Annotated in this window: 50 protein-coding genes and 1 pseudogene (1 of these 51 only partly in view); 17 read left to right on the top strand and 34 right to left on the bottom strand. The window is 68.1% G+C overall.

All coding sequences use genetic code 11. The features are described from left to right. Positions 1-319: 319 nt before the first annotated feature. Positions 320-1,264, bottom strand: coding sequence for a chemotaxis protein (locus ABB22_RS01890; RefSeq protein ID WP_055769082.1), 945 nt, complete (start codon positions 1,262-1,264; stop codon positions 320-322). Positions 1,265-1,565: 301 nt separating this feature from the next. On the opposite strand from ABB22_RS01890, the gene flgA reads away from it, so the two are divergent. From flgA to ABB22_RS01910, 4 genes are all read left to right on the top strand, one after another. Then, a complete protein-coding gene (gene flgA / locus ABB22_RS01895; RefSeq protein ID WP_055769085.1) occupies positions 1,566-2,210 on the top strand; it encodes a flagellar basal body P-ring formation chaperone FlgA in 645 nt (214 codons plus the stop codon). A gap of 65 nt (positions 2,211-2,275) precedes the next feature. Further along, positions 2,276-2,578, top strand: coding sequence for a flagellar biosynthesis anti-sigma factor FlgM (gene flgM / locus ABB22_RS01900; protein WP_055769088.1), 303 nt, complete (start codon positions 2,276-2,278; stop codon positions 2,576-2,578). Then, positions 2,575-2,913 (top strand): hypothetical protein, encoded by a 339-nt coding sequence (locus ABB22_RS01905; protein WP_055769092.1) that lies wholly within the window; start codon positions 2,575-2,577, stop codon positions 2,911-2,913. The genes flgM and ABB22_RS01905 overlap by 4 nt, the downstream gene beginning before the upstream one ends. A 132-nt stretch (positions 2,914-3,045) precedes the next feature. After that, entirely contained in the window at positions 3,046-4,218 is a 1,173-nt protein-coding gene (locus ABB22_RS01910; protein WP_055769094.1) for an ATP-binding protein, read from the top strand. Here the strand turns inward: ABB22_RS01910 and ABB22_RS01915 are convergent. From ABB22_RS01915 to ABB22_RS01925, 4 genes and pseudogenes are all read right to left on the bottom strand, one after another. After that, positions 4,190-4,468, bottom strand: a complete 279-nt coding sequence (locus ABB22_RS01915; protein ID WP_055769098.1) for a hypothetical protein — start codon at positions 4,466-4,468, stop codon at positions 4,190-4,192. The genes ABB22_RS01910 and ABB22_RS01915 overlap by 29 nt on opposite strands. Positions 4,469-4,490: 22 nt before the next feature. Beyond that, positions 4,491-4,682 carry a hypothetical protein gene (locus ABB22_RS18025; RefSeq protein ID WP_152983995.1) on the bottom strand — a complete coding sequence of 64 codons (192 nt, stop codon included), beginning with the start codon at positions 4,680-4,682 and terminating at the stop codon, positions 4,491-4,493. 305 nt (positions 4,683-4,987) lie between these two features. Further along, entirely contained in the window at positions 4,988-6,754 is a 1,767-nt protein-coding gene (locus ABB22_RS01920; RefSeq protein ID WP_055769101.1) for an EAL domain-containing protein, read from the bottom strand. Between the two features lie 2 nt (positions 6,755-6,756). After that, positions 6,757-7,488 (bottom strand): annotated as a pseudogene (locus ABB22_RS01925) (sensor histidine kinase); the annotation flags it as partial. 390 nt (positions 7,489-7,878) lie between these two features. Between ABB22_RS01925 and ABB22_RS01930 the strand changes: the two are divergent. Further along, positions 7,879-10,671: a bifunctional diguanylate cyclase/phosphodiesterase gene (locus ABB22_RS01930; RefSeq protein ID WP_055769104.1), complete on the top strand. Its 2,793-nt coding sequence runs from the start codon at positions 7,879-7,881 to the stop codon at positions 10,669-10,671. Between the two features lie 847 nt (positions 10,672-11,518). Here the strand turns inward: ABB22_RS01930 and ABB22_RS01940 are convergent. From ABB22_RS01940 to ABB22_RS01960, 5 genes are read right to left on the bottom strand one after another with little or no spacing between them, the layout of a single operon-like run. Then, positions 11,519-12,709, bottom strand: a complete 1,191-nt coding sequence (locus tag ABB22_RS01940) for a methyl-accepting chemotaxis protein (protein WP_055769109.1) — start codon at positions 12,707-12,709, stop codon at positions 11,519-11,521. A gap of 52 nt (positions 12,710-12,761) precedes the next feature. After that, positions 12,762-13,382, bottom strand: coding sequence for a high frequency lysogenization protein HflD (hflD, locus tag ABB22_RS01945; protein WP_055769112.1), 621 nt, complete (start codon positions 13,380-13,382; stop codon positions 12,762-12,764). Next, the gene (mnmA, locus tag ABB22_RS01950; protein ID WP_055769116.1) at positions 13,379-14,512 is read right to left on the bottom strand and encodes a tRNA 2-thiouridine(34) synthase MnmA; all 1,134 of its coding nucleotides are present in this window, start codon (positions 14,510-14,512) and stop codon (positions 13,379-13,381) included. The genes hflD and mnmA overlap by 4 nt, the downstream gene beginning before the upstream one ends. Then, complete coding sequence (locus ABB22_RS01955; protein WP_055769119.1) at positions 14,509-14,970, bottom strand: NUDIX hydrolase; 462 nt, start codon at positions 14,968-14,970, stop codon at positions 14,509-14,511. The genes mnmA and ABB22_RS01955 overlap by 4 nt, the downstream gene beginning before the upstream one ends. 2 nt (positions 14,971-14,972) lie before the next feature. Next, entirely contained in the window at positions 14,973-15,449 is a 477-nt protein-coding gene (locus ABB22_RS01960; RefSeq protein WP_055769122.1) for a hypothetical protein, read from the bottom strand. 105 nt (positions 15,450-15,554) lie between these two features. Here ABB22_RS01960 and clpS point away from each other — a divergent pair, with 105 nt between their 5' ends. Beyond that, positions 15,555-15,875, top strand: coding sequence for an ATP-dependent Clp protease adapter ClpS (clpS, locus tag ABB22_RS01965; RefSeq protein ID WP_055769125.1), 321 nt, complete (start codon positions 15,555-15,557; stop codon positions 15,873-15,875). Positions 15,876-15,883: 8 nt separating this feature from the next. Here clpS and ABB22_RS01970 read toward each other — a convergent pair whose 3' ends face one another. After that, complete coding sequence (locus ABB22_RS01970) at positions 15,884-16,693, bottom strand: APH(6)-I family aminoglycoside O-phosphotransferase (RefSeq protein ID WP_055769127.1); 810 nt, start codon at positions 16,691-16,693, stop codon at positions 15,884-15,886. 136 nt (positions 16,694-16,829) lie between these two features. On the opposite strand from ABB22_RS01970, the gene clpA reads away from it, so the two are divergent. Continuing rightward, a complete protein-coding gene (clpA, locus tag ABB22_RS01975; protein WP_055769130.1) occupies positions 16,830-19,109 on the top strand; it encodes an ATP-dependent Clp protease ATP-binding subunit ClpA in 2,280 nt (759 codons plus the stop codon). Positions 19,110-19,242: 133 nt separating this feature from the next. On the opposite strand, the gene infA is transcribed toward clpA, so the two are convergent. The 4 genes from infA to trxB all read right to left on the bottom strand — a co-directional run bounded on the left by infA (position 19,243) and on the right by trxB (position 22,533). Further along, positions 19,243-19,461, bottom strand: a complete 219-nt coding sequence (gene infA, locus ABB22_RS01980; RefSeq protein WP_005409596.1) for a translation initiation factor IF-1 — start codon at positions 19,459-19,461, stop codon at positions 19,243-19,245. 87 nt (positions 19,462-19,548) lie between these two features. Continuing rightward, positions 19,549-20,301 carry a leucyl/phenylalanyl-tRNA--protein transferase gene (gene aat / locus ABB22_RS01985; RefSeq protein ID WP_055770276.1) on the bottom strand — a complete coding sequence of 251 codons (753 nt, stop codon included), beginning with the start codon at positions 20,299-20,301 and terminating at the stop codon, positions 19,549-19,551. A gap of 90 nt (positions 20,302-20,391) precedes the next feature. After that, the gene (locus tag ABB22_RS01990; RefSeq protein WP_055769133.1) at positions 20,392-21,510 is read right to left on the bottom strand and encodes a GNAT family N-acetyltransferase; all 1,119 of its coding nucleotides are present in this window, start codon (positions 21,508-21,510) and stop codon (positions 20,392-20,394) included. Between the two features lie 48 nt (positions 21,511-21,558). Continuing rightward, positions 21,559-22,533 carry a thioredoxin-disulfide reductase gene (trxB, locus tag ABB22_RS01995; protein ID WP_055769137.1) on the bottom strand — a complete coding sequence of 325 codons (975 nt, stop codon included), beginning with the start codon at positions 22,531-22,533 and terminating at the stop codon, positions 21,559-21,561. 288 nt (positions 22,534-22,821) lie between these two features. On the opposite strand from trxB, the gene ABB22_RS02000 reads away from it, so the two are divergent. From ABB22_RS02000 to ABB22_RS02025, 6 genes are all read left to right on the top strand, one after another. Continuing rightward, positions 22,822-25,179, top strand: a complete 2,358-nt coding sequence (locus tag ABB22_RS02000) for a DNA translocase FtsK (RefSeq protein ID WP_055769140.1) — start codon at positions 22,822-22,824, stop codon at positions 25,177-25,179. Between the two features lie 70 nt (positions 25,180-25,249). Further along, complete coding sequence (gene lolA / locus ABB22_RS02005) at positions 25,250-25,900, top strand: outer membrane lipoprotein periplasmic chaperone LolA (protein WP_200911369.1); 651 nt, start codon at positions 25,250-25,252, stop codon at positions 25,898-25,900. A gap of 172 nt (positions 25,901-26,072) precedes the next feature. Further along, the gene (locus ABB22_RS02010; protein WP_425477776.1) at positions 26,073-27,377 is read left to right on the top strand and encodes a replication-associated recombination protein A; all 1,305 of its coding nucleotides are present in this window, start codon (positions 26,073-26,075) and stop codon (positions 27,375-27,377) included. Between the two features lie 69 nt (positions 27,378-27,446). Further along, positions 27,447-27,833: a fluoride efflux transporter CrcB gene (gene crcB / locus ABB22_RS02015; RefSeq protein ID WP_055769149.1), complete on the top strand. Its 387-nt coding sequence runs from the start codon at positions 27,447-27,449 to the stop codon at positions 27,831-27,833. Between the two features lie 54 nt (positions 27,834-27,887). Next, complete coding sequence (locus tag ABB22_RS02020) at positions 27,888-28,928, top strand: glucokinase (RefSeq protein WP_152983996.1); 1,041 nt, start codon at positions 27,888-27,890, stop codon at positions 28,926-28,928. After that, positions 28,925-29,938 (top strand): glycosylasparaginase, encoded by a 1,014-nt coding sequence (locus ABB22_RS02025; protein ID WP_057505023.1) that lies wholly within the window; start codon positions 28,925-28,927, stop codon positions 29,936-29,938. Before ABB22_RS02020 ends, ABB22_RS02025 begins: the two co-directional genes overlap by 4 nt. On the opposite strand, the gene ABB22_RS02030 is transcribed toward ABB22_RS02025, so the two are convergent. After that, positions 29,935-30,360 (bottom strand): MerR family transcriptional regulator, encoded by a 426-nt coding sequence (locus ABB22_RS02030; protein WP_017355167.1) that lies wholly within the window; start codon positions 30,358-30,360, stop codon positions 29,935-29,937. The two genes, ABB22_RS02025 and ABB22_RS02030, sit on opposite strands and share 4 nt — an antisense overlap. 41 nt (positions 30,361-30,401) lie before the next feature. Here ABB22_RS02030 and ABB22_RS02035 point away from each other — a divergent pair, with 41 nt between their 5' ends. The 4 genes from ABB22_RS02035 (at position 30,402) to ABB22_RS02045 (ending at position 32,553) form a co-directional block, all read left to right on the top strand. Next, on the top strand, positions 30,402-30,758 hold the full coding sequence (locus ABB22_RS02035; protein ID WP_017355168.1) for a mercuric transporter MerT family protein: 357 nt from the start codon (positions 30,402-30,404) through the stop codon (positions 30,756-30,758). Positions 30,759-30,766: 8 nt separating this feature from the next. Next, positions 30,767-31,054, top strand: a complete 288-nt coding sequence (locus ABB22_RS02040) for a heavy-metal-associated domain-containing protein (protein WP_017355169.1) — start codon at positions 30,767-30,769, stop codon at positions 31,052-31,054. Next, positions 30,984-31,259 (top strand): GDCCVxC domain-containing (seleno)protein, encoded by a 276-nt coding sequence (locus tag ABB22_RS18685; RefSeq protein WP_425477766.1) that lies wholly within the window; start codon positions 30,984-30,986, stop codon positions 31,257-31,259. The genes ABB22_RS02040 and ABB22_RS18685 overlap by 71 nt, the downstream gene beginning before the upstream one ends. Before the next feature lie 94 nt (positions 31,260-31,353). Continuing rightward, complete coding sequence (locus tag ABB22_RS02045) at positions 31,354-32,553, top strand: hypothetical protein (protein WP_017355170.1); 1,200 nt, start codon at positions 31,354-31,356, stop codon at positions 32,551-32,553. Positions 32,554-32,589: 36 nt separating this feature from the next. Here the strand turns inward: ABB22_RS02045 and ABB22_RS02050 are convergent, their stop codons facing one another. The 18 genes from ABB22_RS02050 to copD form a co-directional block, all read right to left on the bottom strand. Beyond that, on the bottom strand, positions 32,590-33,693 hold the full coding sequence (locus ABB22_RS02050; protein WP_036196077.1) for an acetate/propionate family kinase: 1,104 nt from the start codon (positions 33,691-33,693) through the stop codon (positions 32,590-32,592). Between the two features lie 19 nt (positions 33,694-33,712). Further along, positions 33,713-35,788 carry a heavy metal translocating P-type ATPase gene (locus ABB22_RS02055; RefSeq protein WP_082316348.1) on the bottom strand — a complete coding sequence of 692 codons (2,076 nt, stop codon included), beginning with the start codon at positions 35,786-35,788 and terminating at the stop codon, positions 33,713-33,715. A gap of 63 nt (positions 35,789-35,851) precedes the next feature. Beyond that, positions 35,852-37,444, bottom strand: coding sequence for an ABC1 kinase family protein (locus ABB22_RS02060; RefSeq protein WP_017355174.1), 1,593 nt, complete (start codon positions 37,442-37,444; stop codon positions 35,852-35,854). Positions 37,445-37,469: 25 nt separating this feature from the next. After that, entirely contained in the window at positions 37,470-39,935 is a 2,466-nt protein-coding gene (locus ABB22_RS02065) for a phosphoketolase family protein (protein ID WP_017355175.1), read from the bottom strand. Next, on the bottom strand, positions 39,932-40,846 hold the full coding sequence (locus ABB22_RS02070) for a ribose-phosphate diphosphokinase (protein WP_017355176.1): 915 nt from the start codon (positions 40,844-40,846) through the stop codon (positions 39,932-39,934). The genes ABB22_RS02065 and ABB22_RS02070 overlap by 4 nt, the downstream gene beginning before the upstream one ends. Further along, a complete protein-coding gene (locus ABB22_RS02075; RefSeq protein WP_049404647.1) occupies positions 40,843-42,360 on the bottom strand; it encodes a thymidine phosphorylase family protein in 1,518 nt (505 codons plus the stop codon). Before ABB22_RS02075 ends, ABB22_RS02070 begins: the two co-directional genes overlap by 4 nt. Beyond that, positions 42,357-43,742 (bottom strand): MBL fold metallo-hydrolase RNA specificity domain-containing protein, encoded by a 1,386-nt coding sequence (locus tag ABB22_RS02080; protein ID WP_017357192.1) that lies wholly within the window; start codon positions 43,740-43,742, stop codon positions 42,357-42,359. Before ABB22_RS02080 ends, ABB22_RS02075 begins: the two co-directional genes overlap by 4 nt. 82 nt (positions 43,743-43,824) lie before the next feature. Beyond that, complete coding sequence (locus ABB22_RS18030) at positions 43,825-44,232, bottom strand: hypothetical protein (protein WP_049436410.1); 408 nt, start codon at positions 44,230-44,232, stop codon at positions 43,825-43,827. Further along, positions 44,229-46,616, bottom strand: coding sequence for a heavy metal translocating P-type ATPase (locus ABB22_RS02090; RefSeq protein ID WP_049404642.1), 2,388 nt, complete (start codon positions 46,614-46,616; stop codon positions 44,229-44,231). The genes ABB22_RS18030 and ABB22_RS02090 overlap by 4 nt, the downstream gene beginning before the upstream one ends. Next, positions 46,613-47,278 carry a methyltransferase family protein gene (locus ABB22_RS02095; protein WP_017357195.1) on the bottom strand — a complete coding sequence of 222 codons (666 nt, stop codon included), beginning with the start codon at positions 47,276-47,278 and terminating at the stop codon, positions 46,613-46,615. Before ABB22_RS02095 ends, ABB22_RS02090 begins: the two co-directional genes overlap by 4 nt. A 1-nt stretch (position 47,279) precedes the next feature. Next, positions 47,280-47,594, bottom strand: coding sequence for a DUF2933 domain-containing protein (locus ABB22_RS18880; RefSeq protein ID WP_065427866.1), 315 nt, complete (start codon positions 47,592-47,594; stop codon positions 47,280-47,282). Continuing rightward, entirely contained in the window at positions 47,591-48,103 is a 513-nt protein-coding gene (locus ABB22_RS02100) for a MerR family transcriptional regulator (protein ID WP_017357196.1), read from the bottom strand. Before ABB22_RS02100 ends, ABB22_RS18880 begins: the two co-directional genes overlap by 4 nt. A gap of 172 nt (positions 48,104-48,275) precedes the next feature. Then, positions 48,276-51,425: an efflux RND transporter permease subunit gene (locus ABB22_RS02105; protein WP_049404640.1), complete on the bottom strand. Its 3,150-nt coding sequence runs from the start codon at positions 51,423-51,425 to the stop codon at positions 48,276-48,278. A gap of 1 nt (position 51,426) precedes the next feature. Beyond that, the gene (locus ABB22_RS02110; RefSeq protein ID WP_017357198.1) at positions 51,427-52,839 is read right to left on the bottom strand and encodes an efflux RND transporter periplasmic adaptor subunit; all 1,413 of its coding nucleotides are present in this window, start codon (positions 52,837-52,839) and stop codon (positions 51,427-51,429) included. Next, the gene (locus ABB22_RS02115; RefSeq protein WP_244481324.1) at positions 52,836-54,029 is read right to left on the bottom strand and encodes a TolC family protein; all 1,194 of its coding nucleotides are present in this window, start codon (positions 54,027-54,029) and stop codon (positions 52,836-52,838) included. The genes ABB22_RS02110 and ABB22_RS02115 overlap by 4 nt, the downstream gene beginning before the upstream one ends. A 258-nt stretch (positions 54,030-54,287) precedes the next feature. Then, positions 54,288-54,710: a hypothetical protein gene (locus ABB22_RS02120; RefSeq protein WP_057505025.1), complete on the bottom strand. Its 423-nt coding sequence runs from the start codon at positions 54,708-54,710 to the stop codon at positions 54,288-54,290. Positions 54,711-54,754: 44 nt separating this feature from the next. Further along, positions 54,755-57,181, bottom strand: coding sequence for a heavy metal translocating P-type ATPase (locus ABB22_RS02125; protein WP_082592136.1), 2,427 nt, complete (start codon positions 57,179-57,181; stop codon positions 54,755-54,757). A gap of 61 nt (positions 57,182-57,242) precedes the next feature. Next, positions 57,243-57,339, bottom strand: partial view of a copper homeostasis membrane protein CopD gene (gene copD / locus ABB22_RS02130; protein ID WP_017354978.1) — the 3' end only. Its footprint extends 833 nt past the window's final position; the window shows 97 of its 930 coding nt (coding positions 834-930); its start codon lies beyond the right edge, outside the window — the gene reads right to left on this strand; its stop codon occupies positions 57,243-57,245.

Here is a 57,339-nt window from a genome sequence, read left to right on the forward strand (position 1 = left end):
GCCTGGGCATGGACGCCCAGATAGTTGGAAATCAGATTGGGCATGGCGCGCCTCCCCGGGGGAACGATGCCCGGGAGGCTGCAAGCGGTGTGCCAGAACCGCAGGAACGGGGGAGGGGGCGGGGAAACGGGGCGGATGAGCGGGGCCGCCGTCCCCATCACCGGGAGGCTCTGGGCTTCCCCCGCCCCTCGTGCCCGGCGCTCCCTGCCCCGCACTGGCACGGCCGGGAACGCCCGCATGCGGGGCGGTCCCTGGATCTATGACGCTGCGAGCGCCTTACCCTTCATGGAAGAGCGCCTGCCTTCACTCCTTGCCGGCTTCAAGCCGCCTCGGCCACCTGGCGCAGGCGGTGCAGCACGAAGTCGGCCAGTTCATGGGGGCTGTACTTGGGCACGAAGGCATTGGCGCCGACGCGCTCCACCATGGCGTTGTTGAACACACCGGACAGGGAGGTATGCAGCAGTACGAACAACCCGGCCAGGCCCGGATGGCGGCGGATTTCCGTCGTCAGGGTGTAGCCGTCCATGGCCGGCATCTCGATGTCGGAGATGACCATGGCATAGCGCTCGGCCGGATTCTCGCCCGCCGCGTGGATCTGCAGGAGGTGTTCCAGGGCCTGCCTGCCGTCCGACAGCAGGGTGGCGGTAACGCCCAGCTGGTCGAGCACGCTGCGGATCTGCTGGCGGGCCACGCGCGAGTCGTCCACCACCAGCACCTGCATCGGCGGCGTGCCGGCGGGCAGGACCATCGATGGATCCAGCACCGCTTCCTTGCTGATCTGGGCGATGTCGGCCAGCACGCTCTCCACGTCGATGACCTGGATCAGCTCCCCCTGGAACCGGGTGACCGCGGTGAGGTAGCTGGCCTCGGCGCCCAGTTCCGGCGGCGGCTGGATGTCCTCCACCGCGATGTTGACGATCCGCTCCACGCCACTGACCAGGAAACCCTGCACCGAACGGTTGAATTCGGTGACAACCAGGTAGCCGGGCGAGGTGTCCGCGTCGGGTTCGCGCTCGGGGTGGCCGATCGCCAGGCCCAGGTCCAGCACCGGCACCGAACGGCCACGCACGTCGGCCACGCCGGAGAACTGCACCGGCAGGCCCGGAACCTGGAACAGGGGCGGGCGCCGCAGCACTTCCTGCACCTTGAAGACATTGACGCCAAAAAGCTGACGGCCGCCGAGACGGAACAGCAGCAGGGCCAGTCGGTTGTGGCCGGCCAGCCGGGTGCGCTGGTCGATGCGGTTGAGCAGGTCATGTGACATGCAGCCGGTATCGGCAGGGCGGGGGCGGGACTTGAGGCCTGGAGCAGGGCAACGGGCGAACAGGAACCCGGAAAGAGGGAAAACCGGACGTCGCCGCAGGGGCAGGGCGCGGCCTGCGTCGGCATTGCCGGGAAGGCCGATACGCGGGCGCGCGCCCCGCATCCAGCAAGGATCGAGCGCCGTTCCCGTCACGGAGGGCTCTTGCCTTCTCCCGCTCCCGGTTCCTGTTCACCCGCTCCGGCCCGTCTGGCACGCCGCTTGCAGCATGCCGGGCGACCTTTCATACATGGCGGAAATTCCCATGCGCCTGTCGGCCCTGCTATGCCTGCTGCTGGCCCTCCCGGCCCAGGCCGGCGATTTCCAGTCGGTAGCCTCGATCCGTGCGGCCGCGCTGTCCACGCTGGACCCGGCCACCGAAGGCGAGGCCAGCGTCGATGCCGGTCTGCGCCTGCCGGCGTGTCCGTCGGCGCTGCAGGCGCGGGCCACCGGCAACCGTACCGTCGAAGTGGCCTGCCCGCAGGCCGGCGGCTGGAGGCTGTTCGTGCCGGTGACCGTGCGCCGCGAGCAGGACGTGCTGGTACTGGCCCGCGGCGTGGCCGCTGGAGAAGTGCTGGCCGCTGCCGATATCGGCAGCGTACGCCGCGACACGGCGCGCATCGCCGGTGCGGTATTGTCCGACCCGCAGGCGGCTGTCGGCCGGGTGGCGCGACGCGCGATGGGCGCCGGCACGCTGCTGTCGGCCGGCGATCTGGTCGCTCCGCGTATCATTCGGCGGGGAGACAGCGTGGCCCTGGTGTCCCGGCGCGGGGGGGTCGAGGTCCGGGTGGCCGGCAAGGCCCTCGCCGACGCAGGCGAGGCCGAGCGGGTTTCGGTCGAGAACCTCTCCTCCCGGCGGGTGGTGCAGGGCGTGGCCACGGCAGCGGGCGACGTGCTGGTTTCCCGATAGATTCCACTAAAGATCGCCCCGTCATTGCCGTTAACCCTTGTGTACCGAAACAGGACTTCCATCACATGAGCCAGAAAATCGACGGCGGGATCACGGCAGGCGCCCAGCTGCGCCCGGTCGCCACGCCCGCCAAGGCCACTCCTGCCGGCGGCACCGAGGCTCGTCCGGTCGAGGCCGCCGACAGCGTGCGCCTGACCGGCGAGGCCACCAGCCTGCAGGCGATGCAGCGCGAACTGTCCGCGGCCCCGGCGATCGACACCGCCCGCGTGCAGGCCGTCCGCGAAGCGCTGGAGAACGGCAGCTACCGGATCGATCCGGATGCCATCGCCAAGCGCATGCTGGACATGGACGGACAGCTGCAGGCATGAAGCTTGGCGTGGCCGATCCACTGCAGCAGCTGAGCGACGCGCTCGATGGCGAGCGCCAGGCGCTGGTCGAGCACGACGTGCAGGCGCTGGTGGCGGCCACGAGCCTGAAACTCGAAGCCCTGCGCATCCTCGAGGCGCGGCCGCCGCTCGAGCATGCCGAGCGGCTGCGCGAACTGGCCGAACGCAACCACGCCAACGGCGTATTGCTGGCCCGACGCCGGCGCGAGGTCAGCTGGGCGCTACGCCAGCTCGGTCGCAGTGAAGCTTCCTCCGCCTACGACGCCAAGGGCCAGGCGCACCTGCTGCATACGCGCAAGCCACTCGCGGTTGCCTGACCGCGCCACGCGCCAGACCCGGCGCGGCGGCACCGGCGCATCCCCGGTTATAGTGGGCGTCCGTTCCGCCGACCCACCGTCTCCGTGGCCGAAAACGCCTCCACTCCATTCGCGCCCCTCCCGTCTCCGGCCATGCTTCATGCATTGAGCGACCGCATGCGCGACGGCATGCTCCTGTTCAACGACAAGGGCGAAGTGGCTCTGGCCAACGCGGTCGTGCGCGAACTGTTCGGTACGCAGCCCGGGGACGTGGCCGAACTGGCGCGGCGCCTGGTCGAACTGCTGCCGCCGGTGGCGCTGGCGCAGGCCCGGGAATCGGGCAGCTGGAGCGGCAGCCTGCCGCTGGGCGCGCGCGCGGTGATCGTGCACCTCTATCACCACGACAACGATGGCGAGCGGGCCTGCCTGGCACTGTTCCGCCATATCGACGGGCAGGAGGACTACGAGAACGAACTGCAGCGCCGCCACGCGGAGCTGCGCCAGGCCTACCTGAGGCTCAACGGCGCGCAGGAAAAACTGCTGCAGTCGGAGAAGATGGCCTCGATCGGCCAGCTGGCGGCCGGTGTCGCCCATGAGATCAACAACCCGATCGGCTACGTCCACTCCAACCTGGGCAGCCTGCAGGAATACCTGCGCAGCCTGTTCACCGTGATCGAGGCCTATGAACGCGCCCTGCGCGCGCCCGACCCCAAGGCCCTGATCCCGGAAATCGACGATATCCGCGACCGCTTGGACATCGACTTCATCAGCCGCGACCTGCCGCAGCTGATGGCCGAATCGCGCGAGGGCATCGAGCGGGTGACGCGCATCGTGCGCGACCTGAAGGACTTCTCCTACTCCGGGCGCGACGAGTCGTGGAAGCTGGCCGACCTGCACTCGGGGCTGGAATCGACCATCAACATCATCTGGAACGAACTCAAGTACAAGGTCACGCTGGAGCGCCGTTTCGGTGAGCTGCCGATGGTCGAATGCCTGCCGTCGGAGTTGAACCAGGTGTACATGAACATGCTGCTCAACGCAGGCCAGGCGATCGCCGAGCGCGGGCATATCGTGGTCGGCACCGGCGTGGACGGGGACGAGGTCTGGATCGAGTTCCAGGACAACGGTTCGGGCATTTCCCCCGAGCTGCGCCAGCGCATCTTCGATCCGTTCTTCACCACCAAGCCGGTGGGCAGCGGCACCGGGCTTGGGTTGTCGATCTCCTACGGCATCGTCAACAAGCACCACGGCCGCATCGACGTGGACAGCACGCCGGGGCAGGGCGCCACGTTCCGGATCACGTTGCCGGTGCGGCAGCCGAAGTAGGCGGCCGGGCCTTGGCCGCTTCGATCGCCGCGGCCAAGGCCTGCGACTGGTCGAACGGCACCTCGTGCGAGGTGCAGGCCAGATCGATGCGCCGGCGCGAGGACGCCAGCAACCACGACCGGGTCTGCTCGTGCGCCTGCTCCCGGGCGCGCGCCACTTCGGGAGGCGTTCCCGCATCCGCTGGCGGCGCCGGTTCAGCGAGCAGGATCAGCGGCAGCTCGCCCAGGTCTTCGCCGGGCGGCACCGGCACGGCGAACAGGACGGTGTTGGCGTCAAGTTCCGAGCGCAGCTTGCGCCGGTAGGCCGGTTGCAGCTTGCGCGTAGCGACGCACGATATTGCTGCCGAGCGCGTGGTCGACCAGCACCCGCGGCGTGTCCAGGCGAGCGGCCGCGATCAGCGCGACGAGGTCGACGATGTCCGCGTCCAGATCGCGCGGCAGCGGACCTTCGTCACTTGTAGCCATAGCCGGCACGGTCGCAGGCGCAGATGCGCACCGCGGCCGGCAACAGCCCCTGCACCCGGTACCAGGTGGACGAATCGGCATTGGCGCCGGCCTCCAGCAGCACCGTGCGCGGGCCGGCGCCGGAGCAGCACAGGTCGAGCGCGGCCCGGTTCGACCGCGACCTTCCCGCCGGGAGCGGCACAGGCCAGCGGCAGGGACGGCGCGGCGGCCGCGAGGGCAGGCAGGCACAGCAGCCCCCTTACTTCCAGGGGAACATCGCCTTCATCCTTCCTCCGCACCTGCGGCCCGGGATCGTCCGGAGAGGCTCAGCCGCCGTCGCCGGGCAGGGTGTCGCGCCTTGGCAGGCCGGTCGCCTCGCGGCCCTTGCGCAGTTCGTCGTGGGTGCGGAACGCCTGGCGGATGTGCTCGCGCAGTTCGTCGTCGTTCCAGGGCTTGGTCAGGAAGCGGTAGATCGCGCCGCGGTTGATGGCGTCGGTGACGGTGTTCAGATCCGTATAGCCGGACAGTACCAGGCGGATGGTGTCCGGGTAGAGCATCTTCACCCGCCCCAGGAACTCGGTGCCGCTCATGTCGCTCATGCGCTGGTCGGACAGGATCACCTGCACGTCGTTGATCGCCAGCAGGTCGAAGGCGTCGCGCACGTTGCCTGCGGCCAGGATGCGGTAGCCGTCGCGGCGGAACAGGCGCACCAGCGAACGCAGCACGTTCTCCTCGTCGTCGAGCAGCAGCAGGGTACGGTCCGGGCGGGTCTCGGCGAAGGCTTCCGGGCGCAGGTAGCGGCGGCGCAGGGTCATGCCGGCGGCTTCGGCCGACATCGGTTCGCCGAACAGATAGCCCTGGAACACGTCGCAGTCGTTGCGGCGCAGGAAACCCAGCTGCGCCTGCGACTCGACGCCATTGGCGATCACGGTCATGCCCAGCTGGTGGCCCATGGCGATGATCGCGCGCGAGATCGCCGCCTCGCGGTTGGCCGCCGGCGCGCTCTTGATGAAGCTGCGGTCGATCTTGAGCTTGTCCACCGGGTAGCGCACCAGGGCGCTCAGGCTGGAATCGCCGGTGCCGAAATTGTCCAGGCTCAGGCTGATGCCTTCGTTGCGCAGGTTGGCCAGCGTCTCGTAGACGAAATTGACGTTGTTGGTCAGCGCGCTTTCGTTGATCTCCAGGGTCAGCATGCGCGCCGGCACGCCAGTGGACTGCAGCAGCACCATGACCTCGGCGAAGAAGCCCGGGCGCAACAGCTGCAGCGTGGACACGTTGACCGCGACGTTGAAGTCGTCGAAGCCCTGGTCGCGCCAGATGCGCGCCTGGCGCAGGGTCATTTCCAGCACCCAGGCGCCGATCTGGACGATGATCCCCAGCCGCTCGGCGGTGCGCATGAAGCGTTCCGGCACCAGCATGCCCAGTGTCGGCGACTGCCAGCGCAGCAGCGCCTCCATGCCCACGACGTGGCCATCGCGGGCGCTGACCAGCGGCTGGTAGCGCAGGCGCAGCTCGCCGTTCTCGATGGCGTCCACCAGCTGCCGGGAAATGATGCTCTCGCTGTGCGCGCTGAGCGGCTTGTGCAGCATGTGCACCTGCACGACGTTGCCGCCTTCGCGGCCGGCCTGGTGCAGCGCGTCCTCGGCCAGGTCGAGCAGGCGGCTGGGGTCGGTGGCGTGTTCCGGGCACAGCGACACGCCGATCTTCGCGGTCAGGAACAGGGTATAGGGCAGCACCGACAGCGGAAGCTCCATCTGCTGGCGCAACTGCTCGGCCATTTCCTCGGGCAACGGCACCCCGCCGGCGCGCGGGATCGCCAGTACGAACTCGTCGCTGCCGTGCCGCCAAAGCCGGCCACGGCCACGCAGGTGCTCATCCAGCCGCTGCGCGATCAGTACCAGCGCCTGGTCGCCGACCTCGGCGCTCATGTTCTCGTTGACCGAAGCGAAATGGTCGATGTCCAGATGCAGCAGCATCAGCGGGGTACCGCCGCTGGCGGCAGCGGCGACCATGGCCGCGAGCTCGGGATTGCCCGCCCCCAGGCGCGGAGGGGCGGGCATCGCGGCAGCCGGTTGCGGCGCGGGGTTCCACATCCTCAGACTCCCTGGCAGGCGGTCGCCTGCGGCTTTCGGTAAGGCAGGTGCAGCTCGACCCGGGTGCCTTCGCCGGGTGCGGTATGGATGCGCAACCAGCCGCCGACGCTCTGCGCGCGCTCGCGCATGACCACCAGCCCCAGGCCGCGTGGGCCGTCGGGGTCGAAGCCTTCGCCATCGTCGACCACCCGCAACCGCAGCCGGCCGGCGCCGTCGTCCTCCAGGCACAGCTGGACCTGGCTGGCCATGGCGTGGCGCAGGACGTTGGTCAGGCTTTCCTGGGCGATGCGGAAGCAGGCCTGCTCGACCTCGTTGTCCGGCCGCTGCGGCAGGGCGTCCACCTCCATCTGCAGTTCCACCGGCGAAGAGCGGAACAGCTGCCCGGCCTGCCAGCGCAGGGCGGCCTCCAGCCCCAGGGCGTCGAGCTGCGGCGGGCGCAGCAGCATCGACAGGTTGCGCAGGCGCACCACGGTGCTGTCGACCAGTTCCACGATCTGTCCCAGGTCCTCCCGGCGCCGAGGCGCATCGTCCTCGTCCATCGCCGCGTGCGCGGCCAGCTTGATCGCGGTGACCGCCTGGCCGATATCGTCGTGCAGGTCGCGGGAAATGGCCCGGCGCTCGTCCTCCTGCACCGAGAACAGGCGTCCGGCCATGGCCTGCAGTTCCCGGTTCCCGGTTTCCAGCGCCTTGCGCCCGGCCTCCAGCTCGGCCAGGTCGCGCGCCGCCAGCACCCGCACCTGGGCCAGGCGCGGAAGGAGCAGCGCCAGAGCCAGTGCCATGTAGACCGCCACCAGCATGACGGAGATCACAGTCCAGGCCAGCGGATGGGCCGGGATCGCCCCCCAGGCCCAGGGCAGCACGCCGCACAGCAGGATCAGCGCGCCACCGGCCGCCACTACCCCATAGGTAGTGCGTTGCAGGCAGGCCATTGCAGAGTCCGTGGATGCCGGGTGCCGGGAAGGAGGGGAGCCGTTGTGCATTTCCGTGGCGGGGGGCCGTGTTCGATCCGCCCACATCTTAACGGGCCGTCGCCAACCACGATGACGGAGTACTCAATTTCTTTTCGCGGCTGCCGTTATGGATAGAGTTCCCGGACCTCGGGCGGATTACTGGAGCGGTAGCGCGTGGATCAGGGCGTGATTGCGAGCATGATGAGCCACCCGCTGGAGGGGGCGATCGTGCTGCTCGATCCGGAGGGCCATCCGCTGGCCGCCAATGCCGCGGCCCGTACGCTGGACCTGCCGCGCAGGCTGCTGGGCCATCGCCAGGCGTTGCTGGGGCTGCGCGACCGGGTCGCCGGCGAAGGGCTGCTGCCCTGTTCGGTACCCGCCGGCGAGCAGCGCCTGGATGGTTTCCTGAGCGCGGCGCGTGCGCAGGACGGAACGGTCTGCGCCTATATCTATAGTGTCGCTCCGGCCACTCCCCTGGCGGACGGGCGCTGGTCGAAACTGCTGCATGACGCAGGGCACGGCGTCTGGGAGTGGGACGTGCCGGCCCACCTGCTGGCCCATCTGGAAGGGCAGGCCGGCGCCGGCGCCGGCATCGCCGTCGATACCGTGCAGGAATGGCTGGAGCGGACCCATCCGGGCGACCGCAGCGCGCAGCGGGCCGCACTGCAGGCGCACCTGCAGGACGCCGCCGTGCCCTATGCCTGCCGCATGCGCGTGCGCCGGGCCGATGGCAGCTGGCAACTCGTGCACGATCACGGCCAGGTGGTGGCGCGGACGGCCGACGGTCATCCGCTGCGCATGGCCGGCATCCGCATCGGTGTCGCCGCGCAGGATCTGCCGGGCGCCGACATACAGGAACAACAGGCGCAAATGCGCCAGCTGCAACGCATCGCGGGCCTCGGCACCTGGTCCTGGGAGCGCGATGGCGCCGGCTTTTCCTGGTCCGACGAACTGCATGCCGCCGTCGGCCAGGCCCCGGGCAGGCTGCCCACCGGCCGTCGCTGGCTGGACCTGCTCGACGGCGCCGCCCGCGCCCAGGTGCGGGCGGCGTGGCGGCGGCTGCACCGCGAAGGCCAGCCGCACGCTTTCGAGCTCGTGCTGCCGCCCGGGCCGATCGAAACCTCCGGCATCCACCTGCGGGTCTGGATGCATCCCGAACACGATGCGACAGGGCGCGTCCACCGCGTGGCCGGGCTGCTGAAGAACGTCACCGAGCAGCGCCAGACCGATGCGTTGATCCGCTGGCGCACCGAACTGCTCAATCGCGTCTCGGCCCTGGGCCGCATCGGCGGTTGCGAGATCGAAGTGGCCACCCGCGGCATGCTCTGGACCGACGAGTGCTACCGCATCCATGGCCTGCGCAAGGAACCGGTCACGCTGGAGCAGGCGCTGGCCCTCTACACGCCGGACTCGCGCGACAGTTTCGAGGCGGCGCTCACCCGTATCGCCGAAGGCGGCCTGCCCGAGCAGCTGGACCTGTGCTTCTACCGGCATTCGGGGCAGCGCGTGTGGGTGCAGGTGCAGATCGAACTGGACCGCCGCGAAGGCCTGCCGGAGCGTTTCGTGGTGCTGTTCCGCGACATCACCCGCGAACGCGAGGCCAACGAGCGCATCGAACTGCTGGCCCACTACGACCTGCTGACCGGGCTGCCCAACCGCATCCTGCTGCGCGAGCAGGCCGAGGAGGCCATCGCCGAATCGCGCCGCAACGGCACGGTCCTGGCGATGCTGTTCGTCGACCTGGACGGCTTCAAGTCCATCAACGACACCTTCGGCCACGCCACCGGCGACATGCTGCTCAAGGCCGCCGCCGCGCGCCTGCACCAGAACCTGCGCAACGCCGACCTGTTCGCGCGCTTCAACGGCGACGAGTTCGTGGTCGTGCTGCGCGACCTGGCCGACCCGGCAGACGCCGGCCATGTCGCACGCAAGCTGATCGCTTCGCTGGCTTCGCCCCTGCATCGCGGCGACACCACGCTGAAGGTCGGCGCCAGCGTCGGCATCGCGCTCGCCGACGACAGCCATCGCGACTTCGATACGCTGCTGCGCGCGGCCGACGCCGCCATGCACGCGGCCAAGGAAGCCGGGCGCAACACCTACCAGTACTACAGCCAGGACGTACTGGCCGGGATCCAGCGGCGCCTGCAGATCGAACATGCGCTGCATGGCGCGCTCGAGCGCGAGGAATTCCAGCTGGTCTACCAGCCGCTGGTCAACGTCGATCCGGCGCGGCCTCCGGCCATCGAGGCGCTGCTGCGCTGGGTCTGCCCGGAACTGGGCCCATGCAGCCCCGCCGAGTTCATCCCGGTGGCGGAGAAGTGCGGCGAAATCGCCCGCATCGGCGAGTGGGTGCTGAACGAAGCCTGCCGCCAGGCCGCCGTCTGGCACGCCGCGGGGCTGGCGTTCGAGCGCATCGCGGTCAACGTATCGGCCATGCAGCTGCGCGAGCGCGGCTTCGCCGAACAGGTCATCGCCATCTGCGAGCGCCACCGCTGGCCATCGCAGCGCCTGGAACTGGAATTGACCGAATCGGCGCTTATCCGCGACAGCGACGCGCTGCGCCAGTGCTTCGACACCTTCGAACGCAACGGCGTGCTGCTGGCCGTGGACGATTTCGGCACTGGCTTTTCCAACCTGCATTACCTCAACCGCTTCCCGGTGCAGCGCCTGAAAATCGACCGCAGCTTCGTCCAGCGCATGCTGCACGACGCCGGCACCGCCGAGGTGACGCAGGCCATCGTCCACCTCGGTCACGCCCTGGGCATGCAGGTGGTGGCCGAAGGCGTGGAAACGCGCCAGGAAGAAGCCCTGCTGCTGCGGCAGGGCTGCGACGAGATACAGGGCTACCTGTACTCGCGTCCGCTGCCGTCGCGGGACATGGCGCAATGGTTGCGCCAGGGGCCCGGCGGCGACGGACCGAGCCCGACGCTGTCCGCGCAAACGGACCGCCCGGTCGCCGTACTCTGAATCTCCAGCGCATCGCATTCCGCTTTCCCGCGCGGCAAGCTCCGCGCAATCGCGGCGTTGCCGGGCCTGTGATCCGTTTGCGCGCTCCACGGCGAGCGTCGTGGCTGCATCGGGGCGACAGGGCGACAGGGGTTGCCGCCATCGGTAACCGCAGCCTTCCAGGCGATCGACGGGCCATGTCAAAACCATGCCCGATCGTTCCGCTAGTGGGTTCCTGACACGACTCCATCGATGAAGTCCGACTCCATGCCCGTCCGGCGATACCCGGCAGCGGGCCTCGATGCGCCGCACCCATGCGGCGCCGGCGTGGACCATGGCTGGCTACAGGGCCGCCGGTAACCGCGGGGCGGCAGAGTGGCGCCAAACGCCCGCGATCCTGGCAGGGCGCAGGCGCCGGCATGACTTCATCTCGGCCGCGAGGCGGTCCATGGCCATCGTTCATGGCCAGCCGGCGCACCGCAGGGCCATGGTCGATACGGCCTGGAAGGCGGGTGATTCGGAGTGACGCCACCTTCGGTTCCGCGGCAGAGGGCCACGATCCGAGGGAGGCCAGGCCTAAAGCGCGAGATCCCAGGCCACCAGGATCGCAAGCAGCTCGTCCCGCTCGGGTACATCCGCGATCCGCATCCGCGGCATGCAGGACAGCTCCCGCTGTGCCTGCGTCTCCAGCGCCGCCAAACGGCCCAGGGCCGCTGCGCTCCCGGGACCCCGCGCGGAATCCCGCTCCGCAGGCGTGCAACGCGCGGGGGTTCCAGTTCCAGGTGCCGTCTTCACTGCGACCGGGAAGGACGCCCGCAACGACGAAACCCCGGCCTGGGCCGGGGTCCTTGTTTCGCCACGCGGGGAATCAGAACAGTTCAACCGTTCCCGCGCCCATGCTCTGCTGCGCCACCGGCTTGTGCGGCGGGCGCTCCCACTCGTTGCGCATATCGCGCAGGCGGCTGCCGGTGCGCTGCAGTGCGGCCACCAGCTCGCTGTCGAGCACGCCGCCACTGCGGTGCAGCAGTTCCTGCAGCGCCACGGCCTCGCGGTTGATCGCGGTCAGGCGGTCCAGATGGGTATGCACGCCGCCCAGTGCCTGGGTGGCGATGTCCTCGAACTGCAGGGCGCGCACCGCCTCGGCGACGCTGCTGTCGATGGCGCGGCCGCACTCGGAGATCTCGCGCATGCCTTCGCCCAGCGAACTGTTGATCGCCGCCACGTTGTCCAGCATGGCCGCCGCTTCATGGCGCGCCTCGCGGGAGCGGTCCATGTCGCGCGAGGCCATGTGGGTGACGGTCTCGCGGACCTTGGCGATGGCGTCCTTGGAACTGTGCGCCAGCTTGCGGATCTGCTCGTTGAAGGTGGTCGAGCGCTCGGACAGGTTGCGCACCTCGTCGGCGACCACCGCGAACCCGCGCCCGGCCTCACCGGCGCGCGCGGCTTCGATGGCGGCGTTCAGCGCCAGCAGGTTGGTCTGGTCGGCGATGGACTTCACGTCCTCCAGCAGGGCGAAGATGCCGTCCAGGTGCTGCGCCATCTGGTCGATGTGCTGCACGGTATTGCTGCTCTGGCCGCTGACCTGCTCCAGCGCCTCGACCAGCTGCTCCATCTGGTGGCTGGCATGCTGGGCGAAACGGGCCACGTCCACGCCGCCATGGCCTTCCTCGCCGGCGCGGTCGACGATGCGGGCCAGCGCCTGGCTCTGCTGGCGCGACTTGCGGTTCATCGCATCGAAGCTGCTGCCCAGGCCCGATACCGCCTGGCGGATCAGCTCGCGGGCGCGCTCGATCTCGCCGCGCGAACCGTCGATCTCGTTGCTGACGAAACTGCGCAGCTCGTTGAGCAGCTGGTCCTGTTCCTTGAGCACGCGGGCATGCTCGGGCGAACGCTGCGACTGGCTGTAGGCGCTCCAGTAGGCGAACACCAGCCAGCTCAGCGCCATCGTGGTCAGGATCGCCCACACCACGGCCACGGGCCATGCGAACGCCAGCGCCAATGCCAGCAGGAAGGTAAGGGCCAGCGGGGCGGCCAGGCGGATTGCAATGCGTGAATACATGGACGTTCTCGGGAGAGTCACGATTGCAGTATCGGCCGGGGGGGGGCGGTCTTTAGCCTCCGTGAAGGCGCCGCCCGATCGCCTCGAGCATGGCCTTGCGCGAAAACAGGAAATCCCAGTAGCTGCCGCCGAGCTGGCGCCACAGCACCGCCGAGCGCACCGCGGCCAGCAGCAGGGCACGGATCTCCGCGACCACGCCGGCCTGCCCCAGATAGTGCGGGTTGCCCTGCACCATGATCCGCGGCTTGAGCTGGCTGATGGTGTCCGCATACAGGGCGCCCATGGCCGCCAGCACGTCCGGATGGGCCGGATCGCCCAGTTCGCCCGCCTGTACGGCGGCGCGCTCGATGCCGGCCTGGACCTTGTCCACGGTCGCGCCTTCGCGCACGAAGCGGCGCTCCAGCTGCAGCACCGACAACGCAAGGCGCGGCAGCAGCTCGTCCTTGCCGCTGTTGCCGAAATAGTCGCGCAGCAGGCGCAGCCCGGCCTCCACCTGGCGGTCGTCGCCGTACACCGCGGCGGGCGAGGGCGCATCGATGCGGATCACGCTGTCCATGGCGGTGCGCACCACCGCGGCGTCGGAATGGCCGGTCTCGGCGATGCGCCTTACCTGCTGCAGGGCCTGGGCGATGCCGGCCAGCGCCAGGACACGGTCGTCGAAGGAAGAACTCATGCTTGCCTCTCAAGGAAATCGGGCCGGGACGCGCGCTGCTCCAGCGGTGCGTCGGTGGTGGCGATGACCGCGCCGCCCAGGCATTCGGCGCCGTCGTACAGCACCAGCGACTGGCCGGGCGTGACCGCCCGTTGCGGCCGGTCGAAATCGACCTGCAGGGTGCCATCGTCGCGCACGCTCACGCTGCAGGCCTCGTCCGGCTGCCGGTAGCGGGTCTGGGCGGTGCACCGGAAGCGGCCGGCGGGCGCGCTGCCGGCGATCCAGTGCATGGATTCGGTATGCAGACGGTTGGACTGCAGCCAGGGGCTGTCGTGGCCCTGGTCGACGTACAGGATGTTGGCCGCCACGTCCTTGCCGACCACGTACCAGGGGGCGGCCGGCCGGCCGCGCACGCCACCGATGTTCAGGCCTTCGCGCTGGCCCAGGGTAAAATAGAACACACCAGGATGGCGGCCGATGGACTGTCCGTCCGGGTCGCGGATCTCGCCCTCGCGGGCGGGCAGGTACTGGCCCAGGAACTGGCGGAAATCGCGCTCGCCGATGAAGCAGATGCCGGTGGAATCCTTCTTCGCATGGGTCGGCAGCCCGGCCTCCTGGGCGATGCGGCGCAGCTGGCTCTTCTCCAGGTGGCCGATCGGGAACAGGGTGGCGGCCAACTGCTCCTGGCCCAGCTGGTGCAGGAAATAGCTCTGGTCCTTGCCGCGGTCGGCCCCGCGCAGCAGGCGCCAGCGGCCGGCGGATTGTTCCACCCGGGCATAATGGCCGGTGGCGATGCGCTCGGCCCCGAGCTCGCGGGCGGCGTCGAGGAAATGCTTGAACTTGACCTCGCGGTTGCACAGCACATCCGGATTGGGCGTGCGCCCGGCCGCGTATTCGGCCAGGAAGTGCTCGAACACGCCCTGCCAGTACTCGGCGGAGAAATCGCGGAAATGGAACGGGATGCCCAGCCGCCCGCAGACTGCCACCGCATCGCGGCGGTCGTCCTCGGCACGGCAATGGCCGCTGCCATCGTCCGCCCAGTTCTGCATGAACAGGCCGGCGACATCCAACCCCTGCTGCACCAGGACGAGTGCGGCGACAGAGGAATCCACGCCGCCGGACACGCCGACGACCACACCCGGCCGGCTCATGGCACCTGCCTCAACATCGACAACGGATGGCGTTGCCCGGCCAGCCAGTCCGACACGGCCTGCCAGACCAGCGGGCTGCGCAGCCGCGCCATGTCGGCCTGCAATGCGGCCGGAGTCAGCCACAGCGCCCGCACGATGCCGATATCCAGCGGCTGATCCGGGTAATGCCGCACCGGCTCGGCGGCGAAGGCGAAGCGCAGGAACGGCTTGCCGTCCGGCGCATCCCACTGGTAAGCACCGATGAAAGCGCTCGGCCGCACCTCCCAGCCGGTTTCCTCGCGGGTCTCGCGCACCGCGGCTTCGACCAGGCTTTCGCCCGGTTCCAGGTGGCCGGCCGGCTGGTTCAACACGCGCCGGCCATGCTTTTCCTCTTCCACCAGCAACAACTGCCCGGCGCGGGACACCACGGTGGCCACGGTGACATGCGGCGCCCAGCGCTGGGAGCTCAACGCGTTCACCCTCAGTACTCGTCCTTGGCCGTCAATTCCAGTTCGATGGCATCGGCGCTCTTGATCGCCGCATCGATGGCGTCGCTGAGGACATCGGCTTTCGCGTTTGCGTCGATCTTGACCACGAACATGGCCATGTCGCCCTGCTTGACCCAGCTGCCGAGCTTGGAATCATTGGAGTCCTCGAGCAGGCGGTTGGCCACCAGGGCAGGCAGCTGCGCGCTGGCGGACTTGTAGCCCGGCGACCAGATCTCGCGGATGCGATGGGTGCCATAGGTCTCGACCGAGGAGCGCACGAACACCAGCTGGGTGCGGTCGCCCTCCATGTCGAACACCATGCGGTAATCGCCGTCGTCGTCGATCTCGTACTTGTACTCCAGCGAGTCGAGCAGCCGCCCGACCGCGGCATCGGGCTCGCCGGCGAGCGCCGTCCCGGCCATGCCGCACAACATGCCCGCCATCATCATTCCGGCCACGTACTTCTTCATGCTTTCCCTGCGGGATTGGTTGATCAGGCGCAAATTGTGCGTTGGCCGGGGCGTTCGAGTCCAATTCGGCGCAGCTTCGCGGGGCCAGCCGGTATAATTGCGCGCATGCCCCGCAAGCTCCAACACGAGAACGATCACGGCCTGCTGGTGGAACCCGGCAAGCCCGAGGTCGCACCGCCGCCGCTGTACCAGGTGATGCTGCTGAACGACGACTACACGCCGATGGATTTCGTGGTCGCCGTGCTGCAGAACTTCTTCGCCATGGACCTGGACAAGGCCACCCAGGTGATGCTGCACGTCCATACCCGCGGCCGCGGCATCTGCGGCGTCTACAGCCGCGAGGTGGCCGAGACCAAGGTCGCGCAGGTCAACGAGTTCGCGCGGATGAACCAGCACCCGCTGCTGTGCACGATGGAGAAGGCCTGACCGGCCCGTCAGCCGGCCAGCGCCTGCAGCGCCAGCGCGACGACCGCCAGGTCGACATCGGCCCGGTCCCCGTCGTCCAGGAACCAGGTCGCCGACAGCCCGCGGCTGGCCGCGATCCAGCGCAGCAGGCGCGTGCGTTCGAGGCCGGCTTCCGCCGATACCTGCGCCAGGCGCGCGTGGAAGCGCCCGGGCCGGACGGCGACATGGATGCCCGGGCCGCACAGGTCCGGATTGGCGAACAATGCCGTGTAGTCGAAGGCGCGGTCACCCTGCAGGCGCTTGGGGTCGATCGCCAGCCAGCCGCGCGCACCGAAATCGAGCACGTTGTCGTGGTGCAGATCGCCATGCAGCGGCATCCGCTCCTGTTCGGCGGCAAGCAGTTCCTCCGCCAGCGATCTGCACTGTTCCAGCATTGGCGACAGTCCCGTGCGCGGCCGCAGCAGATCGGCGAACCATTCCCGCAGCGGGACCAGGCCCGGCGGCGCCACGCCGCGCGGCCGGTGCAGGCGCTCCAGCACCCCGCACAGGATCGTGGTGCATGCCGCGTCTGCGCCCTCGATCGAGCGCCGGCGCAATGATTCCCCCTCGGCGCGCTCGAGCAGGATCGCCGGGCCGTCGTGCGCCAGCAGCCGGGCAGCACCATCGCCGTCCCACCAGCGCAGCAGGCGGTGGGCATCGCGCTCGTCGTCCGCGCTGCTCACCTTCAACATCGCCGGCGCCCCGGCCGGTGTCAGCACCGGCCACAGCCGCGCGCGCGGCGTGCTGATCGGCGCGCCATCGCGACGCAACTGCCAGCGGGTAAGGTAGGGTTCGCTCATGGTGCAAGGCCCCCCCCAAGCGAGGGCCGTCGCGCCAGCCGCAGTGCTAACGCTGTCTGAACACCGGCATCCGGTAGGGTGATGGAAAACGTGCAGTCAGGCCGCATATTGTCTCCAACCGCAGTCGGAGTCCCCCATGTTCAGCAAAGACCTCGAACAGACGATTGGCCAGTGCTACAAGCGCGCCCGCGAGGCACGTCATGAATTCATGACGGTCGAACACCTGCTGCTCGCCCTGTTGGAAAACCCGTCCGCACAGGCCGTGCTCAAGGCCTGCGGCGCCGACCTGGATCGCCTGCGCCAGGACCTGGAGCAGGCCGTGGAGACCTCGGTCTCGCGCCTGGCCGACGACGACGGCCGCGACACCCAGCCCACGCTCGGCTTCCAGCGCGTGCTGCAGCGCGCCGTCTACCACGTGCAGTCCTCCGGCAAGAAGGAGGTCACCGGCGCCAACGTGCTGGTGGCGATCTTCGGCGAGAAGGATTCGCACGCGGTCTATTACCTCAACCAGCAGGACGTGACCCGGCTGGACATCGTCAACTACCTGTCCCACGGCATCGCCAAGTCCGGCGACGACGGCGATGCCTCGCCGTCCATCGACGGCGAGGGCCGGGCCGAAGGCGGGGAGGGCGAGCCCAAGGGCGATGCGCTGACCGAGTACGCCAGCAACCTCAACGAGCAGGCCCGCGCCGGCCGCATCGACCCGCTGGTCGGCCGCCGCGACGAGATCGAGCGCACCATCCAGGTGCTGTGCCGCCGCCGCAAGAACAACCCGCTGTACGTGGGCGAGGCCGGCGTCGGCAAGACCGCCATCGCCGAGGGCCTGGCCAAGCGCATCGTCGACGGCGAGGTCCCCGAGGTGCTGGCCGATGCGGTGATCTATTCGCTCGACCTGGGCGCGCTGGTGGCCGGCACCAAGTACCGCGGCGATTTCGAGAAGCGCCTGAAGGGCGTGATCGGCGCGCTGAAGAAGGTTCCCAACGCGGTGCTGTTCATCGACGAGATCCACACCATCATCGGCGCCGGCTCGGCGTCGGGCGGCACCATGGACGCCTCCAACCTGATCAAGCCGGCGCTGGCCTCGGGCGAGCTGCGCTGCATCGGCTCGACCACGTTCCAGGAATACCGCGGCATCTTCGAGAAGGACCGGGCGCTGGCGCGCCGCTTCCAGAAGATCGACATCGTCGAGCCCACCGTGGGCGAGGCCTACGAGATCCTCAAGGGCCTGCGCCCGAAGTACGAGGCGCACCACAGCGTGACCTATGCCGACGATGCGCTGCAGGCGGCGGTGGACCTGTCGGTCAAGCACATCGGCGACCGCCTGCTGCCGGACAAGGCCATCGACGTGATCGACGAGGCCGGCGCGCGCCAGCGCCTGCTGCCGGAGGGCGAGCGCAAGGCCACGATCGACGTCGAGGAAGTGGAGACCATCGTCGCCAAGATGGCGCGCATCCCGACCAAACAGGTCACCGCCACCGACAAGGACGTGCTGCAGCACCTGGAGCGCAACCTGAAGATGGTGATCTTCGGCCAGGATCCGGCGATCGAATCACTGGCCTCGGCGATCAAGCTGTCGCGTTCTGGCCTGGGCAATCCGGAGAAGCCGATCGGCAACTTCCTGTTCGCCGGCCCGACCGGCGTGGGCAAGACCGAGGTCACCCGCCAGTTGGCACTGCAGCTGGGCATCGAGCTGGTGCGCTTCGACATGAGCGAGTACATGGAGCCGCATTCGGTCAGCCGCCTGATCGGTGCGCCCCCGGGCTATGTCGGCTTCGACCAGGGCGGCCTGCTGACCGAGAAGATCGTCAAGACGCCGCACTGCGTGCTGCTCCTGGACGAGGTGGAGAAGGCGCACCCGGACATCTTCAACATCCTGCTGCAGGTCATGGACCGCGGCATCCTCACCGACACCAACGGCCGCGAGGCCAACTTCAAGAACGTGATCCTGGTGATGACGACCAATGCCGGCGCGGCGCAGGCGGCGCGGCGTTCGATCGGCTTCACCAAGCAGGATCACGCCACCGATGCGATGGAGGTGATCCGCAAGGGCTTCACCCCGGAATTCCGCAACCGCCTGGACGCGGTGGTGCAGTTCCAGGCGCTGGGCTTCGACCACATCCTGCGGGTGGTGGACAAGTTCCTGATCGAGCTGGAGATGCTGCTGCAGGACAAGCACGTCTCGCTGTCGGCCACCCCGGCCGCGCGCGACTGGCTGGCCCACCATGGCTTCGACCCGCAGATGGGCGCACGGCCGATGGCCCGCGTCATCCAGGACCAGATCAAGCGTCCGCTGGCCGACGAGCTGTTGTTCGGCAAGCTGGTGGGCGGCGGCAAGGTCAGCATCGACGTGCGCGATGGCGAACTGGTGGTGGAGACCGAGGCCGAGCCGGAGCACCTGTTGCCGGCGACCGTCTGAAACGGACAGGACCTACTCCTACGACGGCGGCTGCGGCCGCCGTCGTCGTTTCCGGCATAGGGGGAAGTCCGGATCGCGGCCACGCAAAAAAGCCAGCCCAAGGCTGGCTTTCCGGGTGCCCGGCTACCGCCGCTTACTTCATGCGGTAGGTAATGCGGCCCTTGGTGAGGTCGTACGGCGTCATTTCAACCTTGACGCGGTCGCCGGTAAGGATGCGGATGTAGTTCTTGCGCATGCGGCCGGAGATGTGGGCGATGATTTCGTGCCCGTTTTCCAGTCGAACGCGGAAAGTGGTGTTCGGCAGCGTCTCGCTGACGGTGCCCTCGAACTCGATGGAGTCGTCTTTCGACATGTAATCCTGTGCGGTTCTGCGGATGGCCTTTTCAGGCCCGGAAGCCGAGCATTTTACCCCGCGCCGCGGAATGATGCAAAGTTTGCGTTAAACCGGGGCTGAGACCGCCAATACCGAGGCCGGCCAATGGCCGAAACGCCGCGTCCAGCTCCCGGCCGGCTCCGTTTCCGCGTCCTGGACCAGGGTCCGCACCCTGGCCAGGAAGGCATCGCGCGGCAGATGTGCGGCCCCCATGCGCAGCAGGTGCGGGTTCTCGACCTGGGCATCGATCAACGGCCAGCCCCAGCCGTACAGGGTGCGCGCCAACGCGGCCAACGCCACCTTGGAAGCGCCGCTGCGCCCGCTGAACATGCTTTCGCCGAAGAACATCCGGCCGATGGCCACGCCATAGATCCCGCCGACCAGCTGCATGCCGTCGAACACCTCCACCGAATGCGCGTACCCGAGCTGGTGCAGTTGCACGTAGGCGCGATGCATCGCGGCGGTGATCCAGGTGCCATCCTGGCCCGGGCGCGGCGCGTCGGCGCAGGCCTGCATCACGCGGGCGAACGCAGTGTCGGCGGCGACCGTCCAGGTGCTTGAACGCAATGTGCGGCGGAAGCGTGAGGACAGGCGTACGCCGTCGGTGCGGAACACCATGCGCGGGTCCGGCGACCACCACAGGACCGGCTGCCCTTCGGAGAACCATGGAAAGATGCCGCCGGCGTAGGCATTGAGCAGCCGCACCGGGGACAGGTCGCCGCCGACGGCCAGCAGCCCGTCGGGCTCGGACAGCGCCAGCTCGGCCGGCGGGAAGGGCGCATCGGGTTCGGGCGGCAGCAGGAAGGGCGGGCGACTCATCTGCCGCATTGTAGGTGCGAGGCTTGCGCCTGCACCCGGCATCCGGCATCCGGGACCGCAGGAAGGCTCCCGGCGCGGCAAGCCCGGCGCCTACGGCTTGAAGGGCGAGTGCGCTGCCAGTTGTCCTGCGTAGCGCGCCACGTCCCGCCGCTCCCGGTCGCACCATTCCGCCAGCGCCTGCCGGAAGGCGGGGTCGGCGATCCAGTGCCGGCTGCGCACCTCCACCGGCAGGAACCCGCGCGCCAGCTTGTGCTCGCCCTGCGCGCCCGGTTCGAACCGCTGCAGCCCCTCGCGCAGGCAGTAGTCGATGCCCTGGTAGTAGCAGGTCTCGAAGTGCAGGCCGGGCAGGGCGGCGCCGCCCCAATAGCGGCCGTACAGCGTATCGCCGCCACGCAGGCACAGCGCGCCCGCGATCGGCTCGTCGTCCTGCAGGGCAAGGAAAAGCACCAGTTGCCGCGGCAGGGCGTTGGCCAGATGGCGCAGGAATGGCAGGGTCAGCGCCGGCGCGTTGCCGTACTCGGCGAAGGTCCGCAGGTAGAAGCCATGCATGGCGCGCAGGTCGCCGTCGCTGGCTTCATCGCCATGGACGATACGGAAGCCGATGCCGGCGCGGCTGATCGTCGCGCGCTCCTGGCGGATGTTCTTGCGCCGCTTGTGGTCCATCGCGCCGAGGAAATCGTCGAAATCCCGCCAGCCGGGCTGGCGGTGCCACTGGAACTGCACGTCCACGCGCCGCAGCCAGTCCGCGTCGAACACCTCGTCCTCGGCTCCGGAATGGAAGTTGACATGGGCCGAGGACAGCCCCGCGTCCCGTACGTGTTCGACGACAGCCTGCAGCAGCAGGCGCCGGTCCGCGTCGTCGCGGGCCAGCAGGCGCGGGCCGGTGACCGGCGAATAGGGAACGGCGCCGAGCCACTTCGGGAAGTAGTCCAGTCCATGCCGCGCATAGGCATTCGCCCAGGCATGGTCGAACACGAACTCGCCGTGGGAGTTTTCCTTCAGGTAGCCGGGAACCGCGCCGACCAGCTCATCGCCGCGCCACAGGGTCAGGTGCCGCGGCTGCCAGCCCCATTCCCGGCGCAGGCAGCCATGCTGCTCCAGGCCGCCGAGGAAGGCGTGGCTGACGAAAGGATTGCAGTGGTCGTGCAGGGCATCCCAGCGTCCGGCCGGGATGTCCTGCAAGGTGTCCAGCCAGCGGATCTGCGCCATGGCCAGGAATGCCAAGGGAGGCCAGCCTGGCCGGCGCTCCCTCCGGCCTCAACCGTTCTGGTCGAGGAAACGCTCGGCGTCCAGCGCCGCCATGCAGCCGAAGCCGGCCGAGGTGATGGCCTGGCGGTAGTGCTGGTCGGCCACGTCGCCGGCGGCGAACACGCCTTCGACCGAGGTCATGGTGGCGTTGCCGCCCAGGCCCGAGCGGATCTCCAGATAGCCGTTGTTCATCGCCAGCTGGCCCTTGAACAGGTCGGTGTTGGGCTGGTGGCCGATGGCGACGAAGAAGCCGTGCGCGTCGAGGTCGCGGGTGCTGCCATCCTGGGTGGATTTCACCCGCACGCCGGTCACGCCCATCTCGTTGCCCAGCACCTCGTCGACCTGGTGGTGCCACACGGTCTCGATCCTGCCGGCGGCGACCTTGGCGAACAGCTTGTCCTGCATGATCTTCTCCGCCTTGAGCGTGTCGCGGCGATGCACCAGGTAGACCTTGCGGGCGATGTTGGACAGGTACAGCGCCTCTTCCACGGCGGTATTGCCGCCGCCGACCACGACCACGTCCTGGTCCTTGTAGAAGAAGCCGTCGCAGGTGGCGCAGGCCGACACGCCGCGGCCCTTGAATGCCTCCTCGGACGGAATGCCCAGGTACTTGGCGGTGGCGCCGGTGGCGATGATCAGCGCGTCGCAGGTGTACTCGGCGCTGTCGCCGACCAGCTTGAACGGGCGCTGCGACAGGTCGGCGGTATGGATGTGGTCGAACACCACTTCGGTGTCGAAGCGCTCGGCGTGGGCCTGCATGCGCGCCATCAGGTCCGGCCCCATCAGGCCGTGGGCATCGCCCGGCCAGTTGTCCACTTCGGTCGTGGTCATCAGCTGGCCGCCCTGCTGCAGGCCGGTGATCACCACCGGCTTGAGGTTGGCGCGCGCGGCGTAGACCGCAGCGGTCCAGCCGGCGGGGCCGGAGCCCAGGATGACGAGCTTCTGGTGGCGGGTGGGCTGGGACGGGGCGCTGGAAGTGCTCATGTATACTCGCGGAAAGTCGGGATTGGCGGCGCGATCGCGGCATATGGCGACCGTCCGGACAGGTCATAGAGTGGCGACCGGGCTCCGGTGAATCAAGGCGCAGGAATGGAACTGCGCGACCCGCAGGGCCGCTTCCGCCTCCGCCGCAGACCGGCCCCGGCTTTCCGCATGGCTTTCCGATGTCCCTGTGCCCCCGCTGTCGCCGCGCCCCGGAACAGGCGGATGAAACGGCGCCGCGTGTCGTTTAATATCAATCACTAACCATGCATTTCTAAGGTCTGGTCCAAGGTGGCGAAACAGGTCCCGGAACGTGACAAAGGCGCTGGCGCCAGCGGCAACGCGCGCAGGCAGGCGGCCGCTTCGGACAATCCGCGTCGCAACAAGCTCTGGCGCGACCTGGCGCTGATCGCGGTCGCGCCGGCCCTGCTGTACCTGCTGGCGAGCCTGTTCACCTATTCCCCGGCCGACCCGGGCTGGTCGCAGGCCGGGTCGGTGGTCGCGCCGATCCACAACATGGGCGGTCGGGTCGGCGCGTGGATCGCCGACGTGCTGCGCCAGCTGTTCGGCTACGTGGCCTATCTGATTCCGCTGATGCTGGCGGCCGTCGCGTGGATCGCCATGTTCGGGCTCAACCGCGAGGACCGCGGCCACGACGACCTCGGCCCGGCGTTGCGGCTGGTCGGCATCGTCGGCTTCCTGATCGGCGCCACCGGCTTCCTCTACCTGCGCCTGCCGCCGGGCGATGTCGCCCGCGCCGGCGGTGGCCTCGGCGTGCTGGTCGGCAAGTCGCTGCAGAGCGGGTTCGGCCCGGTCGGCAGCAACCTGTTCCTGCTGGTGCTGCTGCTGACCTCGATCACCCTGGCCACCGGGCTGTCGTGGTTCCTGGTGATGGAGAAGATCGGCAAGTGGGTGCTGGCGCTGGGCCCGTTGCTGGACAAGAAGAAGGAACAGGCCAGCGAATGGCAGCAGACCCGCGCATTGCGCGAGGAACGCGAGGAAGTACGCAAGGTCGACGCCGAAGTCCGCGCAAAGCGCGAGCCGGTGAAGATCGAGCCACGCCCGGCGCCGGTGATCGAGAAGAGCGAACGCGCCAAGCGCGAAACGCAGATCCCGATGTTCCAGGGCGTCAACGGCGACGGCTCGGATCTGCCGCCGCTGGCGCTGCTGGACGACCCCAGGCCGCAGCCGAAGGGGTACGACGAGCAGACCCTGGAAACGCTGTCGCGGCAGATCGAATTCAAACTCAAGGATTTCCGCATCGACGCGCAGGTGGTCGGCGCCTATCCGGGCCCGGTGATCACCCGCTTCGAGATCGAGCCGGCGCCGGGCATCAAGGTCAGCCAGATCAGTTCGCTGGACAAGGACATCGCCCGCGGCCTGTCGGTCAAGTCGGTGCGCGTGGTCGACGTGATCCCCGGCAAGTCGGTGGTCGGCCTGGAAATCCCCAACGTCACCCGCGAGATGATCTTCCTGTCCGAGCTGCTGCGCTCGAAGGAATACGACAAGTCGGCCAGTGTGCTGACCCTGGCGCTGGGCAAGGACATCGCCGGCCGACCGACCGTGGCCGACCTGGCGCGCATGCCGCACCTGCTGGTGGCCGGCACCACCGGTTCGGGCAAGTCGGTGGCGGTCAACGCCATGGTGCTGAGCCTGCTGTACAAGGCCAGCCCGAAAGACCTGCGCATGCTGATGATCGACCCGAAGATGCTGGAACTCAGCGTCTACCAGGGCATTCCGCACCTGCTGGCGCCGGTGGTCACCGACATGAAGGAGGCCGCCAACGGCCTGCGCTGGTGCGTGGCCGAGATGGAGCGCCGCTACAAGCTGATGAGCGCGGTGGGCGTGCGCAACCTGGCCGGCTTCAACAAGAAGATCAAGGACGCCATCGACGCCGGTCAGCCGCTGATGGACCCGCTGTTCAAGCCGAACCCGGAAATGGGCGAGGCGCCGCGCCCGCTGGAGCCGCTGCCATTCATCGTCATTTTCATCGACGAATTCGCCGACATGATGATGATCGTCGGCAAGAAGGTCGAGGAACTGATCGCACGCCTGGCGCAGAAGGCGCGCGCCGCCGGCATCCACCTGATCCTGGCCACGCAGCGTCCTTCCGTGGACGTGATCACCGGCCTGATCAAGGCCAACATCCCGACCCGCATCGCCTTCCAGGTCAGCTCCAAGATCGACTCGCGCACCATCCTCGACCAGTCCGGCGCCGAGGCGCTGCTGGGCAACGGCGACATGCTGTACCTGCCGCCGGGCACGGCGATGCCCGACCGCGTGCACGGTGCCTTCGTCTCCGACGAGGAAGTGCACCGCGTCGTCGAGCACCTCAAGGCGAGCGGCCCGGCCGACTACATCGAAGGCGTGCTGGACGAAGTGCAGACCATGGGCGACGGCGTGGTGGTCGGCGCCACCGGCCTGCCGGAAACCAGCAGCAGCGGCGATGAATCCGACCCGCTGTACGACGAGGCCCTGCGCATCGTCACAGAGACCCGCCGCGCCTCTATTTCCGGCGTGCAGCGGCGCCTGAAGGTCGGCTACAACCGCGCCGCACGCCTGATCGAGGCGATGGAAGCGGCCGGCGTGGTCAGCGCCCCGGAGCACAATGGCGACCGCGCCGTGCTGGCGCCACCACCGCCCAAGTGAGGGCAGGGCGGCGACGATTGCCGCCCATTCAGTTTCTCCCGGGCAGACTCAGCCCATCCTCCGTCCATCGATGACAACCGCCATGAACGTCCTCCTGCGCCCCACGTTGATCGCCGTCGCCCTGGCCGCCGCCGTTTTCGCCGCCGATGCCCATGCCGGCGCGCGCGACGACCTTAAGGCCTTCACCAACGGCCTGCGCGGGCTGGACGGACAGTTCAGCCAGCAGGTGTTCGACGCCAAAGGCAAGCTCAAGGAGTCCTCCAGCGGCCGCGTCGCGTTGTCGGCGCCACGCCTGTTCCGCTGGGAGTACACCCGCCCGCATCCGCAGTTGATCGTGGCCGACGGCAGCAAGGTCTGGGTCTACGAGCCCGACCTGGAGCAGGCCACGGTGCGCGGCCAGGGCGAGGAAGAACAGAACAGCCCGCTGACGGCGCTGATCAACCCCGCGCAGCTGGAGCGCCAGTACGACGTCAGCGAAGAAGCGGCACCGCGCGATGGCATGCAGTGGCTGTCGCTGAGTCCCAAGCGCGAGACCGATGCCAGCTTCCAGTACGCCGCGCTCGGTTTCGGCCAGGGCGGCCTGGGCCGCATGGAAGTCGTCGATGCGGTGGGGCAGCGCACCGTGATCGATTTCAGCGGCTGGAAGAAGAACCCTTCCTTCGCCGCCGGCACCTTCCGCTTCACGCCGCCGAAGAATGTGGACGTCATCGGCGAACGCTGACGGCCCATGCAGTGCCGGCCGCCGGCCGGCACTTCGCCTATCCCGACATGCCCGACGGAGCGCTCATCGGCGCTACCGGACTGGACAGCCACGCTAGAATGCGGGCGTGGCCAGATCCAGAAACACGTTCTCCGATCCTCCTGCCGACCTGCTGAGCGCGGACCGGGAAGGCATGCGCCCGCTCGCCGAGCGCATGCGCCCGCGCACGCTCGACGAGATGGTCGGGCAGAAGCGCCTGCTGGCGCCCAACACCGCCCTGCGCCGCGCCATCGAATCCGGCCGCGTCCACTCCATGGTGCTGTGGGGGCCGCCCGGTTGCGGCAAGACCACCCTGGCGCTGTTGCTGGCACGCTATGCCGACGCCGAGTTCCGCGCGATCTCGGCAGTACTTTCGGGCCTGCCCGAGGTACGCCAGGTGCTGGCCGAAGCCGCGCAGCGCTTCGCCGAAGGCCGGCGCACCGTGCTGTTCGTCGACGAGGTGCACCGCTTCAACAAGTCGCAGCAGGACGCCTTCCTGCCGCACATCGAGCGCGGCACCATCATTTTCGTCGGAGCCACCACCGAGAACCCGTCCTTCGAACTGAACTCGGCACTGCTCTCGCGCTGCCGCGTGCATGTGCTCGAAGCGGTATCGCCCGAGGACGTGGCCGAAGCCCTGCAGCGTGCGCTGGGCGACAAGGAGCGCGGGCTGGGCGAGGAGGACATCCGCGTCTCGCCCGAATCGCTGCTGGAAATCGCCCGTGCCGCCGATGGCGATGTGCGCCGCGCCCTGACCCTGCTGGAAATCGCCGCGGAACTGGCGGCGGGCGAGGGCGGCCAGATCACGCCGGAAACCCTGCTGCAGGTGCTGGCCGACCGCACGCGCCGCTTCGACAAGGGCGGCGAGCAGTTCTACGACCAGATCTCGGCGCTGCACAAATCGGTGCGCAGCTCCAACCCTGACGGTGCGATCTATTGGCTGGCACGCATGCTCGATGGCGGCTGCGACCCGTCCTACGTCCTGCGCCGGCTGACCATCATGGCGGTGGAGGACGTCGGCCTCGCCGACCCGCGCGCCCTGGAGATGGCGATCAACGTCTGGAACGCCTACGACCGCATCGGCGCGCCGGAAGGCAACATCGCCCTGTCCAACCTGGTCATCTACCTGGCCAGCACCGCCAAGTCCAACGCCAGCTACAAGGCGCTGGCCGCGGCCCAGGCCGACGTCGCCACGCTGGGCTCGCAGCCGGTGCCCATGCACCTGCGCAATGCGCCGACACGGTTGATGAAGACCCTCGGCTACGGCAGCGGCTACCAGTACGACCATGACGTCGAAGGCGGCATCGCCCTTGACCAGACCGCGTTCCCCGATGAAATGGGCGAACGCGTGTACTACCGGCCGGTCGAACGCGGGCTGGAGATCAAGCTCAAGGAAAAGCTCGATCGCCTGCGCACCGCGCGCGAACAGGCGAGGGCGGGCGGCAAGCCGCAGGACTGAACAGCGCATCGTGTCCCGGACCCACAGTCTTCCGGGGAGTTCCATGACAGCAGCGGGAGACATAGACCGATGTGGCTTTCCTTTGTTGCGATAGGCGTCGGAGCGGCGATCGGCGCATGGCTGCGATTCGGCCTGAGCGTATGGTTGAATCCGATCCATCCCACCGTTCCGCTGGGCACGCTGGCCGCCAATCTGCTTGGCGGTTACGTCATCGGCCTGGCGCTGGCCTGGTTCGCGGTGCGGCCGGACATCGCGCCGCAGTGGCGGCTGTTCATCGTGACTGGCCTGCTTGGTGGTCTGACCACTTTCTCCACATTCTCGGCCGAAGTGGTGCAGTTGTTCCTGCGCCAGCAGCTGGGCTGGGCGCTTGCGACGATCGGCCTGCATCTTGCCGGCTCGTTGTCGATGACGGCCTTGGGCTGGACTACCTGGCGGATGCTGCGCCCCTTGGCGTAAGCCATCCTTCCAACGCATGATTCGCCTTCCATTTTGGAACGACCGAAAGACGACATGCCGGTAGAGCAGGGCGGAGTGAACGAGCCGATGGCGGCAACGACCATCATCGGCGCTGACGTCGGCGGGACCTACGCCCGACTGGGCTGGACCACCTTGCGAGCGGGCGAACCGATCCGGGTCAACGATTTCCGCCGCTATGCGTGCGCCGACCACCCGAGCCTGGCGGCGATCCTGCGCGATTACGCCGCGTGCCTGCACGACAACCCGGCCATTCCGCCGGTCAGCCGCGCGGTCGTGGCCATCGCCGGGCTGCTGGACGGCGACCGCCTGCTCAATACCAACCTGGCCTGGCAGGTTTCGCTGGCCCAGACCCGCAGCGAGGCCGGGCTGGGCGAGCTGGAACTGATCAACGACTTCGTGGCCGTGGCCCAGGCCATTCCCCATGTCGAGCGGGAAACGCTGCACCTGCTCTGCGGCGACGCCGATCACCGTCCTCACGGCCCGGCGCTGGTGTTGGGGCCAGGCACCGGGCTGGGCGTGGCGCTGCGCCTGGAGAGCAGCCGCCCGCCGGTGCTGGCCAGCGAGGGCGGGCATGCCTCCCTGGCCGCCGGCAACGCGCTGGAACTGGACGTGCTGCGCCAGTTGCTGCAGCGCCACGGGCATGTGGACAGCGAACGCATCCTGTCCGGCCCGGGGTTGATGACGCTCTACGCCTGCCTGTGCGAGCGGGAAGGCGCGAAGCCGCACTGGGAAACGCCCGCCGCCCTGGTGGATGCGGCGCGCAATGGAAACGATCCGCTCGCACTGGCCAGCGCCCGCGCGTTCTGCGCCTGGCTGGGCAGCGTCGCCGGCGACCTGGCGCTGACCTTCGGCGCAAGATCGGTCTATCTCACCGGCGGCATCACCGGGCATCTCGCCGACTGGCTGCACGAAGGCGATTTCCAGCAGCGCTTCCTGGCCAAGGGCGTGCTGTCGTCCGCCCTGCAACGGGTGCCCGTGTGGCGCATCGACGATGGCGAACTCGGCGTGCTCGGCGCGCTTGCCTGGCATGCAGACGACGCCTGCAGCCCCACCACAACCGGAGAAACCCGATGAGCACACGCAGGCAGTTCCTGCAGACCTCCATGCTGCTGGCCGCGGCCGGCGCCGCACCGCGCATGCTGGCATCGCCTCCTGCGGGAAATGGCGCGCGGGTGGTATCGACCTGGGATTTCGGCGTCGGCGCGAACCAGGCGGCGTGGAAGGTGCTGGCAACCGGCGGCAGCGCCCTGGACGCGGTGGAGGCGGGCGCCCGCTGGGCGGAAAGCGACCTGTGCAATCCCACCGTGGGCCACTGCGGCAATCCGGACCGCGATGGCGTGCTTACGCTGGACTCCAGCATCATGGACGGCGATGGCCGCTGCGGATCGGTCGCGGCGCTGAGCGACATCCTGCATCCGGTGTCGGTCGCGCGCCGGGTGATGGAACAGACGCCGCACGTGATGCTGGTGGGCGAGGGCGCCCGGCAGTTCGCCGTGCAGCAGGGCTTCGAGAGTCGCAAACTGCTGACACCGGAAGCCGAGAATGCATGGCGCGAATGGCTCAAGACCGAGCATTACGCACCGCAGATCAACGCCGAGCGGCGCGGTCGTCCCGGCGACAAGGACAACCACGACACCCTGGGCATCCTCGCCATCGATGCGAAGGGACGCATGGCAGGCGCCTGCACCACCAGCGGCATGGCCTTCAAGATGCATGGCCGGGTCGGCGACAGCCCCATCATCGGTGCCGGCCTGTACGTCGACAATGAAGTCGGCGCGGCCACGGCCTCGGGCATGGGCGAGGAGATGATCCGCAACGCCGCCTCCTTCCTGGTGGTGGAACTGATGCGCCAGGGCCGCTCGCCCGCCGATGCCTGCCGCGAAGCCATCGAGCGGGTAGTGCACAAGCGCCCAGAAGCCAGCCGCACCCTGCAGGTGTGCTTCCTGGCGATGAACAGGAACGGCGAGGTCGGCGCTTATGCACTGCATCGCGGCTTCGTCTATGCGGTCTGCGATTCCCGCAGGCAGGACGCCCTGCTGAGGGTCGGCAGGGATTCGTGTAAAAACGGGCCGAAAGTGAGCTAACTGCCTGTCGCAGCTGGCTTTATTGGCCGCTCCAGAAAATCGAGGGTTGGGCAGCACTCTCCCGCCGGCACTTGGGCGCACCGCGCTATTTTCTGTTCGAGATCCCTCTCCAGCTGTCGCAGCTCGCGGATTCGTAGACGGACATCGACGAGCTTTCGCTCGGTCAGCTGACGGGTCTGCTCGCAAGAACCTTCGCCTGTGATCTCTAGCAGGCCAGCGATCTCGTCGAGGCTGAATCCCATCATCTGAGCGCGCCGGATGAACTGAAGCCGATTGACATCGTTTTCGTCGTAACGACGCACGCCTCCTATGGGTCGCTCGGGTTGACGCAGCAGCCTACGCCGCTGGTAGTAGCGCACGGTTTCGACGTGCACATCGGCCGCCGCCGCCAGCCGGCTGATCGTAAACGTGTTCGGACGCACGGCTTGACTCCGTACCTAGGTACAGAGGCTAGTATGCTCTGATGCAAACAACCCCGGCCAAATCGTCTGTTCCAGCCATCGTTGGCGCGAGCATCGCCGCCATTGGCGCATCGGTCTGCTGCGTCGTGCCGCTGGTGCTGGTCCTGCTGGGCATCAGTGGCGCCTGGATCGGCACCCTGACAGCTCTCGATCCCTTGAGGCCCTGGTTCAGCGCCGCCGCCGTACTGTCCTTGGCCGTGGCGTTTTGGATGCTGTATCGACCGGCGGCACGGTGCGGTGTGGATGGCAGTTGCATCGCCCCGGACGCTCTGCGACGCAGGCGACGTTGGCTCTGGTTGGCGACAGCCCTCATCGTCCTGTTGCTGCTGTTTCCCTATTACATCGTCTGGATTCTGTAGGAGGCGCGATGCACAAGTGGATACTGGCCCTGGTGGCTGCTCTGTCGGTCGGTGCCGCTCTTGCGACGCCCGCAACCGTAGTGATGCTCGATGCTGAGAACATGACCTGTCCCGCCTGCGGCATCACCATCAGGAAGGCGCTGGAGAAGGTGCCGGGCGTGGCCGATGTGAAGGTGGACACCCGGGCTGAAACAGTCACGGTGACGTTCGAATCGAGCCAGACGGATGCAGCCGGAATCGCGCGTGCAGTCACGGAAGCAGGCTTCCCGGCCAAGGTGCGGACTGGCGGTGAGTGACGTCAAGCTGGAAAGCATCTTGACCTGCCCGGAGTGCGGCCATCGGGCGACCGAGACAATGCCCATCACAGCGTGTCAATTCTTCTATGAGTGCACGGGCTGTGGAGCGGTTTTGCGTCTGCATCAAGGCGACTGCTGTGTGTTCTGCTCGTTCGGAACAGTGCCATGTCCACCGATCCAACAGAACAATCCCTGTTGTGGTTGAACCGCGGACTCCGATAATAGTTGGACAGACAGGCTGCGAGATCGACTGTGCCACCCTGGAAAGCGCGCCGCTCAACCAGCGGTGTGCATGCGAAGTGGTCGACATCCTCCGTCTGCACGAGTCGATCCGGGGTGCCTTTCCGGAGTTCACGACTGATCCCGCCGTACACGCGCACTTATTTTCACCCTATGCCTTGTTCGTTGATCGGCCCGCGTTGGAGGCCATGGGACGAGTCGCGGCGGCGGTCTTCGACGTCGCAGGAAACCCGGGATATAGCCAACGGGTCCTGCAATGGGCCCCTGACATTGCAACCCATGATCCGGGTTCGGCGGGGGGCGTCCTGGGTCTGGACTTTCACCTGACGGTCGATGGCCCGCGGCTGATCGAGGTCAACACCAATCCAGGCGGTCTGCTCCTCAATGCCTTGTTGCTCGATGCCGTGCGGTCTTGCGCGCCGCCAGCATGGGCCACCTGGACCAACGCGGCCCAAGCGCGTGATGCGGCCGTCACGGCCTGGATGGAGGATGCTCGGCAGCAATCCGGGCGCACGCCGTCGCGCCTGGCCATCGTGGACAGCACTCCGCGAGCGCAGTTCCTTTACCCCGAGTTTGTGCTGTACGCGAACGCGTTTCGGGACCATGGCGTGGACTGCGTGATCAGCGCTCCCGAGGATTTGTCGTTTGGTTCGGACGGGCTTGAGGATGCCCACGGTCGAATCGACACTGTCTACAACCGGTTGACCGATTTCGCGCTCGAGGATGCCTCGCATGCAGACATTCGTGAGGCTTACCTGGCAGGGGACGTCGCGCTGATGCCGCATCCCCGAGCACACGCGCTGTTTGCCGACAAGCGCAACCTTGCGGTGCTCGGGGACCCGGCTCTGCTCGGCGGGTTCGGGGTCGATGCGGGTTCGACGGCACTGCTGGGCCAGGTGATCCCGCCCACGGTCGAACTCGTGCCCGCGAACCGGGATGCGTTGTGGGCAGTGCGCAACGGATATTTCTTCAAGCCTGCAGCAGGGTTTGGCAGCCGTGGGAGTTATCGGGGCGACAAGTTGACCCGGCGGACTTGGGCGTCTATGGCGTCGGCGACCTACATCGCACAGGCCTTCGCGCCACCGAGCATGCGGATCGTGCATGGGGGCCAGTCCCTCAAGGCGGATGTGCGCTGCTTCGCGTCCGAGGCGGGTGTCCTGTTGTTCGCGGCCAGGCTGTACCAGGGCCAGACCACGAACATGCGCACCCCCGGTGGTGGATTCGCAGCGGTGCTCACGTCGTCACGGATCGAGGAGTGATTCCCCACCGGAGCCGACCCTTGGGGCGTGTCGTGGCTACAGCCAGGCGAGTGCCGATTCAGCCAGTTCGCGCTCCTCATCGATCGCGACGTTCCATATGCTCGGCCCGCCCCCGCGGTCGATCCGCGTGGCTCCAGCATCGTTGACGTCAGGTGCCAGCGCCAGGCCGAGCCAGGCCAGTCGCGCGACGATGCGAGCCCGCAAAACCGGCGCGCGATGGCCGATGCCGCCGGAAAAGACGACATGGTCGAGACCGCCAATTGCCGTGGCCATGGCCGCGATGGACTGCGCAATCCGGACTGCAAAGAGCTCCACGGCAAGCTGGGCCTGCGGGCCGGGATCCGTCAGCAACACGCGCATGTCGCCATGGCCGGCGATTCCGGCAAGGCCTGCACTGCGGTACAGGCCGTTTTCAAGCGCCTGCGCATCCAGGCGTTCATGCCTCAGCAGATACAGCAACGCGCCGGGATCGAGATCTCCGGAGCGGGTAGGGCTCGGGATTCCACCCAGCGGAGTGAGCGCCATGGTGGTGTCGCGGCTGCGGCCGCCCTCGACGGCGCAGACGCTGCAGCCACCCCCCAGATGCGCGAAGACAGCGCGGCCCTTCAGGATTCCAGCGTCGTGGCTGGCCACTATGCGGAGCGCGGAGGCAAAGGCGAGTCCATGGAAACCGTAGCGGCGGATGCCCAGCGCATCCCATGCTTCAGGGACAGGCAAGCGCCGGCTCCAGGGCGCGAGCGACGCGTGGAAGTCGGTGTCGAAGGCCACGCCTTGGCGCGCGTGCGGCCAACGCATGCGCGCGGCACGCGCGAAAGCGAGGGCTACCGGCTGGTGCAAGGGTGCGAACGGCACCAATGCATCCAGTTTCGCGAGCACGGTTTCGTCGAGCTCGCGGGCGTCGTGAAGGTCACCGCCATGTACGATTCGGTGCACCACCACGTCGGGGCTGGGCCACGGCTCCGACAATGCCTCGAGCAGGGTGGCAAGGCGCTCCTGCGCATCCACGCCGACTGGAATTTCGGCCCGGGAGCGCTCGAGCAGACGAGACTGCGCGCCGTGTCCCTCAGTGTTGAACAGATAGGACGCGCCCTTGAGGGTGGACGAGCCAACGTTGAGTGCAAGAAGCCGGCGCGTGGTCACAGGTGTCCCCGAATCATGTTCATGGGGACCGCACCGCCCGGCGCAACAACTGCGCATTGATTGCCACAACGACGGTGCTCAGCGACATGAGCACTGCCCCAAGCGCAGGTTGCAGCAGGATCCCCCATGCGGCGAGAACGCCAGCGGCGAGAGGGATGGCGACGATGTTGTAGCCGGCGGCCCACCACAGGTTCTGGATCATCTTGCGATAGGTGGCCTTGCTCAATTCGATGATCGCTGGCACGTCGCGCGGGTCGCTGCGCACGAGTACGACGTCGCCGGCCTCGACCGCGACGTCCGTCCCTGTGCCGATGGCGATGCCGACGTCGGACGTGAGCAGCGCCGGAGCGTCATTGACACCGTCACCCACCATCGCGACGCGCTTGCCCTGGGCCTGCAGCTCCTCGATCTTTGCCACCTTGTCCTCGGGCAATACCTCGGCGAAGACGGTGTCGATGTTGAGTTCCTTCGCGACCGCGTTTGCGACCGCCGTGGAATCACCCGTCAGCAGGACAACCTCCAGTCCTTCGTCGTGCAGCCGCTTGACCGCGTCGAACGATTCGGGACGGATGGCATCCGCGATCGCAAATACGGCGAGCACCCGGTCGCCTTCCACCAGGTAGGTTGCAGATTGACCATCGGCTGCCGCTGATTCGGCAGCCCGCCGAAGCGTCTCCGGCGGTTCGACCGCGAGCATTCTCAACAGACCCGGCCCGCCAACGTGAAGCGAGCGCTCCTCGACGACTGCGCGCACGCCGCGTCCCGGCATGGACTCGAAGTCCTGCGACATCGGAACGTCGATGCCATGTTCCTTGGCGCTGGTCATCAGCGCCTGCGCGATCGGATGTTCAGCGTCGCGCTGGACCGACGCGGCCACGCGAAGCACCTCGTCGTCGGTGAGTCCATCGGCGGCAGTGGTCTTCACGACGCGGTGCGAACCGAGCGTGAGCGTGCCTGTCTTGTCGAACACGACCGTGTTCAGCAAACGGGCCTCTTCCAGGCCGCGTCGATCGCGCACGAGCAGGCCGTTCCGTGCGCCAATCGTGGTCGAGATGGCGGTCACCAGCGGGATGGCCAAACCCAGCGCATGGGGACAGGCGATCACGAGCACGGTCACTACGCGCTCGATCGTGAAGCTCCACGGTCGACCGAGGAGTGGCCAGACAATGGCGGTAACCGCGGCGGAGACGATGGCGATGATCGTGAGGTAGAACGCCGCCCGGTCCGCCAGGGCCTGGGCGCGCGAGCGCGACGTCTGGGCCTGCTCGACGAGCCGCATGATACCCGCGAGCGCGGTCTCGTCGCCGGTTCCCGTCACCTCGACACGCAACGAGCCCTGTCCGTTGACGGTGCCGGCGATCACCCGGTCGCCCGTCGACTTGTCCATCGGCTTGGACTCGCCGGTGATCATCGCTTCGTTGACGGCGCTGGTCCCTTCCTTCACGACGCCGTCGGCGGGAATGCTCGCGCCGGGCCTGATGAGCAGCAGGTCGCCGCGCTTCAGTTCCGCGACAGGGACTTCCTTCGCGGTACCGGCCTCATCCAACCGCACCGCCATATCAGGCAGCAGCTTCGCGAGTTCCTTGAGAGCGCCCTGTGCCTGGTTGATCGAACGCATCTCGATCCAGTGGCCGAGCAACATGATCGCCACCAGCGTCGCCAGCTCCCACCACAGGTCCAAGCCCTCGACAACGCCGAGCGTGACCAACGCGCTGTAAAGGAAGGCGACGGTGATCGCAAGCGAGATCAGCGTCATCATGCCCGGCAGGCGATTTCTCAGCTCGTGGTATCCGCCGCGGAGGAACGGCGAGCCGCCGTAGAAGTACACGATCGTGCCGAACACCGCCGGGATGTACGCCGACCCCGGGAACTGTGGTGCGGTGTAGTCGAACCAATGCTGGATCATCCCGCTCCAGATCAGAGTGGGGATGGTCAGCAGCAGCGTGAGCCAGAACTTGTCGCGGAAGCTCGCCACGCTGTGGCCGGCATGCTTGTCGTGCCCGGCATGGACGTCACCTTCAGCACCCGTGCGGGGATGCGGCGGTTGCTCGCCGTGCGCCTGATGATCTTGATGATGATGATTGTGTTGCGTCATGGGTCTGCCTTCCTGGATGCACTGATGCGCCGGGCACCAGCGGGGAGATAGATCAGTGTTCTGTTACAAGTGTCCCGATCTGGCGATGGCCATCACCAGCCGCAGTGAGAGCAATCCCGCAGCAGCGAAAGCCACCATAGCCAGGAAAGGCATGTGACCGAACACTTGCGGGCCGTCGGAATGCAGGCTCAACAGCGCACCGCTTACGTACAGGCCCAAGGTGACCAGGGCCAACGCCAGCCGGTTGCCCGTGCGCGCGATTGCCTCCTGCGTGGAACTCAGGCCATGGTGGTGTACGGAGAAGGCGGGTCGTCCGTCGCTCAGTTGCGCCTGCCGCAACAGGTCGGTGGCGATCTGTGGCAGTTGGCGCGCAGTGCGGGCCAGCCGCATGGCAAGCGGCCTGTTGCCGCTGGGGCGGCTGGCTTCGGCAATGTCGGCGATCGCGGCCGCCTGCGCGGACAGCGTCCCCAGCAGGTCCAGATTCGGATCCAGCGCCCGCAGCGTGTTCTCGACCAGGAACAGCGTCCGGATCAGGGACAGCAGGTGGGCCGGAAGCCGGAAGCCAGCGCCCTGCCCAATGCGTGCCACGCGCCAGATTGCCTCGGCAATGGACCACTGCGCCAGCGGACGGCTGGCCATCTCGGCCAGGATCAGGTGGATCTCGCGCACATGCGAGCGGCGGTCGACCTGCGACGGGAAGAAGCCCATGGCGATCGCTGCATCCAGCACGCCCTCGGCGTCGTCGGCCGCAATGGCCTCGACCATGCCGCCGAGCGCGAGCCGGGATGCAGGGTCGAGCACGCCGATCGATCCAAAGTCATGCAGGCACAGGCGACCGTCGTCAAAGAAGAACAGATTCCCCGGGTGCGGGTCGGCATGGAAGACGCCGGCGCCGAAGAGCTGATGCACGTAGGCACCGAGCAGCGCCCTTGCCAGTGCGGGAGCGGCCGCTGTGCCGTACGCGGCCTCCAGACGGGTCCCGTGGCTTCGATCCTGCACAAGCACGTTGCGGGTGGCATACGGCTCGACGACGTGCGGCTGGGTGATGCCGGGCAGGGCATCCAGCACCTTGGCCATGCGCCGCATGTTCTGCGCCTCGTGACGCATGTCGATCTCGTCACGCAGGAATGCGCCTAGTTCGTCCACCAGTTCGAGCGGCCGGTGGCGTTTCAGTGGCGGCCAGATCCACTGGGCGACGCGCATCGTGCGCCGCAGGAGCAGCAGATCCGCCTGCACCTGGGCATGGATCCCGGGGCGGGTGATCTTGACGACCACATCGCGACCATCATGCATGCGCGCTGGATGGATCTGGGCCACTGAAGCCGCGGCCAGGGGCTTGTCATCGAAGCTGGCGAAAAGTTCGCCGACCGGCGCGCCAAACGCCTGTTCGACGATACGCATGGCCTCCTCCGCCGGGAAGGGGGGCACATCGCTGTGCAATCGCGACAGCGCCTCGCGATAGGGCGCCGGCAGCAGGTCCCAGCGCAGGCTCAAGCCCTGGCCCAGCTTGACGAAGGTGGTGCCCAACCCCACCAGTGTGGTGCTGACGTATGCCGGAAGCAGGTCGGGTGCACGTCGGCGCAGGCGCAGCACGGCGACGCCGAGCTTGAGTCCCGCCCAGGCAATCTGGCCTCCGCGCCGCACCGTGCCCGCCATCAACGCGCGCTCCCGGTTGGACAACTCATGGCGTCGACCCACTTGCAGGACGCAGGATCGTGGCCGGATCGCCCCGACCATCCACTGCCGCCAGCTCCGCTTCCGACAACAGGCCGCCCCGGGACTGGCCGAGGACGCCCGCGGCCGCATCGACCACGTGCGCCCAGGTGCTGCGGTTGGCGAACAGCAGTCCCGGCACGTCCAGCGTGCCGCCGCGGTTGACGAAGCCGAGCGCCGCGGTCGTGGCCGGGCCAGTGTCGAGCCGGCGCAGCGCGCCCAGGAAGGGCTCGGGCCGCGTATGCGTGACGAATATGCGCGGCCGTTCCGCCGGGAACAGTGCATGGACCTCGCTGTCGGAGTGCACGTACCGCGCCTCGTCCGGATCGCGCGGCGTGCGGAACCGGCCGGGCTCGCCGAGATAGACGATCGCGGCCGACACGCCACGTTCAACGAGGCGCACCTGCGCGTGGCGCACTTCCTGCAATTGGTAAGCACCGGTGGCGACCAGCAGGATCGCCGCTGTCGCCGGGTTGCCGGCCAGGCACAGCGCACCTTGGGTGGCCAGCGCCTGCGCCTGCGTCGGTGTCAGCTCGTGCGGCACCGGTCGCTTGGGGACGACCAGGGTGGTGACCGTGCCGCGTTGCGCGTAGGCGTGGGCGAGGGCCGCGGCGGCGCCGTTGGCGTCCGGGGGAAACACCACGCGCGATATGTCGGCCATTTCGCCCAGGAGCGCCTCGGCCATGGTCGGATCCTGATGGGACTGCTCGTTCTTCGCGTTCTCCCACGTGTGCGAGGTCAGCACGAGAGGCACGCCCAGCCAGCCGGGCGGTCGCCCCGCCTGTGCCTGGTGACGCGCGAAGATCAATTCCTGGCGCACGGCGCCAAGCATCTTCGGTGCGAACGCCTCGTAGGTGACCACCAGGTTCAGCCCGCCCTTGTTGCCGAGCGCGGCGCATACCACGGCTTCCTCATTAAGCGCGGTGATGACCGCGCCAGTGGTCGATTCCGCGACACCGGGCTCGGGCTCGTGCACCCGGTGCTTCATTGCGTCCAGGGTGCGATCGAGCTTGTTGCTGCGCAGCTCGTCAGGATTGCCCACGCGCACGCGCAGCCCCGGGTTCGCTTCGGCGATGGCGACGAACTGCTCGTCGAGCGCGGTCATCGGCGAGCTCTCGCCGCCGGCGCCGCGGTCGGCGATCGCCGGGACGCGGGGCGGTTCCACCTGGCGATCGGCCAGCGCATGGTCGCGCTCGCGCACGCGCTGCTGGAGGTCGTGGCTGTTGAGTGCGGCAACAGCCTCCTCGAGCTCGGACGCGGCCACGAACAGCGCCGCGGCGCCTTGATTGAAGAGCGCGCGTGCCTCGGCCTCCTTCGACGGATTCCCGGGCAGGGGCAGGTTGTGCGAGGCGTTGGTCCCGGCGCCGGGGAATCCGAAGCCCTTCACGGTTTCGGCAATGCCATAGGGCAGCCGCACGTCGGCATCGGGAACGGCGGCGCCCGCTTGCAGGCGCGACTCCATCACATGGATACCCCACGCGATGCTGGCCGGATCGCGCCCGTCCAGCGCGATCGGATCAAAGCCGTTCAATCGCAGGTGCCGGTCCAGCCACCGCTCGCCGCCCTGCTGGGCGATCTGGCTGCGCTGTTCGATGCGCCGCCCGTTGAGGATGATGATCGGGCTGACCAGCCCGCTGTCCTCGGCACGCCACCAGCGCGGCGCCCAGTCGCTGCCGCGCTGTTCCTCGAACGCACCGTCGCTGAGGAACGCCACCAGGCGTTCGTCCTTGAGCGGTGCATGCACGTACTGCAGTTCGGCAAAGCCGAGATAGCCGCCTTCCATCACGCCCCCGGCGGTGTGCGCATTGACGTGGGAGCCCAGGGGCGACGCCGGTGTTCCGTCCGGATTGAGGGTGTAGGCATAGAAGTCGCCGACGAACCGGCTCAGCCCCGCGTCGGAGCGGTCGTAACGTTCGGCGTGCCGGGCGGTCATGTTGCCAACCAGCACGTTCAGCGCGTCGATGGCGGCCACGCAGTGCCCCTGGCCCATCATCCATGCGCGGGTGACGCCATCCAGGGCGTCCATCAGCAGGTAGCCGGCGTAGGCCGGCACCATGTTGAGGGACCCGCCAGTGTGGCCTTCGGGCGTGGCCTTGAAGTCATCGGCCTCGAGGGCCGCGCCGTCGGTGCGGACCCGCTGGCTGTAGGTCATGTGGGCCACCAGCCACATGCCGGCGCTGGTGACGCGATCGGCCGCGGCGAGCCGCTGCCAGGCGGTGCCGGCATCGGGCGTGCGGCCCAGGGCCACCAGCTCGTGCACCATCTGGCGGACCCGGAGCTGGGTGAGCGGGTCATGTCGGATCACGCCGTAGCCGGCCGCCCAATGGTCAAACGCGGGATCGGCCCGCCGGTGGGCGTCGGCGAGTTCAAGGGTCCGCTGGCGCTCGGCGGCCGACAGCTGGTCGGCGGTGCAGCAGTTGAGATGCAGGTTCATGGGTCCTCCGGGGAGTCGGCCGAAGCGGACATCAGGGTCGATGCCGCGTCAGCGAGGTCCGCGCCGAGCGCGATCGCGTTCGACGGGTGGGCAATGGTGTCGGTACTGACGATGCGGGCCAGACCTGCTTCCTGCAGGCGGGCATAGGCATCGCCGGCGAACACCGGATGGATGGCGACCAGCAGTGGCGGCGGCAACGACAACCGGCGCAGGTGTGCGAGGGTCTCCAGGATGGTGTGGCCGGACGACACGATGTCGTCGATCAGGACCGGGGTCCGGCCCGCCACGGCCTGCGGGTCGGGCAGGCTGACGCGCACGTCGTAGTCGCCGTGCCGCTCCTTGGCCAGCACCTGGTAGGGCATGCCGGACAGGGCGGCGATGTCCGCTACCCACTGCTCGCTCTCGCTGTCAGGGCCGATCAGCACAGCGTCGGGGACGGTCTCAGCGATCCAGCGGGCCACGGCCGGCGTCGCCGATACGTGGACCGTCGGAATGCGGTAGAGCGACTGCAGGCGCTCGACGCGGTGCAGGTGCGGGTCCACGGTCACCAGCCAGTCGAAAGCCTCTTCGAGGAATTGCGCAAACAGCGGTGTACTGACCGCCTCGCCGCGATGGAAGCGGGTGTCCTGGCGCATATACCCCAGGTAGGGTGCGATGAGGCCGACCGAACGAGCCCCGAACTCGCGCGCGGTCCGGGCGGCGAAGCGCAGCGGGAGGGCCAGGGCATCGGCGTTGCGCAGGCTGGCCAGGATCGCCACATCGGCGCCGTCCAGTGCGTCGTCCAGGGTGACCAGCGACTCGCCATCGGGGAAGTGCCGCCAGGCCACGGGTGCAATGCGCGCCTGCAGGGGCTGGTTGATGGTGCCGGCCAACACTGCATCGGCCGGGAAGGGCATCAGCACACGGGTCATGGAACCTCTCCAAGCACAAAGGGTTGCAGCGTCGCGGCGTGCTCTAGGGCGTAGGCCAGTTCTCCCGGCGACTCCGCATGCAGGGTCATCATGGGCTGTCCGCGCTCGACCGTATCGCCGATCCGCAGACCGGTTTCGAGGCCGGCGGTGGGGGATGTCGGGGCGCCGGCCAGCTTGGCCAGTTTGGCCAGCCTGCGGTTGTCGATCGCCGCGATGCGGCCCGATGCAGGCGCCGGGACGTCGGCGGTGAACGCCGCCCGTGGCGGTTCGCGGAAGCCTCCCTGGGCCTCGCAGATCGCCAGGAACTTGGCCAGCGCCGCCCCGGAATCCAGCACGCCGCGCGCGCGCTCCAGTCCGGTGCCGGCGTTGCTGCCCGCTGCCATGTCCAGCAGCGCCGCGGACAGCGCAAGTGCGCGTTCGCGAAGGTCGGCGGGTGCATCGGCCGCGTTGCGCAGCACCTTGAGCACGTCGTGCGCCTCGAGCGCCGGGCCGATTCCCCGACCCACCGGCTGGGTGCCGTCGGAGCGATGGATGCCCAACTGCAATCCCAGCGCGCCCGCGGTGTGGGCAAGCCGCGTGCCGAGGCTGTGGGCCGCGGCCTCACCTCGCACCTTGGCCGTCGGACCCACCGGCATGTCGATCAGGACGTGGGTGGAGCCCGCGGCTATCTTCTTCGACAGCACGCTGGCGACCAGTTGGCCGTCGCTGTCGAAATCCAGCGGGCGCTGGACCCGGATCAGGATGTCGTCGGCCGGGCTCAGGCGCACGTTGCCACCCCACACGATGCAGCCGCCCTCGCGCTCCACCACCCGGCGCATCGCCGCCAGGTCGAGCGCCACCGGCGCCATCACTTCCATGGTGTCGGCGGTGCCCGCGGGCGACGTGATCGCGCGCGACGAGGTCTTCGGGATGCGGTAGCCCAGCGCAGCCACGATGGCCACCACGATCGGGGTGGTGCGATTGCCCGGCAGGCCACCTACGCAGTGTTTGTCCAGCACCGGCCCTTCGCCCCAGTCCAGGCGCTGGCCCACGGAGATCATGGCTCGCGTCAGCGCGGTCGTCTCCGCATGGTCCAGGCGGTCACCCGCGCTGGCAGTGACGAAAGCTGCAAGCTCCAGGTCCGACAACCTGCTTTCCATCACGTCCTGCACCAGGGCGAAGTACTGCGCGTCGTCCAACCGGGCGCCGAACACCTTGGCACGGAGCGCGCCCGCCGACGCCGCGGGTTCCGCGTGCCTGACGCCGGCGAGGGCGTCGGGCGCGGGATCGAGGAGCGTCCACGCGGCCTCCGACAACGCCACCTCGTCCAGGCCGAGCCGATCGTCGATGACCACGTTCAGCGTCGCCACCAGCGTGCGGGCGTCCACGTCCAGCCTGACGCGCGTCATCGCGGCAAAGCCTTCCGAGCGACAGACCTCGCAGTCGCGGTGCATATAGACCACCGGCTGCTGGTAGGTGTCGATGCCGGCACGGGTGACGCGCAGGCGGGTGTGGCCCGGGGCCTGCGTGGTCATCTCGCATCCTCCAATCCGACTTGCTCCAGGTGCCCCGGCACGCGCGCACGCCAGCCCAGTTCACGCTGCACGCGCCCGCGCAGCGTGTCTGCAGCGTCGGGCTCGCCGTGGGTGAGGTAGACCATGCGCGGCGCGGACGGCGCGGTGCGCATCCAGTCCAGCAGCTCCCCGGCGTCGGCGTGGCCGGAGAAGCCCTCCAGCTGCACCACCTCGGCGCGGATGGGGACCTCGCGGCCGAACATGCGCAACGTGCGCTTGCCTGCCGCCAGCGCGGCACCGCGTGTTCCTCCGGCCTGGTAGCCCGCGAGCAGGATCGCGTTGCGGTCATCGGGGCCGAACGCCTCGATGTGGTGCAGCACGCGCCCGCCGGTGATCATGCCGCTGGCCGAGATGATGATCATCGGCCCGCGCTGGCGGTTGAGTGCCTTCGACTCTTCTACAGTGTTGACGAAGGTGGCCACGTCGAACATCCGCTGGCAGTCCTCGTCGGACACGTGGTGCTCGGAGTGGTGGTCGTGGTAGTGCCGGGTCGCGTTGATCGCCATCGGGCTGTTGAGGTAGACCGGCACGCGAGGGATGTCCTTGCGCTCACGCAGCCGGGCGATATGCAGCATGAGCGCCTGGGCGCGGCCGATGGCAAAGGCGGGAATGACGATCACGCCCCCGCGGGCGGCAACGCGGCGGATGATCGGTGCCAGCTCGGCTTCTTGGTCGATCGGAATGTGTTCCCGATTGCCATATGTGGATTCGCAGACCAGGACGTCACAGGCGGGCAGGGGCGTCGGCGGATTCATCAGCGACTCCTGCTGCCGTCCCAGGTCGCCACTGAAGTGCAGGCGCTGGCCCTGGACGTCAAGGCTGACATGGGCAGCGCCCAGGATGTGGCCGGCAGGATGGAAGCGGATCGTGACGCCTGATGCGACCTCGATGTCGCGACCATAGTCATGCCCCTTGAGCTGCTTCAGGCTGCGGCGGGCGTCATCCTCGGTATAAAGCGGCCGTGGTTCCTTGTGCTTGGAGTACCCCTTGCGGGCCGCGTACTTGGCCTCCTCTTCGAGCAGGTGTCCGCTGTCGGGAAGCAGCAGGCCGCACAGGGCCACGCTGCCATGGGTGCAGTGGATCCGGCCGCGGAACCCTTGTTTGACCAGTGCGGGCAAGTAGCCCGAATGGTCCAGGTGGGCGTGGGTCAGGACCACCGCGTCGATTGATGACGCCTCGACGGGAAACGGAGCCCAGTTGCGCTCGCGCAATTGCTTGTAGCCCTGGAACAGGCCGCAGTCCACGAGCACGCGCTGACCGTTGGCCTCGACCAGGTAGCGCGAGCCGGTCACGGTGCCCGCGGCACCGAGGAATTGCAGGGTGGGGTTGGAAGACGCTGTCATGGTGTGGCTCCTGTCCTGGAAGGGAAGTGATTGCGGAGGGCATGGCGAGGGCCGAGGCGCATCTGCATCGCCCGCGCGCCTGTCAGGGGCGGATCAGCTCCACTGTGTCGTTGACCTTGGGGCTCCCGGAGATCACTTCAGCCTCCGCGTAGTGGCTGTCGAACAGTTCGACGATGCGCACTTGGCCAACGTTCTCGCGGCGGTAGCGTGGACCGCCGGCCCGCGAATGCCGGATACGGCGCTTGTGCCGGATCACGTCCAGCACCTGCCCGACCTGGGCACCGTCGGCCTGCCCGACACAGACCACAAGCGTTCCGTCCTGCTTTTCCAGCACCTGGCCGCGCATCAACACGTTGTGGCGGAACCCACCCTCGTTCGCGGAGACGACCCCCGGCAATGCGAACGCGAGCGCGAGGGCCAGTGCGGCGACCCAATGGCTGCGATTGGTACCTCGGGGTCTGGAATGGGCGACGTGTGTGACCGTATTCATGGTGTGGACTCCTTAGATGGGCTGCGAGGGGTGGCGGCATCCGCCAGTGGAAGGCGTTTGAGCAGCAACGCGTTGAGGGCGACGATCACCGAACTGCCCGACATCGACAGCGCGGCGATTTCTGGCGACAGCACGAACGGATAGAGCACACCGGCCGCCAGCGGAAAGGCCAGCACGTTGTAGCCCACGGCCCAGCCCAGATTCTGATGCATCTTGCGCAGAGTGGCGTGGGCGATGGTGGTCGCGCGAACGACGTCATAAGGGTCGCTGTGCATGAGCACGATGTCGGCACTCTCGATGGCGACGTCGGTGCCGGCGCCGATCGCGAACCCAACGTCGGCTTGGGTGAGCGCCGGTGCGTCGTTGATGCCGTCGCCCACCATGCCGACCTTGAGGCCCTGCGACTGCAGCTTGATGACCTCATCGGCCTTGCCGCCCGGCAGCACGTCGGCCAGCACGATGTCGATTCCCAGGTCCTGTGCCACGCGCTCGGCCGTGGGGCGGTTGTCGCCGGTGATCATCGCCACCTTGATGTTGCGCCGGTGCAATTCGTCGATGGCCGCGCGCGAGGTCTCCCGGATCGCGTCGGCAATCGCGAAGAAGCCTGCGAGCCGGTCACCCACCCCGGCATAGATCACCGTGCGACCGGCACCGGTGAGGCGCGCAGCCTCCGCTTCCAATACCGAGAGGTCGATGCCGTGCTCGACCATCAGGATCCGGTTGCCCAGCACCACCTGCACCCCGTCAACCACGCCGGTAGCGCCCTGGCCATCGATGTTGGTGAACGCGGTAGCGCGCTCGGCTACCGGACCGGCACGCTTCAGGATGGCCTGCGCCAGCGGGTGCTCGGAGTGCGCCTCGACCGCGGCGGCCGCGGCCAGCAACCGCTCCTGCGTCCAGCCCGGCGCGACCGCCATGTCGACCACCTCGGGGGCGCCGACCGTCAGGGTGCCGGTCTTGTCGAAGATCACCACGTCCAGGCGTGCGCTCTTCTCAATCGATTCGGCATGCTTGAAGAGGATGCCGTGTCGTGCCCCCAGGCCAGTGCCGATCATGATCGCCATCGGCGTGGCCAAACCGAGTGCATCGGGGCAGGCGATGACGAAGACGGTGATCGTCAGCGTGAGCGCGAACAGCAGCGGCTGTCCCAGCCACCAGAACCAGACCGCGAAGGTCAGCAGCCCGATCACGATCGCAGCCAGCACCAGCCATTGCGAGGCGCGGTCGGCGAGCAGCTGCGCGGGCGCCTTGGAGTTCTGCGCGGTCTGGACCAGCTTGATGATCTGCGCCAGTGCCGTGTCGCTGCCGATCTTGGTGGCGGTGTAGGCGAATGCGCCGCTCTTGTTGATCGATCCGCCGACGACGGACTCTCCGGGATCCTTGCGCACCGGCATCGACTCGCCGGTCAGCATGGATTCGTCGACCTGAGAGCTGCCTTCCGTCACGATGCCATCGACCGGGATCTTCGCCCCGGGCCGCACGATCACGGTCTCGCCGACCAGCACTTCAGCGGTGGGAATGTCGAGCTCCTGCCCCTCGCGCCGGACGACCGCGCGGGGTGGGGACAGCTTCAGCAGCGCTTTCATGGCGTCCGAGGCGCCGGCGCGAGCCCGCATCTCGAGCCAGTGGCCAAGCAGGACGAAGGTCAGCAGGACGGCCGAGGCCTCGTAGAAGTTCGGCCCGTCGAAGAAGAACGTCGACGCGATGCTGAAACCGTAACCTGTGCCCACGCTCAGGAGCACCAGGACCGCCATGTCCAGCACACCCCGTCGCAGGGACCGGATCGCGGCGCTGAAGAATGGCCAGCCCGGATACAGCACGGCGCCGGTCGCCAGCAGGAACAACCAGACGTTCTCGCGCAGTCCGAACGGCACCGGCGGCGGCTCTATCAGCCCGCCCATGGGCGACCACACGAATACCGGGATCGCGAAGGCGAGGGCGACCAGGAAGCGGCGGCCCATGTCGCGCGCCGCGGCGTGCAGATCGCTGCCGTGGTTCATGCCCGCATGGGCGTCGTGGCCCCCGGCATCCGTGGCGTCATCGCCGTGGCCGGCGTGGGCGTCAGCGGGGCGCTCTGCGGCCAATTCCTGTCCGTGCCCGGCATGCGCAGCATGGGCGTGCGCGCCTGCGGCGGGGTCGGCATCGGGCATCGGCGCGTTGCATTGGAAGCCGCAGTCGCGGATCGCGGTGGCGACCGCGCCCGCCGACAGGCGGGCCGGGTCGTAGGACACCTGCAGGGTCGCGGTAGCGAAATTCGCGCTGGTGGCGTTGACTCCAGGCAGCGCGGCCACGGCCTTCTCCAGCGTGCGCGCGCAGCCGGCACTCACCATGTCGCCGATGGGCCAGGTGCGCGTGCGCACAGTGGGTTTGTGGACGTGCGTCATCGGGTTTCTCCTTGGGATGGAGCGGGGCCGCGCCGGCGTCGCGGGATGAAGGCCGGCACTTCCTGCATGTAGCGGACGTAGTCGTCGCCGAAGCGGCTCAAGCAGTCTTTTTCCTCACGACGCGCCAGGCGGGCATAGGCCCACACGAGCACTGGATAGCTGGCGAGCGTGAGCAGCGTGGGCCACTGCAGCAGGAAACCGGTCAGCACGAGCAGGAAGGCGACGTACTGCGGGTGACGCATGCGCGCATACACGCCCTCGCGGGCGAGCCGGCCTTCACGCTGTGCCCGATACAGCACCGGCCAGGCGGCCGACAGCAGCCAGAAGCCGCCGCCGATCAGGACGAAGCTTGCGATGTGGAATGGGCCGAAATGCGGGTTGGCGCGCCAGCCGAACCACATCTCGAGCAGATGGCCCGCGTCATGGCTCAGCCAGTCCACCTGCGGATAGTTGGCGCTGAGCCAGCCGCCCAGGACGTACAGCGTCAGCGGGAAGCCATACATTTCCGCGAACAGGGCCACGACGAAGGCGGAGAACATACCGAACCCACGCCAGTCCCAACGGGTCAGCGGTTTGTAGAAGCTCCAGGCGAAGAAGATGAAGAACGCGGCGTTGATGGCGGCGAGGAGCCAAAGACCGTAGCCGGAGTCGGGTGCCTGCATGTCAGTGCCCTCCGTTCGAGGTGTCGGACGTTTCGTCGTTCAGTGCCCGCTTGCTACGGCTCTCATGCTGGCCATGGGGTGTGTCGTCGGCATTGCCGTCGCGCCCATGACTTCCGGAACCTCCATGACCGCCATGCCCCTTGTGCATGAACACATGCATCAAGGGACATAGCAGCAGGATGGCCAGGGGCAACCAGCGAAGCGTCCCCCCAAGGTGGGCGCGGTGCTCGACGGCGAGATAGAACACGGCCAGCGCCAGGAAGATCCAGAAGACCCAGCGTCGGGAGCCTGAGGGGGCAGGACTGGAGGCTGTCATGGCAAATTCTCCTCTGTGGGGCGGCGTCCAAGAAGTCGCCGGGGGGTGGACTTGACGAACCCGCCGCCTTCAGCAGCGGCAACAGATTCGATCAATGCGCAGACGTCATCGCCAGTCGGAATGGAGTCCGGAAGCTCCGCCCAGGCGTGGATGGCACGCTCCATTCGTCCGTGCATGGCGAGCAGCCTGTCCAGTTGTTGGCGGGTGTCGTCGAGCCTGCGCCGAATGATGTCCCGCACAAGCGGACAGGGACTATGTCGCAGCAGGCTGTGGTGGATGATTTCCTCGATTTCCCCCAGCGTGAAGCCAAGGTGTTGCGCCGTGCGAATGAAGTGCAGGCGAAGGAGCTCCGAGGTGGAGAACAACTGGTAGCCGCCCTCGGTATGCGTGGCCGCTTGCAACAGACCGCGCCGCAGGTAGTTGCGCACCACATGCACCGTGACATCGCCCTGCCGTGCCAGCTGGCGGACCGTCATCAGCGGCAGCGTCACTTCTTCCTTGGTCGTCATCGGCTTGCTCCCGGCGAGGTGTTGATCAGGCTAGACCTGTGTCTCGCACACAGGTCAACCGGCCTTGCGGTGGGCGAAGCCAGTAACGCGCGAATTGGCCGTGGACGGACGGATGTTCGCGGCCACAGTTGCATGAGCCGTCGGTCCCTGCCTGCGTTGAACGGCCCCATCACTACTTCTCCTTGGGTAGTGCGGAGGAGGGGTGCGGCTTCCTGGCCAGCTGCCGCTGCTTGATCAGCGAGTACAGCGCCGGGATCACGACCAGGGTGAGGATGGTCGAAGACACCATGCCACCTACCATCGGCGCAGCGATTCGGCGCATGACTTCCGAGCCAGTACCGCTGCTCCACATGATGGGCAGCAGGCCCGCCATGATCGCGACCACGGTCATCATCTTCGGGCGCACGCGGTCGACCGCGCCTTCGATGATGGCCTCGCGCAGGTCCCGTGAATCCAGTGCCCGGCCTTCGGCCTGCCTCTGCGCGGCACGCGCTTCAAGTGCGTGGTCGAGGTAGATCAGCATCACCACGCCGGTTTCCGCGGCGACGCCGGCCAGCGCGATGAAGCCCACGATCACCGCGACGCTGGTGTTGTAGTCGAGCATCCACATCAGCCAGATGCCACCGACCAGTGCGAAGGGCACCGACAGCATCACGATCAGCGACTCGGTGACACGGCGGAAGTTGAGGTACAGCAGCAGGAAAATCAGCGCCAGCGTCACCGGAACGACGACACGCATCTTCTCCGCGGCACGTTGCATGTATTCGTACTGTCCACTCCAGGTCACGTAGTAGCCAGGCGGGAACTGCACCTGCTCGGTGACCGCTTCCTGCGCAGCCTTCACGTAGCGGCCGAGATCGCTCTCTCGGGTGTCGACGTAGATGTACGCCGCCAGCATCGCGTTCTCGGTGCGGATGCTCGGCGCACCCTTCCTGACCTCAATCCGCGCCAGTTCGCCCAGCGGCACCTGGGCGCCGCCGGGCACCGGCACAAGGACTTGGCTGCCTATCCGGTGCGGATCGTCGCGGAGTTCGCGGGGATAGCGCACGATCGCGCTGAAGCGTTCGCGGCCCTGGAGGATGGTGGTGACGATCTCGCCGCCCAGCGCGGCGGCCACCACGTTCTGCACCTCGCCCAGGGTGACGCCGTACTGGGCCAGGCTGCCAAGGTCGGGAGTGATGTCGAGGTAGTAGGCGCCGGTCAGGCGTTCGGCGAACGCGCTGGTCGTGCCCGGCACTTCGCGCACCACGGCTTCGATCTCGGTGGCCAGCGCGTCGAGTTGCTCAAGGTCCGTGCCGAAGAGTTTGATGCCCACGGGCGTGCGGATGCCGGTGGCCAGCATGTCGGTGCGCGCCTTGATCGGCATCGTCCAGGAGTTGGCGACGCCCGGGAACTTCAGCGCCGCGTCCATCTCGGCGATGAGCTTGTCGGTGGTCATGCCGTCCCGCCATTCGTCCTCGGGCTTGAGGTTGATGACGGTCTCGAACATCTCCAGCGGTGCGGGATCGGTGGCCGTCAGGGCACGGCCCGCCTTGCCGAACACCGACTCCACTTCCGGGAAGCCCTTGATGATCCGGTCCTGCTGCTGCAGCAGCTCCGAGGCCTTGGTCACCGACATGCCCGGAAGCGACGCGGGCATGTACAGCAGCGTGCCTTCGTTGAGGGTTGGCATGAACTCGCTGCCCAGCCGCGATGCAGGCCACAGGCTTGCAAACAGGGCGGCCAACGCAAACATGATTGTGGCCATGCGATGCCGCAGAACGACGTTGATCACCGGCCGATAGGCCGCAACCAGGAACCGGTTCACCGGATTCTTGTGCTCGGGCACGATCTTGCCGCGCACGAACAGCAGCATGAGTACCGGTACCAGCGTGATCGACAACAGCGCGCCACCGGCCATCGCGAAGGTCTTGGTGAAGGCCAGCGGCTTGAACAGGCGACCTTCCTGAGCCTCCAGGGCGAACACGGGCAGGAACGAGACGGTGATGATCATCAGGCTGAAGAACAGCGCCGGCCCGACCTCGCGACAGGCATCGATGATCAGCTGGGTCCGGCTGCGGGAGCCGTCGGAGCGCTCGATGTGCTTGTGCGCGTTCTCGATCATCACGATCGCCGCGTCGACCATCACGCCAATCGAGATCGCGATGCCGCCCAGGCTCATGATGTTGGAGTTCATGCCCAGCATGCGCATCGCGATCACCGCGATCAGCACGCCGACGGGCAGCATGACGATCGCGACCAGCGCGCTGCGCGCATGGAACAGGAATACCAGGCACACCAGTGCGACGATCAGGCTCTCCTCGAGCAGCGTCGTGCGTAGCGTCTTGATCGCGCGCACGATGAGATCGGAGCGGTCGTAGACCGCCTGGACGCTGACGCCCTCGGGGAGTCCACTCGCAAGCTGGGCGATCTTGTCCTTCACCCCCCCGATCACGGCCAGGGCGTTTTCGCCGAAGCGCGCAATGACGATCCCGCCCACAACGTCGCCTTCGCCGTCCAGGTCGACGATGCCACGGCGCTCATCGGGTACCAGTTCGACCCGGGCGACGTCGCCGATCAGCACCGGTGCGCCCCCTTCGGCGCGCAGAACCAGGCTCTCGATATCCTCGATACCGCGCAGGTAGCCGCGGCCCCGCACCATGTACTCGGTCTCGGCCATCTCGATCACGCGGCCGCCGACGTCGCGGTTGCTCTCGGCGATCACCTCGGACACGCGTGAAATCGGGATGTCGAACTCGCGCAGCCGGACCGGATCGACGGTGATCGAGTACTGGCGCACGAAGCCGCCGACGCTGGCGACCTCGGCCACGCCGGGCGCGGTGGTGAGCTGGTAACGCAGGTACCAGTCCTGCATCGCGCGCAGCTCGTCCAGCGAGTGGCGGTCGCTCTGCAGCACGTACTGGTAGACCCAGCCCACGCCGGACGCGTCGGGTCCCAGTGCCGGTGCCACGCCAGCCGGCAGGTTTTTCGACGCGACGTTGAGGTTCTCGAGCACGCGCGAGCGCGCCCAGTACAGGTCCGTGCCTTCTTCGAAGATGACGTAGATGAAGGAGGCGCCGAAGAACGAGAAGCCGCGGACGTCCTTCGACTTCGGCGTCGCGAGCAGGGCGCTGGTCAGCGGATAGGTGACCTGGTCCTCGACCACCTGGGGCGCCTGCCCCGGGTACTCCGTGAACACGATCACCTGCACGTCCGACAGATCCGGTTGTGCGTCCAGCGGCGTGTTCATCAGTGCGTAGATGCCACCGGCGACAATCGCCAGCGCCATCAGCAGCACCAGGAAGACGTTGCGCACCGACCATTCAACGAGACGGCCAAGCATGTCAGTGCCCCTCGTGGCCGGTGGGGGCGGGCGGAGTCTCTTCCGGGGTAGCCGGCATGGAATGACCGGCGTGCGGATCAGAGGCCTCGTCACCATGACCTGCGTGCGGGTCGGCGGCGTCCTCGCCGTGCCCGGCGTGTGGATCCTCAGCGGTGCCCGAAGGCGCGCCGTGTCCTGTGTGACCCTCAAGACCCTGGAGTGCCGACTGCAGGTTGCTTTCGGCGTCGATCAGGAAGTTGGCGGAGACCACGACCTGCTCGCCCTCGGTCAGGCCGTCGAGGATCTCGATGCGATCGCCGCCGCGCCGCCCCAGGCTGACATCGCGCGGTGCGAAGCGGCCAGGGCCGGTCTCGACCAGCACCACCTGGCGCGTGCCGCTGTCGAGCACGGCCGAGCGCGGAACGGTCAGGACCGGTCCAGCCCCCGGCTCCTCCAGCACCACCGTCCCATACAGCCCGGGCCGCAGGTCGCCAGCGGGGTTGGGCAGGGCGATGCGCACATCCACGGTGCGCGTCATCGCATCGATGACGGGCTGCACGAAGGTGACCTCGCCCTCGGCCACCTGGCCCGGCAGGGCCACGGTTTCAAAGCGGGCCGTTTGGCCGGGCTGGATACCCGCGGCCTGCGCCGCCGGCACCTTGGCGATCACCCACACCTTCGACAGGTCCGCCAGGCGCAGGATGGTTTCGCCGGGCTCGAAACGCGCGCCCTGGACCACCGGCTTCTCGATCACGACCGCGTCCGCGGGCGCGGTGAGCACCAGGCCCGTCTTGCCCATCTGCGCGTCACTGATTTCCCAGTTGCGCAGGCGGGTGCGGGCGGCATCGCGCAGGCGGACCATCGACGCCGCGCTCGCGGGATCGGACCCGGCCAGCCTGCGGGCGGTCTCGTCGGCCAGCCGGTATTCCTGCTGCGCCGCGGCCAGCTGCGGGCTGTAGACGGAGAGCAGCGGCTGCCCGGCGCTGACCCGCATGCCGGTCTGGTTCGCGTACAGCCGCTCCACCCAGCCTTCGAAGCGCGGGGCGATCGCGTACTGCCGGGTCTCGTCGACCTCGACCGTGCCGCTGGTGCGCACGGTAGCGGACAGGGCTCCGCGCTTGACCGCTTCGGTGCGCACGCCCAGCGCCTGCACCTTGTCCGGCGGCAGCACCACCGTGCCCGGTGCCGCCGGCGGTGCGTCGTCGGCATAGACCGGGACGTAGTCCATACCCATCGAATCCTTCTTCGGCACCGGCGACGTGTCCGCCAAGCCCATGGGATTGCGGTAATAGAGCACCTTGCGTTCTGCGGCCGGGCCGTCGATCGACGTGCCCGCGGTCGGGGAGTCGTTCGTGGCGCGGCCGGCAATCCAGCCGACGGCGAGGGCGGCGAGTGCAACGCCGATGGCGAGCGACAGGGTCTGGACACGGGTCATCGGATCTCTCCTTCGATGGCGCGCACGGCGGCGGCGCCCAACAGTTCGTCACGCAGTGCATCGACCCGTGCGAGGTCGGCGCCCTGCCATTCATTGAGTGCTTCCAGCAGCGTCCCGAAGTCGACTTCACCGACCTGGTAGCTGGCCAGGGCGGACTGCCAGGTGGCGTCGGCCTGCGGCAGCAGCGTGTTCTCGATCAGTCCGCGACGCTCGCGCGCGTTGGTCCACTGCGACCAGGCGGAAGCGCCGCGTTCCTCGACGGCCCGCAGCGTGGCGTCCCTGCGGGCAAGCGCTGCGTCTTCGAGCAGGCGCGATTCGCGCTCGCGCTCGCGGCGGGCACGCTGCTGGAACGGGATCTCGACCTCGAACATCAGCTCGGTGCTCTCGATGCCGTTGCCGAACTGCATCGCACCCACGCCCAGGGTGATGTCGGGAAAGCGGTTGCGACGCTGCAGTACCACGTTCGTGCGCGCCGCCTCGGCGCGAGCCTGCTGCGAGCGCACCGCGGGATGCGCATCGGCGTCATCCAGTGCCTCGGCAAGCGAGGCGCTGTGGACGGCGAGGCGCGGCGCCTCGTCGGGAGTCGCCAGCGGTGCATCGGACCGGCGCCCCAGCACCGCGTTCAAGGTGGCGGCCGCCTCCTGCTTGGTCGCGAGGCGTTCGATCCGCTCGCGCTGTAGGCTGGTCTGCTCGACCTGGGCGCGGATGGCATCCTGCTGCGCCGCGCGACCCAGGGCGTAGCGCACGCCGGCTATTTCCTCGACCTGCCGGAGCAGGGCGATGCGGCGGTCGAGCACGGCCACGGCCTGATCGGCATGCCAGTAGCGCACGTACGCCGCTTCAGCCTCTGCCAGCAGGTCGCGCGCCGCGGTGATGCGGTCAAGCCCGACCGCGACCGCGTCCTGGCTGGCCGCGGTCCGCGCCAGACCACGCTTGCCCCAGAGCGGGAAGCGCTGGCGCAATGCGTAGTCGACTTGGCGGTCTGCACCGGCGGAGCGCCAGGGCTTGTCCGGATCGAGGCCGCGGAATCCAAGGGAAGCCGTCGGGTCGGGTAGGGCGCCCGCTGGCTGGATCCGTGCTTCGGCGGCCTGGGCCTCGAAGTCCATGGCCCGCAATTCCGGGTTGTGTTCCAGAACCCAGGCGCGGATCGACTCGAGGCTGTGCCCCGGGACGGGTTCGGTGGCGGTCACCGGCAGCGCCAGGGCCCACAAGGCGCCGGCAAGCACGCCGGCAAGAAGGTGCCGGAGCGGTGGCAGACGGCGGGACAGAGGGCGAGGGTGCAGGCGCCTGGCCGGCAGTCGGTCGAACGGGGATGCCATATCAGTGTCCTTGGGCCGACGCGACGCAGGTCGCTCGGACGAGGGCAGGAACACATGCCGTGACGCAGCCACGGCGCGAACGCACAGGACTGCGCCGCACAGACGTGCGGAGCAGTCAGCGTCCAGGCATCAGATCAGCAGGAGTGCCGCTGGATGGGCCGTTGGTCGGTGCCAGGCGGGCCTGGGAGGTGAATCCACCCATGTGGACGTGGCACCGGGCGCAGCATCCGCAATCCCGGCGTCCGCGAACCAGGAGAGCCACGCCCCGACAAGGAGCGGCGGAATCGAAGGGATGCGCCCGCTGTCCGCCGAGATGTCACCCGCGGTGCAGTGCTCGTCGCACAGTGCCTTGCTCGCCAAGGGGAGCTCGGCATCGCAGCCGTGGCCATGGTCGTGCTGGGTGTCGGTGGCGGCAGCGACCAGCGCCGCCGGCGTGCCTGGGAGGTCCAGGCACTCGCCATGGCCTGCCAGCGCGAACTGGGACCAGAGCAGCGCCGCCATCGCGAGGAAGACGGTGCGCTTGAACCAGTTCCGGTGGCGAAGACGGGCCATGACTTGAGCTTACCACTTACCCGGTCCGAAGCAACTGATCCAGATCAACCCCTGGCCAGACCAGGAGTTTGATCCGGCGCGGTCCCCTTCGGTGTCGCCGGAACCGCGGTCGACTTGGCCAGGCGAAGCGCGTTGGCGACCACTGACACCGAGCTCAAGCTCATCGCAAGCGCCGCGACCATCGGGCTCAGCAAGATCCCGAATGCGGGGTAGAGCACCCCGGCCGCGACCGGCACCCCCAGCGCGTTGTAGAGGAACGCGAAGGTGACGTTCTGCTTCATGTTGGCCACGGTGGCCTGGGAGATCTTCCGGGCGCGCAGGATGCCCCGCAGGTCGCCCTTGACCAGGGTGATCTGGGCACTGGACATCGCGACGTCGGTGCCCGTGCCCATGGCGATGCCGACGTCGGCCGCGGCGAGCGCCGGGGCGTCGTTGATGCCGTCGCCCGCCATCGCCACCCGCCGGCCTTCGCGCTTGAGGCGCTGCACCAGCTCGGCCTTGTCCTCGGGGCGGACTTCGCCATGCACCTCGTCCAGGCCCAGCTCGGTGGCCACGGCCCGTGCGGTGGTGAGCCCGTCGCCGGTGGCCATGATGATGCGCAGCCCGGCGGCGTGGAGCTCGTTGATGGCCGCCGCGGCCGACGCCTTGATCGGGTCGGCAACCGCGACCAGCCCCGCCAGGCGCCCGTCCACGGCCAGGAACATGGCGCTCGCGCCCTCGCGGCGCATCCGCTCGGCCACGTCGACGTGCGCAGCGGGATTGGCGCCCAGGTCGTCCATGAGCGCGGTATTGCCCAGCGCAAGCGCATGGCCGGCCACGGACCCGCGCACACCCATGCCGGTCACCGAGTCGAAGTCCTCCACGCGGTCGAACTCGAAGTTCCGGCGTCGAGCCTCGGCGACGATGGCGTCGGCCAGCGGGTGCTCGCTGCCCTGGTCCAGGCTGGCGGCCAGGTGCAAGACCCGGTCGGCGTCGAAGCCCTCGAAGGCCACGACTTCCTTGAAGGCGGGGCGCCCCTCGGTGAGGGTGCCGGTCTTGTCGACGATCAGGGTGTCGATGCGGCGCATGTGCTCGATGGCCTCGGCGTCGCGGAACAGCACGCCCACCTGCGCCGCCTTGCCCGTGGCGACCATGATCGACATCGGCGTCGCCAGGCCCAGCGCGCAGGGGCAGGCGATGATCAGTACCGAGACCGCGTTGAGCACCGCAAAGGTCCAGGCCGGCTCCGGACCGAAGGAGCCCCAGATAAAGAAGGTGGCCACCGCGATCGCCAGCACCGCGAGCACGAACCAGTAGGCCGCGATATCGGCCATCCGCTGCATCGGCGCGCGGGAGCGCTGCGCCTGCGCGACCAGCTGCACGATCTGCGACAGCACGGTGTCGGAGCCCACCTTGGCGGCGCGGATCACCAGCGCGCCGGTGCCGTTCTGGGTCGCGCCGATGACCTGGTCGCCTGCGGTCTTCTCGACCGGAATCGGTTCACCCGTGAGCATCGACTCGTCGACGCTGGAGCGGCCTTCCACCACTTCGCCATCCACCGGCACCTTCTCGCCGGGACGCACGCGCAGGTGGTCGCCGACGTGGACGTGGGTCAGCGGGATGTCTTCCTCGGTGCCGTCGGCGTTGACCCGCCGGGCTTCCTTCGGCGCCAGGCCAAGCAGGCCCTTGATCGCCGCGGACGTTTTCGAGCGCGCCCGCAGTTCCAGCATCTGGCCGAGCAGGGTCAGCGAAACGATCACCGCCGCCGCCTCGTAGTACACCCCGACGCGCCCATGTTCGGTAAACGACGGTGGGAACAAGCCGGGTGCCAGCGTGGCGACCAGGCTGTAGCCAAAGGCGGCCGCAACGCCAATCCCGATGAGGGTGAACATGTTCGGGCTGCGGTTGCGGATCGACTGCACGCAGCGCTCGAAGAACGGCCAGCCGGCCCACAGCACGACTGGTGTGGTCAAGACCAGCTCGACCCAGGTCTGCACGTCGATCGACAACGGCAGGATCTGCACGTCGCCCAGCACGACACGCGGGAGGTACTGGCCGAACATGGCCAGCACGAGCGTCACCACAGTCAGCGGAAGCGTCCACCAGAACCGGCGCGAGAAGTCGCGAAGTTCCGGATTGTCATCGTCCTCCAGGCTCGGCATTTCCGGCTCCAGCGCCATGCCGCAGAAGGGACAGTTGCCTGGACCTTGTTGCCGGACTTCCGGGTGCATCGGGCAGGTGTAGATGGCGCCGGGCTGTGCCACCTCGGGTTCGTCCTGGGGCGTCAGATAGCGCTCCGGATCGGCCACGAACTTCGCGCGGCATCGCTCCGAGCAGAAGTGGAAAGGTGTGTCGGCGTGGGTCGCATGATGCTGCGTCGTGGCGGGATCGACCTGCATGCCACAGACCGGATCGGTGACCCGTCCATCCGCAGCCTCGACAGGGGCTGCGCCTGCAGAATGGTGATGGTCATGGGACGACGGTGAGTTCATGCCGATGCTCGCTTTAGTGGGGATGGACTGCCAAGGCAGTGTGCCATTGCGGGTTACACAGCTATTCGGGGCTGAGCGTCCCGAGCACTGAAACAACAATCAGGATCAAGATGGCCAGCGCGGCCTCAGCCGTAACACTCTGCCGCAAAGCCCGCACC

It is taken from the genome of Stenotrophomonas nitritireducens (genome assembly GCF_001431425.1).
GTDB lineage: Bacteria > Pseudomonadota > Gammaproteobacteria > Xanthomonadales > Xanthomonadaceae > Stenotrophomonas > Stenotrophomonas nitritireducens.

Bases quoted from the DNA above. Each gene is read 5' to 3' on its own strand.
- ABB22_RS01890 (WP_055769082.1), bottom strand. From the start codon at position 1,264: ATGTCACATGACCTGCTCAACCGCATCGACCAGCGCACCCGGCTGGCC.
- flgA (WP_055769085.1), top strand. From the start codon at position 1,566: ATGCGCCTGTCGGCCCTGCTATGCCTGCTGCTGGCCCTCCCGGCCCAG.
- flgM (WP_055769088.1), top strand. From the start codon at position 2,276: ATGAGCCAGAAAATCGACGGCGGGATCACGGCAGGCGCCCAGCTGCGC.
- ABB22_RS01905 (WP_055769092.1), top strand. From the start codon at position 2,575: ATGAAGCTTGGCGTGGCCGATCCACTGCAGCAGCTGAGCGACGCGCTC.
- ABB22_RS01910 (WP_055769094.1), top strand. From the start codon at position 3,046: ATGCTTCATGCATTGAGCGACCGCATGCGCGACGGCATGCTCCTGTTC.
- ABB22_RS18025 (WP_152983995.1), bottom strand. From the start codon at position 4,682: ATGGCTACAAGTGACGAAGGTCCGCTGCCGCGCGATCTGGACGCGGAC.
- ABB22_RS01920 (WP_055769101.1), bottom strand. From the start codon at position 6,754: ATGTGGAACCCCGCGCCGCAACCGGCTGCCGCGATGCCCGCCCCTCCG.
- ABB22_RS01940 (WP_055769109.1), bottom strand. From the start codon at position 12,709: ATGTATTCACGCATTGCAATCCGCCTGGCCGCCCCGCTGGCCCTTACC.
- hflD (WP_055769112.1), bottom strand. From the start codon at position 13,382: ATGAGTTCTTCCTTCGACGACCGTGTCCTGGCGCTGGCCGGCATCGCC.
- mnmA (WP_055769116.1), bottom strand. From the start codon at position 14,512: ATGAGCCGGCCGGGTGTGGTCGTCGGCGTGTCCGGCGGCGTGGATTCC.
- ABB22_RS01960 (WP_055769122.1), bottom strand. From the start codon at position 15,449: ATGAAGAAGTACGTGGCCGGAATGATGATGGCGGGCATGTTGTGCGGC.
- clpS (WP_055769125.1), top strand. From the start codon at position 15,555: ATGCCCCGCAAGCTCCAACACGAGAACGATCACGGCCTGCTGGTGGAA.
- ABB22_RS01970 (WP_055769127.1), bottom strand. From the start codon at position 16,693: ATGAGCGAACCCTACCTTACCCGCTGGCAGTTGCGTCGCGATGGCGCG.
- clpA (WP_055769130.1), top strand. From the start codon at position 16,830: ATGTTCAGCAAAGACCTCGAACAGACGATTGGCCAGTGCTACAAGCGC.
- infA (WP_005409596.1), bottom strand. From the start codon at position 19,461: ATGTCGAAAGACGACTCCATCGAGTTCGAGGGCACCGTCAGCGAGACG.
- aat (WP_055770276.1), bottom strand. From the start codon at position 20,301: ATGAGTCGCCCGCCCTTCCTGCTGCCGCCCGAACCCGATGCGCCCTTC.
- ABB22_RS01990 (WP_055769133.1), bottom strand. From the start codon at position 21,510: ATGGCGCAGATCCGCTGGCTGGACACCTTGCAGGACATCCCGGCCGGA.
- trxB (WP_055769137.1), bottom strand. From the start codon at position 22,533: ATGAGCACTTCCAGCGCCCCGTCCCAGCCCACCCGCCACCAGAAGCTC.
- lolA (WP_200911369.1), top strand. From the start codon at position 25,250: ATGACAACCGCCATGAACGTCCTCCTGCGCCCCACGTTGATCGCCGTC.
- ABB22_RS02010 (WP_425477776.1), top strand. From the start codon at position 26,073: ATGCGCCCGCTCGCCGAGCGCATGCGCCCGCGCACGCTCGACGAGATG.
- crcB (WP_055769149.1), top strand. From the start codon at position 27,447: ATGTGGCTTTCCTTTGTTGCGATAGGCGTCGGAGCGGCGATCGGCGCA.
- ABB22_RS02020 (WP_152983996.1), top strand. From the start codon at position 27,888: ATGCCGGTAGAGCAGGGCGGAGTGAACGAGCCGATGGCGGCAACGACC.
- ABB22_RS02025 (WP_057505023.1), top strand. From the start codon at position 28,925: ATGAGCACACGCAGGCAGTTCCTGCAGACCTCCATGCTGCTGGCCGCG.
- ABB22_RS02035 (WP_017355168.1), top strand. From the start codon at position 30,402: ATGCAAACAACCCCGGCCAAATCGTCTGTTCCAGCCATCGTTGGCGCG.
- ABB22_RS02040 (WP_017355169.1), top strand. From the start codon at position 30,767: ATGCACAAGTGGATACTGGCCCTGGTGGCTGCTCTGTCGGTCGGTGCC.
- ABB22_RS18685 (WP_425477766.1), top strand. From the start codon at position 30,984: ATGCAGCCGGAATCGCGCGTGCAGTCACGGAAGCAGGCTTCCCGGCCA.
- ABB22_RS02055 (WP_082316348.1), bottom strand. From the start codon at position 35,788: ATGACGCAACACAATCATCATCATCAAGATCATCAGGCGCACGGCGAG.
- ABB22_RS02060 (WP_017355174.1), bottom strand. From the start codon at position 37,444: ATGGCGGGCACGGTGCGGCGCGGAGGCCAGATTGCCTGGGCGGGACTC.
- ABB22_RS02065 (WP_017355175.1), bottom strand. From the start codon at position 39,935: ATGAACCTGCATCTCAACTGCTGCACCGCCGACCAGCTGTCGGCCGCC.
- ABB22_RS02070 (WP_017355176.1), bottom strand. From the start codon at position 40,846: ATGACCCGTGTGCTGATGCCCTTCCCGGCCGATGCAGTGTTGGCCGGC.
- ABB22_RS02075 (WP_049404647.1), bottom strand. From the start codon at position 42,360: ATGACCACGCAGGCCCCGGGCCACACCCGCCTGCGCGTCACCCGTGCC.
- ABB22_RS02080 (WP_017357192.1), bottom strand. From the start codon at position 43,742: ATGACAGCGTCTTCCAACCCCACCCTGCAATTCCTCGGTGCCGCGGGC.
- ABB22_RS18030 (WP_049436410.1), bottom strand. From the start codon at position 44,232: ATGAATACGGTCACACACGTCGCCCATTCCAGACCCCGAGGTACCAAT.
- ABB22_RS02090 (WP_049404642.1), bottom strand. From the start codon at position 46,616: ATGACGCACGTCCACAAACCCACTGTGCGCACGCGCACCTGGCCCATC.
- ABB22_RS02095 (WP_017357195.1), bottom strand. From the start codon at position 47,278: ATGCAGGCACCCGACTCCGGCTACGGTCTTTGGCTCCTCGCCGCCATC.
- ABB22_RS18880 (WP_065427866.1), bottom strand. From the start codon at position 47,594: ATGACAGCCTCCAGTCCTGCCCCCTCAGGCTCCCGACGCTGGGTCTTC.
- ABB22_RS02100 (WP_017357196.1), bottom strand. From the start codon at position 48,103: ATGACGACCAAGGAAGAAGTGACGCTGCCGCTGATGACGGTCCGCCAG.
- ABB22_RS02105 (WP_049404640.1), bottom strand. From the start codon at position 51,425: ATGCTTGGCCGTCTCGTTGAATGGTCGGTGCGCAACGTCTTCCTGGTG.
- ABB22_RS02110 (WP_017357198.1), bottom strand. From the start codon at position 52,839: ATGACCCGTGTCCAGACCCTGTCGCTCGCCATCGGCGTTGCACTCGCC.
- ABB22_RS02120 (WP_057505025.1), bottom strand. From the start codon at position 54,710: ATGGCCCGTCTTCGCCACCGGAACTGGTTCAAGCGCACCGTCTTCCTC.
- ABB22_RS02125 (WP_082592136.1), bottom strand. From the start codon at position 57,181: ATGAACTCACCGTCGTCCCATGACCATCACCATTCTGCAGGCGCAGCC.